The 52125-nt window shown below is 73.0% G+C and carries 64 protein-coding genes, 2 tRNA genes, 3 pseudogenes and 1 riboswitch; of the genes and pseudogenes, 32 read left to right on the forward strand and 37 right to left on the reverse strand.

Annotated features, from left to right (window positions below):
• Positions 1 to 424: 424 nt before the first annotated feature.
• Positions 425 to 712, forward strand: coding sequence for an iron-sulfur cluster assembly accessory protein (locus QNH85_RS15300; RefSeq protein WP_213280844.1), 288 nt, complete (start codon positions 425 to 427; stop codon positions 710 to 712).
• Between the two features lie 198 nt (positions 713 to 910).
• Here the strand turns inward: QNH85_RS15300 and QNH85_RS15305 are convergent, their stop codons facing one another.
• The 3 genes from QNH85_RS15305 to QNH85_RS15315 form a co-directional block, all read right to left on the reverse strand.
• Positions 911 to 1180, reverse strand: a complete 270-nt coding sequence (locus tag QNH85_RS15305) for a GlsB/YeaQ/YmgE family stress response membrane protein (protein WP_213280843.1) — start codon at positions 1178 to 1180, stop codon at positions 911 to 913.
• A 106-nt stretch (positions 1181 to 1286) separates the two neighbouring features.
• Positions 1287 to 1553: a hypothetical protein gene (locus tag QNH85_RS15310; RefSeq protein ID WP_282947797.1), complete on the reverse strand. Its 267-nt coding sequence runs from the start codon at positions 1551 to 1553 to the stop codon at positions 1287 to 1289.
• Positions 1554 to 1662: 109 nt separating this feature from the next.
• Positions 1663 to 2016 carry a VOC family protein gene (locus QNH85_RS15315; RefSeq protein ID WP_282947799.1) on the reverse strand — a complete coding sequence of 118 codons (354 nt, stop codon included), beginning with the start codon at positions 2014 to 2016 and terminating at the stop codon, positions 1663 to 1665.
• Between the two features lie 174 nt (positions 2017 to 2190).
• Between QNH85_RS15315 and QNH85_RS15320 the strand changes: the two genes are divergently transcribed.
• Positions 2191 to 2787, forward strand: coding sequence for a TetR/AcrR family transcriptional regulator (locus QNH85_RS15320; RefSeq protein ID WP_249668973.1), 597 nt, complete (start codon positions 2191 to 2193; stop codon positions 2785 to 2787).
• A 75-nt stretch (positions 2788 to 2862) separates the two neighbouring features.
• On the opposite strand, the gene QNH85_RS15325 is transcribed toward QNH85_RS15320, so the two are convergent.
• Genes QNH85_RS15325 through QNH85_RS15340 form a run of 4 tightly spaced genes read right to left on the reverse strand, consistent with a single transcriptional unit; the run spans position 2863 to position 4931 of the window.
• Positions 2863 to 3321, reverse strand: coding sequence for an SRPBCC family protein (locus QNH85_RS15325; RefSeq protein ID WP_282947802.1), 459 nt, complete (start codon positions 3319 to 3321; stop codon positions 2863 to 2865).
• A complete protein-coding gene (locus QNH85_RS15330) occupies positions 3318 to 3701 on the reverse strand; it encodes an ArsR/SmtB family transcription factor (protein WP_282947804.1) in 384 nt (127 codons plus the stop codon). Before QNH85_RS15330 ends, QNH85_RS15325 begins: the two co-directional genes overlap by 4 nt.
• Positions 3702 to 3747: 46 nt before the next feature.
• A complete protein-coding gene (locus QNH85_RS15335; RefSeq protein ID WP_282947805.1) occupies positions 3748 to 4461 on the reverse strand; it encodes a serine/threonine-protein kinase in 714 nt (237 codons plus the stop codon).
• 23 nt (positions 4462 to 4484) lie between these two features.
• Positions 4485 to 4931, reverse strand: a complete 447-nt coding sequence (locus tag QNH85_RS15340) for a DUF4383 domain-containing protein (RefSeq protein WP_282947806.1) — start codon at positions 4929 to 4931, stop codon at positions 4485 to 4487.
• Between the two features lie 172 nt (positions 4932 to 5103).
• Between QNH85_RS15340 and QNH85_RS15345 the strand changes: the two genes are divergently transcribed.
• From QNH85_RS15345 to QNH85_RS15365, 5 genes are all read left to right on the forward strand, one after another.
• The gene (locus QNH85_RS15345) at positions 5104 to 5745 is read left to right on the forward strand and encodes a DUF2231 domain-containing protein (RefSeq protein ID WP_282947808.1); all 642 of its coding nucleotides are present in this window, start codon (positions 5104 to 5106) and stop codon (positions 5743 to 5745) included.
• Positions 5746 to 5774: 29 nt separating this feature from the next.
• Positions 5775 to 6479, forward strand: a complete 705-nt coding sequence (locus QNH85_RS15350) for a YqjF family protein (RefSeq protein WP_282947810.1) — start codon at positions 5775 to 5777, stop codon at positions 6477 to 6479.
• A gap of 48 nt (positions 6480 to 6527) precedes the next feature.
• Entirely contained in the window at positions 6528 to 7706 is a 1179-nt protein-coding gene (locus QNH85_RS15355; RefSeq protein WP_282947812.1) for an RtcB family protein, read from the forward strand.
• A 2-nt stretch (positions 7707 to 7708) separates the two neighbouring features.
• Positions 7709 to 8302, forward strand: coding sequence for a hypothetical protein (locus tag QNH85_RS15360; protein WP_282947813.1), 594 nt, complete (start codon positions 7709 to 7711; stop codon positions 8300 to 8302).
• A gap of 76 nt (positions 8303 to 8378) precedes the next feature.
• Positions 8379 to 8852 (forward strand): iron chaperone, encoded by a 474-nt coding sequence (locus tag QNH85_RS15365; protein WP_282947814.1) that lies wholly within the window; start codon positions 8379 to 8381, stop codon positions 8850 to 8852.
• A 26-nt stretch (positions 8853 to 8878) separates the two neighbouring features.
• Here QNH85_RS15365 and QNH85_RS15370 read toward each other — a convergent pair whose 3' ends face one another.
• A complete protein-coding gene (locus tag QNH85_RS15370) occupies positions 8879 to 9640 on the reverse strand; it encodes an SDR family oxidoreductase (protein WP_282947815.1) in 762 nt (253 codons plus the stop codon).
• 102 nt (positions 9641 to 9742) lie between these two features.
• Here QNH85_RS15370 and QNH85_RS15375 point away from each other — a divergent pair, with 102 nt between their 5' ends.
• Both QNH85_RS15375 and QNH85_RS15380 read left to right on the forward strand, forming a co-directional pair.
• Positions 9743 to 10594, forward strand: coding sequence for a helix-turn-helix transcriptional regulator (locus QNH85_RS15375; RefSeq protein WP_282947816.1), 852 nt, complete (start codon positions 9743 to 9745; stop codon positions 10592 to 10594).
• Positions 10595 to 10682: 88 nt separating this feature from the next.
• A complete protein-coding gene (locus tag QNH85_RS15380; RefSeq protein ID WP_282947818.1) occupies positions 10683 to 11777 on the forward strand; it encodes an epoxide hydrolase family protein in 1095 nt (364 codons plus the stop codon).
• Positions 11778 to 11813: 36 nt separating this feature from the next.
• Here the strand turns inward: QNH85_RS15380 and QNH85_RS15385 are convergent, their stop codons facing one another.
• Entirely contained in the window at positions 11814 to 12557 is a 744-nt protein-coding gene (locus QNH85_RS15385; protein WP_282947820.1) for a hypothetical protein, read from the reverse strand.
• Positions 12558 to 12771: 214 nt separating this feature from the next.
• Between QNH85_RS15385 and QNH85_RS15390 the strand changes: the two genes are divergently transcribed.
• On the forward strand, positions 12772 to 14421 hold the full coding sequence (locus QNH85_RS15390) for a methyl-accepting chemotaxis protein (protein WP_282947822.1): 1650 nt from the start codon (positions 12772 to 12774) through the stop codon (positions 14419 to 14421).
• A gap of 22 nt (positions 14422 to 14443) precedes the next feature.
• On the opposite strand, the gene QNH85_RS15395 is transcribed toward QNH85_RS15390, so the two are convergent.
• The 12 genes from QNH85_RS15395 to QNH85_RS15450 form a co-directional block, all read right to left on the reverse strand.
• Positions 14444 to 14620: a hypothetical protein gene (locus QNH85_RS15395; RefSeq protein WP_282947824.1), complete on the reverse strand. Its 177-nt coding sequence runs from the start codon at positions 14618 to 14620 to the stop codon at positions 14444 to 14446.
• 88 nt (positions 14621 to 14708) lie between these two features.
• A tRNA-Lys gene (locus QNH85_RS15400) sits at positions 14709 to 14770 on the reverse strand.
• A gap of 167 nt (positions 14771 to 14937) precedes the next feature.
• On the reverse strand, positions 14938 to 15234 hold the full coding sequence (locus tag QNH85_RS15405) for a hypothetical protein (RefSeq protein WP_282947826.1): 297 nt from the start codon (positions 15232 to 15234) through the stop codon (positions 14938 to 14940).
• A 69-nt stretch (positions 15235 to 15303) separates the two neighbouring features.
• Positions 15304 to 15753 carry a hypothetical protein gene (locus QNH85_RS15410; protein ID WP_282947828.1) on the reverse strand — a complete coding sequence of 150 codons (450 nt, stop codon included), beginning with the start codon at positions 15751 to 15753 and terminating at the stop codon, positions 15304 to 15306.
• Positions 15754 to 15822: 69 nt separating this feature from the next.
• Entirely contained in the window at positions 15823 to 16611 is a 789-nt protein-coding gene (locus QNH85_RS15415) for a hypothetical protein (protein WP_282947830.1), read from the reverse strand.
• Positions 16612 to 16630: 19 nt separating this feature from the next.
• Positions 16631 to 16822, reverse strand: a complete 192-nt coding sequence (locus tag QNH85_RS15420; protein WP_282947831.1) for a hypothetical protein — start codon at positions 16820 to 16822, stop codon at positions 16631 to 16633.
• A 26-nt stretch (positions 16823 to 16848) separates the two neighbouring features.
• On the reverse strand, positions 16849 to 17232 hold the full coding sequence (locus QNH85_RS15425; RefSeq protein WP_282947832.1) for a helix-turn-helix domain-containing protein: 384 nt from the start codon (positions 17230 to 17232) through the stop codon (positions 16849 to 16851).
• Positions 17229 to 17501, reverse strand: a complete 273-nt coding sequence (locus QNH85_RS15430; protein WP_282947834.1) for a hypothetical protein — start codon at positions 17499 to 17501, stop codon at positions 17229 to 17231. Before QNH85_RS15430 ends, QNH85_RS15425 begins: the two co-directional genes overlap by 4 nt.
• Complete coding sequence (locus QNH85_RS15435; protein ID WP_282947835.1) at positions 17498 to 17689, reverse strand: hypothetical protein; 192 nt, start codon at positions 17687 to 17689, stop codon at positions 17498 to 17500. Before QNH85_RS15435 ends, QNH85_RS15430 begins: the two co-directional genes overlap by 4 nt.
• The gene (locus tag QNH85_RS15440) at positions 17686 to 18615 is read right to left on the reverse strand and encodes a helix-turn-helix domain-containing protein (RefSeq protein WP_282947837.1); all 930 of its coding nucleotides are present in this window, start codon (positions 18613 to 18615) and stop codon (positions 17686 to 17688) included. The genes QNH85_RS15435 and QNH85_RS15440 overlap by 4 nt, the downstream gene beginning before the upstream one ends.
• 63 nt (positions 18616 to 18678) lie before the next feature.
• Positions 18679 to 18891: a helix-turn-helix transcriptional regulator gene (locus tag QNH85_RS15445; RefSeq protein WP_282947839.1), complete on the reverse strand. Its 213-nt coding sequence runs from the start codon at positions 18889 to 18891 to the stop codon at positions 18679 to 18681.
• Entirely contained in the window at positions 18888 to 19133 is a 246-nt protein-coding gene (locus tag QNH85_RS15450) for a helix-turn-helix domain-containing protein (RefSeq protein ID WP_282947840.1), read from the reverse strand. The genes QNH85_RS15445 and QNH85_RS15450 overlap by 4 nt, the downstream gene beginning before the upstream one ends.
• A gap of 100 nt (positions 19134 to 19233) precedes the next feature.
• On the opposite strand from QNH85_RS15450, the gene QNH85_RS15455 reads away from it, so the two are divergent.
• Together QNH85_RS15455 and QNH85_RS20065 are read left to right on the forward strand one after the other, a co-directional pair.
• Positions 19234 to 19890, forward strand: a complete 657-nt coding sequence (locus QNH85_RS15455; RefSeq protein WP_282947841.1) for a helix-turn-helix domain-containing protein — start codon at positions 19234 to 19236, stop codon at positions 19888 to 19890.
• Positions 19887 to 21002: pseudogene (locus QNH85_RS20065) on the forward strand (site-specific integrase); the annotation flags it as partial. The gene QNH85_RS15455 and the pseudogene QNH85_RS20065, both read left to right, overlap by 4 nt.
• Before the next feature lie 194 nt (positions 21003 to 21196).
• Here QNH85_RS20065 and QNH85_RS15465 read toward each other — a convergent pair.
• Positions 21197 to 21269 (reverse strand) — tRNA-Lys (locus QNH85_RS15465).
• Positions 21270 to 21619: 350 nt separating this feature from the next.
• On the opposite strand from QNH85_RS15465, the gene QNH85_RS15470 reads away from it, so the two are divergent.
• Together QNH85_RS15470 and QNH85_RS15475 are read left to right on the forward strand one after the other, a co-directional pair.
• Positions 21620 to 22531 (forward strand): hypothetical protein, encoded by a 912-nt coding sequence (locus QNH85_RS15470; protein WP_282947844.1) that lies wholly within the window; start codon positions 21620 to 21622, stop codon positions 22529 to 22531.
• Positions 22528 to 24006: a hypothetical protein gene (locus QNH85_RS15475; protein ID WP_282947846.1), complete on the forward strand. Its 1479-nt coding sequence runs from the start codon at positions 22528 to 22530 to the stop codon at positions 24004 to 24006. Before QNH85_RS15470 ends, QNH85_RS15475 begins: the two co-directional genes overlap by 4 nt.
• Before the next feature lie 299 nt (positions 24007 to 24305).
• Here QNH85_RS15475 and QNH85_RS15480 read toward each other — a convergent pair whose 3' ends face one another.
• The 3 genes from QNH85_RS15480 to QNH85_RS15490 all read right to left on the reverse strand — a co-directional run bounded on the left by QNH85_RS15480 (position 24306) and on the right by QNH85_RS15490 (position 27710).
• Positions 24306 to 25274 (reverse strand): hypothetical protein, encoded by a 969-nt coding sequence (locus QNH85_RS15480; RefSeq protein WP_282947848.1) that lies wholly within the window; start codon positions 25272 to 25274, stop codon positions 24306 to 24308.
• Positions 25275 to 25398: 124 nt separating this feature from the next.
• Positions 25399 to 27057: a hypothetical protein gene (locus QNH85_RS15485; protein WP_282947850.1), complete on the reverse strand. Its 1659-nt coding sequence runs from the start codon at positions 27055 to 27057 to the stop codon at positions 25399 to 25401.
• Between the two features lie 266 nt (positions 27058 to 27323).
• Entirely contained in the window at positions 27324 to 27710 is a 387-nt protein-coding gene (locus QNH85_RS15490; protein WP_282947852.1) for a hypothetical protein, read from the reverse strand.
• A gap of 139 nt (positions 27711 to 27849) precedes the next feature.
• Between QNH85_RS15490 and QNH85_RS15495 the strand changes: the two genes are divergently transcribed.
• The 5 genes and pseudogenes from QNH85_RS15495 (at position 27850) to ccsB (ending at position 31012) form a co-directional block, all read left to right on the forward strand.
• Positions 27850 to 27963 carry a MerR family DNA-binding transcriptional regulator gene (locus QNH85_RS15495; RefSeq protein ID WP_282947853.1) on the forward strand — a complete coding sequence of 38 codons (114 nt, stop codon included), beginning with the start codon at positions 27850 to 27852 and terminating at the stop codon, positions 27961 to 27963.
• Positions 27964 to 27996: 33 nt separating this feature from the next.
• A pseudogene (locus tag QNH85_RS15500) lies at positions 27997 to 28587 on the forward strand (MerR family DNA-binding protein); the annotation flags it as partial.
• Complete coding sequence (locus QNH85_RS15505; RefSeq protein WP_282947854.1) at positions 28584 to 28919, forward strand: YnfA family protein; 336 nt, start codon at positions 28584 to 28586, stop codon at positions 28917 to 28919. The pseudogene QNH85_RS15500 and the gene QNH85_RS15505, both read left to right, overlap by 4 nt.
• Before the next feature lie 130 nt (positions 28920 to 29049).
• A riboswitch (cyclic di-AMP (ydaO/yuaA leader) is annotated at positions 29050 to 29204 on the forward strand.
• Between the two features lie 122 nt (positions 29205 to 29326).
• The gene (locus QNH85_RS15510) at positions 29327 to 30001 is read left to right on the forward strand and encodes a C40 family peptidase (RefSeq protein ID WP_282947856.1); all 675 of its coding nucleotides are present in this window, start codon (positions 29327 to 29329) and stop codon (positions 29999 to 30001) included.
• 6 nt (positions 30002 to 30007) lie between these two features.
• On the forward strand, positions 30008 to 31012 hold the full coding sequence (gene ccsB / locus QNH85_RS15515; protein WP_282947858.1) for a c-type cytochrome biogenesis protein CcsB: 1005 nt from the start codon (positions 30008 to 30010) through the stop codon (positions 31010 to 31012).
• A gap of 10 nt (positions 31013 to 31022) precedes the next feature.
• Here the strand turns inward: ccsB and QNH85_RS15520 are convergent, their stop codons facing one another.
• From QNH85_RS15520 to QNH85_RS15540, 5 genes are read right to left on the reverse strand one after another with little or no spacing between them, the layout of a single operon-like run.
• Complete coding sequence (locus QNH85_RS15520) at positions 31023 to 31841, reverse strand: cytochrome c biogenesis CcdA family protein (RefSeq protein WP_282947859.1); 819 nt, start codon at positions 31839 to 31841, stop codon at positions 31023 to 31025.
• The gene (locus QNH85_RS15525; protein WP_428830425.1) at positions 31838 to 33880 is read right to left on the reverse strand and encodes a heavy metal translocating P-type ATPase; all 2043 of its coding nucleotides are present in this window, start codon (positions 33878 to 33880) and stop codon (positions 31838 to 31840) included. Before QNH85_RS15525 ends, QNH85_RS15520 begins: the two co-directional genes overlap by 4 nt.
• Positions 33877 to 34281 carry a Cd(II)/Pb(II)-sensing metalloregulatory transcriptional regulator CmtR gene (gene cmtR / locus QNH85_RS15530; RefSeq protein WP_282947860.1) on the reverse strand — a complete coding sequence of 135 codons (405 nt, stop codon included), beginning with the start codon at positions 34279 to 34281 and terminating at the stop codon, positions 33877 to 33879. The genes QNH85_RS15525 and cmtR overlap by 4 nt, the downstream gene beginning before the upstream one ends.
• 52 nt (positions 34282 to 34333) lie before the next feature.
• Positions 34334 to 34969: a vitamin K epoxide reductase family protein gene (locus tag QNH85_RS15535; protein ID WP_282947861.1), complete on the reverse strand. Its 636-nt coding sequence runs from the start codon at positions 34967 to 34969 to the stop codon at positions 34334 to 34336.
• A complete protein-coding gene (locus QNH85_RS15540; RefSeq protein ID WP_213281888.1) occupies positions 34966 to 35667 on the reverse strand; it encodes a DsbA family protein in 702 nt (233 codons plus the stop codon). The genes QNH85_RS15535 and QNH85_RS15540 overlap by 4 nt, the downstream gene beginning before the upstream one ends.
• Before the next feature lie 119 nt (positions 35668 to 35786).
• Between QNH85_RS15540 and QNH85_RS15545 the strand changes: the two genes are divergently transcribed.
• From QNH85_RS15545 to QNH85_RS15595, 11 genes are all read left to right on the forward strand, one after another.
• Complete coding sequence (locus QNH85_RS15545; protein WP_282947944.1) at positions 35787 to 36161, forward strand: ArsR/SmtB family transcription factor; 375 nt, start codon at positions 35787 to 35789, stop codon at positions 36159 to 36161.
• Positions 36158 to 37078 (forward strand): cation diffusion facilitator family transporter, encoded by a 921-nt coding sequence (locus QNH85_RS15550; protein WP_213281887.1) that lies wholly within the window; start codon positions 36158 to 36160, stop codon positions 37076 to 37078. Before QNH85_RS15545 ends, QNH85_RS15550 begins: the two co-directional genes overlap by 4 nt.
• Positions 37075 to 37572: a methyltransferase family protein gene (locus QNH85_RS15555; RefSeq protein ID WP_213281886.1), complete on the forward strand. Its 498-nt coding sequence runs from the start codon at positions 37075 to 37077 to the stop codon at positions 37570 to 37572. Before QNH85_RS15550 ends, QNH85_RS15555 begins: the two co-directional genes overlap by 4 nt.
• 74 nt (positions 37573 to 37646) lie before the next feature.
• Positions 37647 to 38348 (forward strand): response regulator transcription factor, encoded by a 702-nt coding sequence (locus QNH85_RS15560; RefSeq protein WP_213281885.1) that lies wholly within the window; start codon positions 37647 to 37649, stop codon positions 38346 to 38348.
• Positions 38345 to 39466, forward strand: coding sequence for a HAMP domain-containing sensor histidine kinase (locus QNH85_RS15565; protein WP_213281884.1), 1122 nt, complete (start codon positions 38345 to 38347; stop codon positions 39464 to 39466). The genes QNH85_RS15560 and QNH85_RS15565 overlap by 4 nt, the downstream gene beginning before the upstream one ends.
• 89 nt (positions 39467 to 39555) lie before the next feature.
• Complete coding sequence (locus QNH85_RS15570) at positions 39556 to 40911, forward strand: M23 family metallopeptidase (RefSeq protein WP_213281883.1); 1356 nt, start codon at positions 39556 to 39558, stop codon at positions 40909 to 40911.
• Positions 40912 to 40921: 10 nt separating this feature from the next.
• Positions 40922 to 41893: a cytochrome c oxidase assembly protein gene (locus tag QNH85_RS15575; protein ID WP_213281882.1), complete on the forward strand. Its 972-nt coding sequence runs from the start codon at positions 40922 to 40924 to the stop codon at positions 41891 to 41893.
• A 70-nt stretch (positions 41894 to 41963) separates the two neighbouring features.
• Entirely contained in the window at positions 41964 to 42647 is a 684-nt protein-coding gene (locus QNH85_RS15580) for a copper resistance CopC family protein (protein WP_282947867.1), read from the forward strand.
• A gap of 244 nt (positions 42648 to 42891) precedes the next feature.
• Entirely contained in the window at positions 42892 to 43275 is a 384-nt protein-coding gene (locus QNH85_RS15585) for a flagellar basal body-associated FliL family protein (protein WP_282947868.1), read from the forward strand.
• Positions 43276 to 43362: 87 nt separating this feature from the next.
• Positions 43363 to 43737: an ArsR/SmtB family transcription factor gene (locus QNH85_RS15590; RefSeq protein WP_213281879.1), complete on the forward strand. Its 375-nt coding sequence runs from the start codon at positions 43363 to 43365 to the stop codon at positions 43735 to 43737.
• A complete protein-coding gene (locus tag QNH85_RS15595; protein ID WP_282947872.1) occupies positions 43731 to 44336 on the forward strand; it encodes a cadmium resistance transporter in 606 nt (201 codons plus the stop codon). Before QNH85_RS15590 ends, QNH85_RS15595 begins: the two co-directional genes overlap by 7 nt.
• 31 nt (positions 44337 to 44367) lie before the next feature.
• On the opposite strand, the gene QNH85_RS15600 is transcribed toward QNH85_RS15595, so the two are convergent.
• Both QNH85_RS15600 and QNH85_RS15605 read right to left on the reverse strand, forming a co-directional pair.
• Positions 44368 to 44844: a GNAT family N-acetyltransferase gene (locus QNH85_RS15600; RefSeq protein ID WP_282947946.1), complete on the reverse strand. Its 477-nt coding sequence runs from the start codon at positions 44842 to 44844 to the stop codon at positions 44368 to 44370.
• Positions 44845 to 44876: 32 nt separating this feature from the next.
• Positions 44877 to 45251, reverse strand: a complete 375-nt coding sequence (locus QNH85_RS15605; RefSeq protein WP_282947874.1) for an ArsR/SmtB family transcription factor — start codon at positions 45249 to 45251, stop codon at positions 44877 to 44879.
• A 102-nt stretch (positions 45252 to 45353) separates the two neighbouring features.
• Here QNH85_RS15605 and arsM point away from each other — a divergent pair, with 102 nt between their 5' ends.
• Complete coding sequence (gene arsM / locus QNH85_RS15610; protein ID WP_282947875.1) at positions 45354 to 46118, forward strand: arsenite methyltransferase; 765 nt, start codon at positions 45354 to 45356, stop codon at positions 46116 to 46118.
• A complete protein-coding gene (locus QNH85_RS15615) occupies positions 46118 to 46315 on the forward strand; it encodes a hypothetical protein (RefSeq protein ID WP_282947876.1) in 198 nt (65 codons plus the stop codon). Before arsM ends, QNH85_RS15615 begins: the two co-directional genes overlap by 1 nt.
• A 70-nt stretch (positions 46316 to 46385) precedes the next feature.
• On the opposite strand, the gene QNH85_RS15625 is transcribed toward QNH85_RS15615, so the two are convergent.
• The 5 genes and pseudogenes from QNH85_RS15625 to trxB all read right to left on the reverse strand — a co-directional run.
• Complete coding sequence (locus QNH85_RS15625) at positions 46386 to 48194, reverse strand: FAD-dependent oxidoreductase (protein WP_346016331.1); 1809 nt, start codon at positions 48192 to 48194, stop codon at positions 46386 to 46388.
• A gap of 85 nt (positions 48195 to 48279) precedes the next feature.
• The gene (locus QNH85_RS15630) at positions 48280 to 48702 is read right to left on the reverse strand and encodes an arsenate reductase ArsC (RefSeq protein WP_282947878.1); all 423 of its coding nucleotides are present in this window, start codon (positions 48700 to 48702) and stop codon (positions 48280 to 48282) included.
• 18 nt (positions 48703 to 48720) lie between these two features.
• Positions 48721 to 49740, reverse strand: coding sequence for a metalloregulator ArsR/SmtB family transcription factor (locus QNH85_RS15635; RefSeq protein WP_282947880.1), 1020 nt, complete (start codon positions 49738 to 49740; stop codon positions 48721 to 48723).
• Complete coding sequence (gene arsB, locus QNH85_RS15640) at positions 49737 to 50846, reverse strand: ACR3 family arsenite efflux transporter (RefSeq protein WP_282947948.1); 1110 nt, start codon at positions 50844 to 50846, stop codon at positions 49737 to 49739. The genes QNH85_RS15635 and arsB overlap by 4 nt, the downstream gene beginning before the upstream one ends.
• A gap of 153 nt (positions 50847 to 50999) precedes the next feature.
• Positions 51000 to 51914, reverse strand: a pseudogene (trxB, locus tag QNH85_RS15645) (thioredoxin-disulfide reductase); the annotation flags it as partial.
• Positions 51915 to 52125: the final 211 nt, after the last annotated feature.

Here is a 52125-nt window from a genome sequence, read left to right on the forward strand (position 1 = left end):
GTCGCCCTCGCCCTCCACGAGGTCGTCGAGGACCAGGTCCGCCCCGTCCCCGTCGTCGCGGGCCGCGGCCTTCGGGTCGGCGGCCGAGTCGATGCGCGCGCACACCACGTACGCGCGGCCGCCGCGGGCCACCTCCCCGCCGACCCGCCGCCCGGTCCGCAGCGCGCCGATCACCCCCCGCACCGACCGCCGCTGACCCCCTCCCGTGCGGAGGGTGCGGTGGGCGAGTGGGAGCGGGCGAGGGCGGAGCGTGCCCTGCCGGGCGCCGGGTGTCCAGCGGGCTCCGCGCACCGGACGGGGCGGGTCTTGCCCAGCGGACCCGCGGTTGCGTCTCGTGGCGGACCTGCCGACGGTGGAGGGGTCCGATGGTCGCCACGCACCCCGCGGTGCGCCGCGACCGCCACCGGCGACGAGAGGAGCACCTGTGCTCACCGTGACCGAGAACGCCAGCACCGCCGTCCGTGACCTGACCACCCGCGCCGGACTGCCCGAGTCCGGCGGCCTGCGCATCGCGGAGTCCGAGCAGCAGCTCGGGGCCTTCGACCTCGCGCTCGTCCCGGAGGCCGTGCCCGGCGACGAGGTGATCGCGACCGAGGGCGCGACGGTCTTCGTGCCGCCGACGACCGCCGAGGCGCTCGCGGACCTGACGCTGGACGCCGACCCCGCGACCGGGACCGGCGGCCCCGCCTTCACGCTCGCGCCCCGGGACTGAGCCGGCGCTGAGCCGGCACCGAGCCGGACCGACCGCAGACGCAGCGAGGGCTCGCGCATCCACCGGAGTGGATGTGCGAGCCCTCGTCGTGCCGGGCGCACGTGACGGTGTCCCACCGTCAGGTGCGGGTGCCCGGCACCGGTCCGGCGGTGGTGTCCCACCACGCGCCGGACCAGGTCGATGCCCCCTGGTGGGGCGTCAGGCGCGAGCGCCCTTGCGGCCGGTCAGCGCGCCGTAGATGAGCAGCACGATGATCGAGCCGGCGATGGCGAGCAGCCACGACTGCAGCGACCAGAACTCCTCGAGCGGGCGGTTGAACAGCACGCTGCCCAGCCAGCCGCCGAGCAGCGCACCCACCACGCCGAGCAGCAGGGTCACGAACCAGCCGCCCGCCTGACGCCCGGGCAGGATCGCCTTCGCGATCGCACCGGCGATCAGTCCCAGCAGCAGAAAAGCGAAGAATCCCATCGGGCACCTCCATGTCGCGGTTCGAACGGTCATGACCGTCCCACGGGATGACGGTTCCCGCATCCGGAACGGTCGCGGGACCGCTGATGAGCGGCCTGCGCCGAGGTCAGGACATCTGGCTCATGACGAGCGCGCCGAGCGCGAAACCGACGATCGTGGCCACGACGGCGACGATCAGGGCGATCTTGCCGAGGCGCTCCTTGCGCACGACGGCGAAGATGCCGGTGACAATTCCGGCGAGTCCGAACACGATCGGCAGGAACAGCACGGCGATCGCCGAGAGCACGAACGTGATGATGGACAGGACCGGGGTCCCGGTGGTCGCCGTGGGGACGGCGGGGGCGTTCTGGTTCTGGCCGTACGGGCTGGTCATGGCGTCTTCCCCTGTCGGTGTGCGGGTCTGCGGTGACTGCAGTCGCAAACTAGGACAAAGGGGTCAATGGCGCGCGGTGGAACGGGTGATTCACCCGTCCGTGGCGGTGTCAGGCGGCCGGGATGAGGTCGAAGGCGTTGCCCTCGGGGTCGGTCAGGCTCACCCAGCGCGCCGCACCGCCCACCGCGCCGAGCCGCCGGGCGCCCAGGCGCACGAGTCGCTCCGACTCCCGCTCGAGGTCGGTCGTCACGAGGTCGAGGTGGAGGGCGTTGCGGACGACGCCGCCGGAGCGCACGCGGTCGAAGACCAGCCGGGGCGCGCCGCTGGCGGGGTCGTCGAGCAGCCCGGCGTGCTCGGGGCTCGCGCCGGGCGCGACGTCCCGGCCCAGGGCCGCGCCCCAGAACCGGGCGACGGCGTGGGCGTCGTAAGCGTCGAACGTGAGTCCGTGGAAGGTGCTGGCCATGGGTGCCTCCGCGAGGGCTGGGACGGTCGGGTGCGCCGGGCGGCCGGGTCGGCGGCCGGGCCGGGCGGGGGCCCGGCGCGCAGCGGCCGGGCGGCGTACCCTGGAACGGAGGAGCCTCCGTTTCGCTCCCGACTCTAACCGGAGGAACCTCCGGATCGCAAGGGGAAGTCGACTGTGACCGCTGCATCCTCGTCGCCCGCCGCCGCCCGGCCGCTGCGCGCCGACGCCGCGCGCAACCGTGCGCGGCTGCTCGCCGTCGCCGTGGAGGCGCTCGCCGAGGACGGCGACATGCCCCTGGAGGCCATCGCCCAGCGCGCGGGCGTCGGGATCGGGACGCTCTACCGGCACTTCCCGGAGCGCAGCGCGCTGGTCGAGGCCGCGTACCGGCAGGAGGTCACTGCGCTGTGCGACGCGGCGCCGGCGCTGCTCGACCAGGACGGCCCCGCGGTCGACGCCCTGCGGGAGTGGATGGGCCGGTTCGTCCGGTACGCCGCCGCGAAGCGGGGGATGGGCGCGGCGCTGCGCACGGCCGTCGGCTCCGACTCGTCCCTGTTCGCCGAGACGCGCAGCCGGATCATCGCCGCGATCGACCTCCTGCTGGACGCCGGGCGCGCCGACGGGTCGGTGCGCCCGGACGTCGACGGCGAGCAGGTGATGCTCGCGATGGGCGGCGTGTGGAACGTGCCGGACTCCGACCGCTGGGAGCAGCGCGTGCGCGGACTGCTCGACCTCCTCGTCGACGGCCTGCGGTACGGCGCCCCGGCGCGCTGACCCGACCCACGCCGGCGCGCGCGACGACGGCCGGGGTGGTGAGCCCCGGCCGTCGTGCCGATCAGCCGCGCGGGATCACGCGCGCGACAGGTACGCCTCGATCCGGTCGAACGCGCCCACCCACGCCATCTCGGCGAAGAAGTCGCGCACCTCGGGCGTCGGGAAGCCGCTCTGCACCACGCTCATCAGCGTGCCGCCGTCCACGGCCTCGAACGTCACCACGACGTGCGTCGTCATGGTCTGGCCGTCCGGGCTGCTGCCGACCGACTCGGTGACCAGCCGGTGCGGCCGGTCGATCTCGAGGAACGTCTGCGTCTCACGGAACAGCTGGTCGCGGCTGGGTCCCCAGACGGCGGTCTGCTGCCCGCCGACCCGCAGGTCGACCTCGATCTCGACGACGCCGGGCTCGGTGTCGAGGATGGCGAACCAGATCTTCTGCTTCTCGGCGTCGGTGTAGGCGTCGAAGACCTCGTCCGGCGTGGCGGGCAGCACCCGCGTGGCGCGGAGCTCGAGGTCGGTGGCGTCGGTGGTCATGGCGTAGGTCCTTCCGTCGGTGGCGGTCCGTCGTCGGGCGCGTCGTCGTCCGGCACGCCCCGTTGCAGGGTGAAGAAGGCCTCGAGGCCGTCGAGCCGGCGCTCCCACAGGCGCTGGTAGAACGCGATCCAGGACATGGCGTCGTCCAGCCGCTCGGTCCCCAGGCGGCACTGGCGTGCGCGCCCGACCTTCTCGGTGGCGACCAGACCGGCGTCCTCGAGCACCTGCACGTGCTTCTTCATGCCGGTGAGCGTGATGCCGTGCGGCTCGGCGAGCTGGCCGATGGTCGCGGGCCCCTCGCCGAGGCGCACGAGGACGTCGCGTCGGGTCGCGTCGGACAGGGCCGCGAAGACCTCGTCCAGGTGGTGTTGCTGAACCATGTGGTTCAGCGTAACAGTGAACCGATCGGTGCACAATACTCGGGTCTCAGGCGGTGACCTCGACGGGCGCGCGGCGGTCCGGCTCGTCGCCGCCGCGGGCCTCCCGGTACGACGGGACGCGCAGCCGGGCGGCCCAGCGGGGGACGCGGAGGGTGCCCGGGACGTGCAGCACGGGGTCGAACCGCAGGGCGGGGTCGTCCGTGTCGTCCGCGCGTGCCGGGCACACGAGCCGCCCGCAGCGCTGCCACCCGCCGCCGGGGCGAGCGGACAGCAGGATGAGGTCCAGCCCGTCGCGGGCGGACGGGTCCGCGCCCGGGGCGGGCACCGCGGCGAGCAGCACCGGCCGGCCGCCGGAGTCGAGGAACGGCATGAGCGTCCCGAACGCGCCGCCGAGCGGTCGGCGGCGCGGGGCCAGCAGGAAGCGGGTCGCCCGGCCGAGGCCGGTGCTGGACAGCAGGAGGTCCTGCGGGCGGCCGTCCACGGTCCACCGCACCGCCACGCCGATGACGTCCGGCAGCGGTGCCGGCAGCCCGACGGAGCGGGAGACGCGCGCCGCGACGGGTGCCACCAGCGGCGCGCCGAGCTCGCGCGCGCCGGGAGCTGCGCCGGCGTCGGGCCCGTCGGGTGCGTCGAGCACGAGCGTCCCGTGGCGCACCACCCCGCGCGGGTGCAGCGGGCGCGGGGCGGTGCGCAGGGTCCGGACGACGGCGACGAGCGCGCGCAGTCCCGCCCCCGCGGTCTGCGCGACGCTCGTCCTCATGCCGGTCCGGTGCTGGGCGCCGGTCAGGCGCGGGCCGTGCCCCGGTCGCGGCGCGGCCACAGCGCGATCGCGAGACCGGCCAGGGCCGAGACGATGTGCAGCACGTTGTCCGCGCCGTTGATGTTGAGGACGTTCCACTCGGGCCGGTTCGCGACGACCAGGCCGTAGACGAACGTGGCGCCGTAGCCGATGAACAGCAGCCAGCCGTAGGTCCGGGCCTTGGCGGCGGTGCTCCACAGGGCGATGCCGAGCAGGCCGATCACGATGTGCACGATGTTGTGCAGCGGGTTGATGGCGAAGCCCAGCAGGGTCTGCGAGTGGTCGTGCTCGGTGAACCCGTCGAACCCGGTGACGAGGAAGCCGGCGAGGCCGACGACGAGGTAGACGATCCCGATGACCAGGGCGAGCCACTGGTGCGGCTGCCGGACCGCGGTGCGGTCGGCAGGGCGGGCCGGAACGGAAGACGACATGAGAACCCCCGGTGCGCTGGTGCGTCAGGCGCCTCTCCTCGACGCGGTCCTGCCGCTCCAGGATGCGTCGCCGCTGCTCCGGGCGCATCTGGGGGGCTCTCGCCGTGCGCCACGCGGTGCGCGGCGGGATGCTCGACAGCGACGCCCACGCCACCGACCCCGGGGGGACCCGATGCACCTCGACGAGAGCGCCCCGCTGCGCGCCACCCGCCGCCTGGAGCAGGCGACCGGGCTGGACCCGACGATCGACCGGGTGCGGCCGGTCGTCCTGGCCGCGCTGCGCGCGCGGCCGGGCCTCGCGGGGCTGCTGCACGGCAAGCCGCTTGGGCACGCCGCGCACCCGCTCATGACCGACGCCCCGATCGGCTTCTGGGCGAGCGCCACCGTCCTCGACCTCGCGGCCCCCGGGGACCGGGGCAAGCAGCGGGCGGCCGACACGCTGCTGGGGCTCGGGATCCTGTCCGCCGTCCCGACCGCGATCACCGGGGTGGCCGACTGGGCGGTCTCGGACCGGCGGACGCAGCGCGTCGGCTCCGTGCACGGCGTGCTCAACGAGGTCGCGCTCGGGCTGTACGGCGCGTCGTGGCTGCTGCGGCGCGGCGGCCACCGGGGCCTCGGCGTCGCCGTCGCGCTGGGCGCCGGTGCCGTGCTGGGGGTCAGCGGGTACCTGGGTGGGCACATGGCCATCCGGCTGGGCTCGCCGCCGAAGACCGCGTCCGGCCCCGCGGAGCCGCCGGCCGTGTCGCCGCAGGACGACGCCGGGGCCGACCTCCCGGCGTCGGAGCGGCCCGCGACGGACGACCCCGTGATCTGACGCCGGCGGGCGCTGGGGCGGGAGCCGCCGTGAGCGGGCGGACGGCCGACCAGCCGGTGCGGGTCCCCGCGAGCCTGCAGCGGTGGGACGCCGTCGCGTTCCTGCACTGGCCGTGCGAGCCCGCCGCGGTGCAGCGGCTGCTGCCGCCCGGGCTGCGGGCGGACGTGATCGACGGTGCGGCGTGGCTCGGGATCACGCCCCTGGTCATGCGCGACGTGCGCGCGCCCGGGACGCCCGCCCCGCCGGCGCTGGCCGCGTTCGCGGAGGTGAACGCGCGCACCTACGTCCACCACCCCGCCAGCGGGACGGACGGCCTGTGGTTCCTGACCATGCTCTGCGCCCGGACGTTGGTGGTGACGGGACTGCGCGCGCTCGGGCTGCCGTACGTCCGCGCCGACGGGACGGTGCTCAGGGAGGACGACCGCACCGACTACGCGGTCACGGACCGCCGGGGCGCGGAGCTCCGGGCGACCGTCCGGCACCCGTCGCCGGAGCGGGTGCCCGACGCGTTCACCGACGCCGTGACCGGCCGGTGGAACGCGTACCTGCGGCGCGCGGGGCGGCTGTGGCGCGTCCCCGTCGAGCACCCGCCGTGGCCGCTGCACGCGGGCACGGTCGAGGGGTTGCGCACGAACCTGCCCGCGCGGTGCGGGCTCGACGTCGGGACCGCCGAGCCCCTGGTGCACTGGTCGCCCGGCGTCCACGCGCGGATCGGCCTGCCGCGGCCGGTGTGAGACCCGGCTGGACGGGCGGCGCGGGTGACCGGCTGCCACGATCGGGGCATGGCCCCCGAACGGATCACCGACCGGCTGCTCAGCTGGGCCTCGCTGCTGGAGCCGATGACGCGCGAGCAGGCGGTCCGCACCTCGGAGCTGCCGTTCATCCACCCGCACGTCGCGCTCATGCCGGACGCGCACCTCGGCAAGGGCGCCACGGTCGGCAGCGTCATCCCGACGGTCGAGGCGATCATCCCGGCGGCGGTCGGGGTCGACATCGGCTGCGGCATGATCGCCGTGCGCACGCAGTGGACCGAGGAGCGGCTGCGGGCCGCCGGGCGGCTCGCGGACCTGCGGGTCGACATCGAGCGCCGGGTGCCGCTGTCGGCCGGCGTGGCCAACCGCCGGCTGACCCCGTCGGCGGAGCAGCGCGTCGCCACGCTGGAGCAGGCGGCCCGCGCCGCGGGGTTCGACCCGGCCGCGTACGCGCCCCGGTGGCGGCTGCAGCTCGGCTCGCTGGGCTCCGGCAACCACTTCATCGAGGTCAGCGCCGACGAGTCCGGCCGGGTGTGGCTGTTCCTGCACTCCGGGTCCCGCGGGGTCGGCAACAAGATCGCCCAGCACCACATCACGGTCGCCGCGGAGCGCTGCCGGAAGGCCCGGGTCGACCTGCCGGACCGGGACCTCGCGTACCTGGAGGAGGGCACCGCGGCGTTCGACGCGTACATCCGCGAGCTGCGCTGGGCCCAGGACTTCGCCCTGCTGAACCGCGAGGAGATGATGGACCGGGTGGTCGCCGCGGCGAGCGCGTTCGTCGGCGAGGACGTCGTCGAGGCGGAGCGCGTCAACTGCCACCACAACTTCACCGAGCAGGAGGAGCACGCCGGCCGGCGGGTGTGGGTCTCCCGCAAGGGCGCGATCCGCGCGCGGACCGGCGACGCCGGGCTGATCCCCGGGTCGATGGGCACGGCCTCGTACGTCGTCGTCGGGAAGGGCGAGCCGCAGTCGCTGTGCTCCAGCCCGCACGGCGCCGGGCGCGCGTACTCCCGGTCCGCCGCGCGCCGCCAGTTCACGCGGGCGCAGCTGCGGGAGGCGATGCGGGGCATCGAGTTCCGCGACACCGACGCGTTCCTGGACGAGATCCCGGCGGCGTACAAGGACATCGACCAGGTGATGGCCGACGCCGCGGACCTGGTCGAGGTGCGGCACGTGCTGCACCAGCTGGTCAACGTCAAGGGCGACTAGGCGTGGACCGGGGTGGGGCGGGGCTGCTGCTGCGCGGGCCCGGCGGCGTGGTGCGCGTGGCCGGCGCCGTGTGCGTCGTCGTCGCGGTGCTCGCGCGGGGGCCGGTGGACGCGGCGCTGTTCGGGCTGGTGCTCGCGGGGCTCGTGGTGCCGGTGACCGCCGGGGTCGACGGGCGGCTGGACGCCGCGTACGGGGTGGGCCTGCTCGCCGCGGCGTGGGCCGGCGCGCTCGGGCTCTACGAGGCGGTGGCGTGGCTGGACCTCGTCATGCACCTCGTGGTGACCGGACTGGTCGCGGCGGTCGCCCACCTGGTGCTGGCCCGGCGGTCCGGGGCGGTGCTCGACCCCGGCCGGGCGACCGGGACGGGGGAGCGCGTCGGGTCGGTGGCGGTGACGACGGCCCTCGGGCTGGGGCTCAGCGTGCTGTGGGAGGTGGGGGAGTACCTCGGCCACACGTACGCGGACCCCACGATCCACGTCGCGTACCGCGACACGGTCGGCGACCTGGTGCTCGGCGGGCTCGGCTCGTCGGTCGCAGGCGTGGGGCTGGTCCTCGCGGGGCGCTCGCGGGCGCGGGCGTCCGGCGACGCCCGCTGATCGGTCAGTTTTCGAGAAGCCCGGCCGCGACCCGCTTCCCTAGCGTGGTGCGCACCGACGACCCCGAGGAGCCACCATGACCGACACCACGACGCCGAAGCGCCGCAGCACCGCCGCGAAGGAGGCCGTCCCCTTCACCGAGGAGGAGCGCGCCGCGATGCAGGAGCGCGCCCGCGAGGTGAAGGCCGAGAAGCGCCGCGCCTCCGGCGGTACCAAGGCCGACCCGGAGGTGGAGGTGCTCGCCAAGATCGCCGACATGGGCCCCGCCGACCGTGCTCTGGCCGAGACGGTCCACCGCATCGTCCGGGAGAACGCCCCGCACCTCACGCCCCGCCTCTGGTACGGGATGCCCGCCTACGCGAAGGACGGCAAGGTGCTGTGCTTCTTCAAGGCCGCGGAGAAGTTCAGCGGCCGGTACGCGACCCTCGGGTTCGAGGACCCGGCGCAGCTCGACGACGGCGCCATGTGGCCGACCGTGTTCGCGCTGACGACGCCGACGCCCGCGGACGAGGAGCGGATCGCGGAGCTCGTGCGCCGCGCGGCGGGGTGAGGGCGCTGCGGGGTGAGCCCGCGCCGCTACTTCCCGTGCGGGTCGCTCGCGTTGATCGCCGCCACGACCTGGTCGTAGTCGCCGCGCGCCTCGCCGTACCGCAGGAACTTGACCCGCTCGACCTGGACCTCGGTGGCGTCGGGCTGCGACACGATGAGCTGCAGCACCTCGGCGACGAACGCGTCGAGCGGCATCGCGATGGCGCTGTCCCGCTGCCCGGGCATGAGGTCCGTCGCGACCGACGGCGGCTCCAGCTCCAGCACCTGGACGCTCGTGCCGGCGAGCTGCAGGCGCAGCGACTCGCTGAGCATGTGGATCGCCGCCTTGCTGGCGTTGTAGCTCGGGGTGGCCCGCAGCGGGGTGAACGCCAGGCCCGAGGACACGGTCACGATCGTGGACGACGGCCGGGTGCGCAGGTGCTCGACGAACGCCGCGATGAGCCGGATCGGACCGAGGACGTTCGTGGTGATCGTCTGCTCGGCGGACTCGAGGAAGCCCGGGCCGGTCCAGTCCTCGACGCGCATGATCCCGGCCATCGGGATGAGGACGTTCAGCTCGGGGTGCTCGGCGACGACCCGCTTCGCGACCGCCGCGATGCTCTCGGGGTCGGTCGTGTCCACCGCGTAGGCGTGCAGCCCGGGGTGCTCGGCGGTGATCGCGTCGAGCAGCTCGGTGCGGCGGCCGCCGATGATGACCTCGTTGCCCCGCTCGTGCAGGGCGAGGGCCAGGGCCAGCCCGATGCCGCTCGTGGCGCCGGGGATGAAGACGGTGTTTCCGGTGATCTGCATGACGTCGAGTCTTCGCGCGCCGCCGGGGGCCCACCAGAGAGCGCTCATCGGGGGACCGGCAGTCCCTGGTCCGCGTGCCGCGGGCGCGCCGATACTGCGGGGGTGGATCGCGACGCGCTGGCCGACTTCCTGCTCCGGCACCGGGAGGCGCTCCGGCCCGCCGACGTCGGGCTGGGCCCCGGGGTGCGCCGGCGCGCGACCGGCCTGCGCCGCGAGGAGGTCGCGCAGCTCGCGGTGATGTCGACCGACTACTACACGCGCCTGGAGCAGCGCCGCGGGCCGCAGCCCAGCACCCAGATCCTCGGGTCCCTGGCCCGGGCGCTGCGCCTCACGCCCGACGAGCGTGACTACCTCTACCGCGTCGCGGGGCACAGCGCGCCGGACCGCGCGGCGGCCGAGGACTACGTCGCGCCCGGCCTGCTGCGCGTGCTCGACCGGCTCACCGACACCCCCGCGCTCATCCTCGACGCGCTCGGCGTGACGCTCGTGCAGAACGACCTCGCGCGGGCGCTGCTCGGCGACGTGGACGGGCTCACCGGGTGGGACCGCAGCGCGATCTACCGCTGGTTCGCGTACCCGGAGACCGAGCGGCTGCACTACCCCGAGGAGGACCGCGACCGGCAGGGTCGCGCGCAGGTCGCCTCGCTGCGCGCCACGTACGGGACGACCGGGCCGCGCTCGCGGGCGGGCGAGCTCGTCCGGCTGCTGCTCGACCGGAGCCCCGAGTTCGCGCGGCTGTGGGAGGCGCACGAGGTGGCCCGCCGCTTCGAGGACCACAAGGTGCTGGTCCACCCCGAGATCGGGCCGGTCGAGGTCGACTGCCAGGCGCTGTTCACCGAGGACGGGTCGCAGACGCTGCTCGTGCTGACCGCCGCCCCGCGCAGCGAGGCCGAGGGCAAGCTCCGGCTGCTCGGGGTGCTCGGGACGCAGGAGTTCAGCCGCGGGCAGGGGTGAGTCCTCAGTCCCCGGCAGGGCCGTGTCGGTCCGCGGTGGCACAGTGACGGCGTCTGGAGGGCGAGCCACCACCACCAGGAGGATGCACGTGCGCGAGAACGCCTTCGTCCGGGTCGACCCGGATGCCGTCCGTGACCTGTCCGACCGCCTCGCGCGGTTCCGGCCCGTCCGGACCGCGGCGCTGGACAGACCGCTCGGGGTCGACCCCGAGCTGCTGGCCGACCTGCTGGAGCACTGGCGCACCCGGTTCGACTGGCGGGCGCAGGAGGACCGCATCGCGGGGTACCCGTGGGTCGAGACGGAGCACGCGGCCGTCCCCGTGCGGGCGATCGTCCGGCACGCGCGGCCAGGCGCACCGGTCGTGCTCCTGCTGCACGGGTGGCCGGACTCCGTGCTGCGGTTCGAGCGCGTGCTCGACCAGCTGCACGACGTCACGGTCGTTGTGCCCGCGCTGCCCGGGTTCCCGTTCGCGGCGCCCGTCCCGGGCGGTGGGCTGTCCGCGCCGGACATGGCCGAGGCGGTGGCCGACGCCATGCGGGAGCTCGGGTTCCCGCGGTACGTCGTCTCCGCGGGCGATGTGGGCTGCGACGTCGCCGAGGCGCTCGCCGCCCGGCACCCGGACGCGGTGACCGCGCTGCACCTGACCGACGTCTCCCAGTACCACTTCCTGGTCGACCTCCCCGAGGACCTGGACGACGAGGAGCGCGCCTACGTCGCGTACGGGCATCGGTGGCAGGCCGAGCAGGGCGGCTACATGCACGAGCAGGCCACGCGTCCCGGGACGCTCGCCGTCGGGCTCGGCGACTCGCCGGCAGGGCTGGCGGCGTGGATCGTCGAGAAGCTGGTGACCTGGACCGACTGCGACGGCGACCTGTCCCGCGTGTTCACCCCCGACGAGGCGCTGACCTGGGTGAGCGCGTACTGGTTCACCGGGAGCATCGGCACGTCGTTCACCCCGTACGCCGCCGGGGGCGCCAAGGACTGGCCACGCATCGAGACCCCCACCGTCGTCACGATGTTCGGCAAGGACCTGGTGAACGCCCCGCGACGCTTCGCCGAGCGCTTCTTCGCCGTCGCCGACTGGCGGGAGCACGAGCACGGCGGGCACTTCGCGGCCTGGGAGCGGCCGGCCGACTACCTGTGGGGCGTGCGCCGGGCGATCGAGGTCAGCACCGGGGCCTGACCGGGGGCCGGCCCGCGGGGCGGCGGGGCCCGCGCATCATCGCCGCGCGCGCTCGTCGATCAGCGCCGCGATCGCCTCGTGGTCGCCCCGGACGTGGTCGTACGCGCCGGTGCGGTGCGTCACGCGGAACAGCTCCTGGGTGTACCGCACGACGCCGAGCCGGGAGCGGTCGTCCCCGGCGGCCACCCGGGCGCGGACGTCGGGGTGCGCGTCCAGCGCCCGGTCGACCACGGCGACGAGCCGGTCCGGGTCGGGCATGCCGGAGAGCCCGGCGACGAGGGCGGCCGCGCTCGGGCCGAAGGCCCAGTACTGCGCCCAGGGCGCGTCCGCCACGACGACCTCGGCCGGCGCGACGGGTGCCGGCCACACCTGCAGCAGGTACCGCTCGGCAGGCAGCTCGTCGCCCCCGAGACGCCGCAGCTGGTCGGCTCCGGCCTGGCCGTCCACCACCACGTACCGGACCCGCACGTCCAGGCCGGCTGCCACGGGCACCGCCACCGACGTCTCGTGCGCCCAGCCGCCCAGGGACATGCCGGCGCCCGTGCGAACCGACCACTCCGCGGCGGCGTCCCACCGGGGGTCGAGCGGCGGGCGGTCGTCGTGCACCTGCACCTCGGCGGGCACGACGCCGTTCTGGCGGGCGGTGGCGAGGATCGTCATGTCCGAGACCTGGTCGTCGGCCAGGCCGAGCACGACCGGGCCGTAGGTGCGGCCGCCCCGGCCGGGGTACATCTCGAGCTGGGAGTAGTCGGCGGTCAGCGCGGTCGTCACGGCGTGCATGCCCGGCACCGTAGCGGCCGGGCGCCGCCGAATTCACCCACCCGGGCGGACGTACGGCCCACGTCCGGCGGTGCCGGTTCTGCTGGCACGGGGCCTGAGGCGTGCGGAACCGCCGGTCAGCGCGCGGTTCCCCTCACCGGGGCCGCGCGCCGGGCGATCTCGCGGGTGCCTTCCCGGGCGGCGACTGCTGCCCGGCACCCGACCCGGAGTCCCGATGAGCACCGCACTGCCGCCGAACCGCCCCCACCGCGCCGCGCCCTCGGCGCCGTCCGCGCGTCGCGCTCATCCGCGCGACTGGTCGATCCGGGCGAAGATCCTCGCCGTCGTCGGGCTGCTCGGCGCCGTGGCGGTCGGGACGGGAGTGCTCGCCGTGCACGCGCTGCGCTCGGTGGCCGAGACGACCTCGCACCTGGCGGCGATCCAGGAGGGGCCGGTCTACCTGCGCAGCCAGATCCACATCAAGCAGCAGGGTGCCCGGATGACGCTGGCGAACCTCGCGGCGGTCCACAGCGACGCCGCCAAGGACGAGTGGTTGACCAAGCAGCAGGACAACGACGCGGGGATGACGGAGAAGATCGCCGCGTTCGACGCGACCGAGGCGGCGGACCTGGACGCGTGGCTGGCCTTCAAGGCCGACTACGCCGCGTGGCTCGACGTCCGTGACGCGCAGCTGACGCCCGCCGCGCTCGCGGCCCCGGACGGCGGCGAGTACGAGACGCTGCTGACCGAGGTGTCCGTGCCGATGGCGACGGCCTTCGCCGGTGACCTGGACCAGCTCGACGCCGACCTGACCGCCCTGTCGAACGACCTGGCCGCCGAGGCGCAGCACGAGTCGGACTCCTCGGTCCGGCTGCTCGTGATCAGCCTCGGTGCGGCGCTGGCGGTCGTCCTGACGCTCGCGTTCACGGTGGCCGGCTCGATGCGCCGCAGCGTCGAGCGGGTGCGGGTGGCGCTCGCGGCGATGGCGCGCGGGGACCTCACGGTCGAGGCCCCGGTCCGCAGCCGCGACGAGATCGGCGCGATGGCGACCGACCTCGCCACCGCGCAGGCCTCGCTGCGCGCGACGCTCGCGCACGTCGTGGAGAAGGCGCAGACGCTCGCCGCGGCCGCGGAGGAGATGGCCACCGCCAACGGGCAGGTCGAGGCCGGCTCGCGCGAGACGAGCCACCAGGCGGGCGTGGTCGCCGCCGCTGCCGAGCAGGTGTCCCGCAACGTCCAGACCGTCGCCGCGGGCGCGGAGGAGATGGGCGCGTCCATCCAGGAGATCGCGCAGAACGCCTCGCTCGCGGCGAAGGTCGCGGCCCAGGCCACGGGCGTCGCCGAGGAGACGAACCAGCACGTCGCCCGCCTGGGTGCGTCGAGCCAGGAGATCGGCAACGTCGTCAAGGTCATCACGTCCATCGCGGAGCAGACCAACCTGCTCGCGCTGAACGCGACGATCGAGGCGGCCCGTGCGGGCGAGGCGGGCAAGGGCTTCGCGGTCGTCGCCGGCGAGGTCAAGGAGCTCGCGCAGGAGACCGCCAAGGCCACGGAGGACATCGCCCGCCGGGTCGAGGCCATCCAGAACGACACGGGCGACGCGGTCTCTGCCATCGGGCAGATCGGCGCGATCATCGCCTCGATCAACGACTACCAGCTGACCATCGCGTCCGCCGTCGAGGAGCAGACCGCCACCACCACCGAGATGTCCCGCAGCGTCCAGGAGGCCGCGACCGGCTCCTCGGAGATCGCGCAGAACATCACCGGGGTGGCGTCGGCGGCGGAGACGAGCGCGGCTGTCGTCACCCAGATGGGCAGCTCCGTCGGGGAGCTCGCCCAGCTGGCGAGCGACCTGCGCGCCGACGTGTCGGTGTTCACCTACTGAGCCGGTCGTCGGTGGCGACCGCTCAGCTGGGCCCGCGCATCATCGCCGTCGAGATCCCCATGCCGGACGACGGCTCGTACACCGGGCGGTCGGCGCCGCACCGGGCGCAGACCTCGGTGATCGCCTCGGGGCCGCCCTGGTCGGGGTTCCGCTCCGCGAACCAGTCGTGCCGGCCGATCATGCACCTGAGTGACGTCATGGCGGATCCCCCTCGACCTCGCTGTGGCCCTCAGGGTCCCGTGAGGCGCCCCGCCCGTCAAGGCTCGAACAGCGACTGCCGGGTCAGGTGGGCCCCGTGGGGATCGAACCCACAACCCGCGGATTAAAAGTCCGGTCGACGGCCTGACGGGCGATGTCAGAGGGTGACGCCGGTGCAGGTCAGGTGCCGTGATGCCTGTCACTGCGTGCCTGCTCGGACTGGTCACAGGCGGGTGGTGGTGACGCGTCCGTGACCACTCGGTGACAGGCGAGAGCCCGGGTCGAGGTGACTCGACCCGGGCTCTGCTGCGTCACGTCCTAGGGGGTCACGCCGAGGGCCGCGGCGAGCGCTTCCACGCCGGCGGACTGCTTCTTGCGGTAGTGGAGCTGGTACTTCGTGCCGTCGACGTGGCGGATGATCAAGTTGCCGTTCACTGCCCCGCCAAGCTTCGGCTCGTGCAGCTCGACGGTGCCGATGTGCTCACTGGGGATCCGGACTTCGCCGGTCTTGTGGTTCTCGCCGAGCAGCGCGACACGGCCGGCGCGCGTGGTCCCGCGGAGCACCAGCGCCTGACCGTCCCACTCGGCTTCTGCCATGTACGCCTCTGCCTTCATGGCGAGGACGCTAGCGCCGAGCGTGCTGCGCGGAGGTGGGACGCGGGAGGGTTCACCCGTTCGACAGACTCACGCGTCATCGGTCGTCGTCACCACCTCAAGCCAGCCCGGGTAGGGCGTGACGGAGAGCACGCGGACGACCTCGCCTCGAACGACCTGGTCGACCTGGACGGCGCGGATGTCCTCGCCGGTGAGTAGGACGTACGGGGAGGCTGCGAGGGCGTTGGTGAACCACGTCTGCGCGAACGTGTAGGGGGCCCTCCACCGGTACGTCCGGCGGAAGGCGATCTGCACACCGCCCCCCACCTCGGCGATGGGGTCGATGACGCGACCTTGCGCTACGGGAGCCGTGCCGCCTGCGTTCGGGCCGAGCGCGCCGGCGGCGGTGCCCGCGAACGCGAGGCCGTCGACGATGAAGCCAGCACCGATGCCACGGCGCGCGACGCTGGCGCAGAACGGCCTCGGGGGGACGGGGTCGGGGAGCCACGAGGCGACGTAACGGGGCATGTTGATGACCATCGGAAGTCCTTCCTGGGTAGGGATCTGGGGCCGGTGGGGCCGGTGAGGTCACCGGCCCCACCGGACCGCTCAGGGAGCAGTGACCTGTGCGTGCACGTCGGTGGCGATGCGGCTGTACCCGGGGTCCACCGCACTGGACGTCGAGGGGAGGACGACGAGGGCACTGAGCCCCGTACGGCCCAGGGTGGCGAGGGGCGCGGGCATGAGCCGGTGGTCAGGATGCGAGCCCGCAGGCTGACCGCATCCCTCGGCCGCCGCGGCCGCCTCGACGGCCCACGCCTCGTAGTTGGCGGCCTGCGCGCTCAGGCGCGCCTCCACCGGCCCCGCGGCGGAGCGGCCGGACTGCCAGAGGGGCCCCCACTGCTGGTTGGTGTGCGCGGACAGGGCGTCGAGCAGGCGCTGCGTCTCGGCGGTGTGTGCGGCGCGCTCAAGGGTGGTCTGCCGGGCGCGGGCGATGAGGTCTGCCGCCTGCGCTCGCAGGATGCCCCGCCGGGCCTGGTCGGCCTCGGCGTCGAGGCTCGCGAGGGCGGCGTTGAGGGCATCGAGGCGGTCGAGGGACGCCGGGTCCCCGTCGATCGCCGCGGCGTCGAGGGTGCCGGCCGCGAGGCGCACGACGGCGTCGTCGCGGGCGGACGCCCGGTCGCTACCCACGGCGTCGCGCTGCGCCGCGAGCTCGATGCGGCGTGCGTGCAGGACGATCGCGTCGTCCATCGCGGCGTGCACGGCCGGGCTCCACGGTGCGAGGTCGTCGACGAGGTAGGGCCGCAGCTCGCTGGTGGCCTGCTCGTGCGCGGGCGTGGTGGTCGCGTCGGCGCGGGTGGCGCGGCGCTCGCGGAGGGCGGTGAGGATGCCGGACATGGTGGTGCTCCTGTCGGGGTCAGCGGACGCCGGGGCGGCGGCCGGTGCTGCGGGGGGTCGGGTGCTGCTGATCGAGGGACGCGAGGAACGCCGCGACTTCGGCGCGGTCGTCGTCGGTGATGGAGGCCCGGTCGACCTTCGCGAGCTCGGCTTCGAGGGTGGCGAAGGCGGCGTCGATGGCCCGCGGGTCGGTCGGCAGGAAGCGGTTCACGCGTGCGACGCGCGCCCGGTGCCCGTTCACGGCTGGTCTCCGATGCCGAGGCGTGCTTCGAGCTCGCGGAGTCGGGCCTCGACGTCGATCGAGTCGCGCCACCGCATCGCCTCGGAGAGCACCCCGAGGGCGGCGCGGACTCGCACCGGTTCGGACTCGGCTCCGGTCATGAGCGCCCGCAGGACGTCGACGGCGTCGGTGGTGGCTGCGGCGAGGGCTTCGGAGGCGTGGTGGTAGATCCGCTTGCGGGCCTCTGCGACCCGGTCGGCGAAGTCGTCTGCGGCGGCGAGGCGTCGGACGGTGCGCTCGCTGACGTCGAGGTCCCGTGCGATGTCCGCGTAGGTGCGGCCCTTCGCGACTTCGAGGACGACGGCGTCGGAACGGGCGAGGGTGCGGACAGTCGCGGTCATCGGACGGCCTCCGTCGAGTCGAGGTCAGCGGCGAGGTACGCGGCGTCCTCTGCGATGCGGCGCAGGTCCCGGGCTGTGGTGGCGGCGGATGCGCCGCGGACCTCGTAGGACGCCTTCGCGCCGAGGATGGCCCCGACGAGGTCGAGGAAGCGCTCGCTCGTGCCGGCCCTGCTCAGGCGCGCTCCGCGGACTGCGTATCCGCTGGGGGTGGTGTTGGCGCTGGTCAGGGCGGGTGCTGTCACGACCTGGTCACCGGGGTTGGCGTTCACCGTGCACCGCTCTCGGACGTTGCGGCTCCCGCGCGGCGGGTTGCGAGCATGGCGCGGGTCCTGGTGCGGAGTGCGTCGCGGTCGGCCTTGGCCTGGGCGTGGGTGTTCTCCAGGTAGGCGAGGTTCCGGGCGGTGGGCTTGCGCTTCTTGCCGCCGTGGTCGGAGTAGGGGGCCTTGGACTGGCTCATCGGTCTGCCTTTCGGTCGATCCGGTCGCGGAGGTGGGGCTTGCAGGTGAGGCAGGGGCGGGCGTTGTCGCGGTCGATCCATCCGTGGTCGCAGGTGTGTGGTTGGGCTTGGGGTGTGGGGGAGAGGCCGCGGTCGGTGGGGTCGCCCGCGGGGGGCGGGGCGGGGTGCCGTGCGGCCCCCCGGGTGCGACACAGGGGGCAGAGCGCTCGGCCGGCCGTCGGGTGAAGTGCGGCCCCGCCGGGGACGCCGTGGGGGCACTCGCCCGTATGGGTGCGGATGGCGGTGATCTCGGCCTCGACGCGGACGCCTCGCGCTCGTCGCGCGGCGGTGAGGTGGGCACTGACCCACGGTGCGCCGACGGAGCGGAGGCGGGCCTCGGGTGTGGTGGTGGTCGTGGTGTCGGCGCGGAGGCGCTGGACGACGTCGTCGAGGAGCTCGTCGGGGACGACTCCGAGTGTTCGGACCGAGCGCGTGAGCGCGTCGTCCTCCTGGTGGGGATCCCCCGATCCCGCCGTGGGGTCAGGAGTTCGGTAGGTAGTTAGGTTGGGTCGCTGTGTGAGGCCCCTGGCGTTGCTCTCTGACACCTCAGAGGTCTCGTCCTGAGCACTCAGAGGTGTCTCTGTGACACCCCTGGGGTCTCTCTCTGATACCTCCGGGGTCGTGAGGAGGTATGTCGCCGCGGTCCTCGGCGTGGACTTCGCGGCAAGCACGAACCAGCCGGCGGTGATCAGGGCCTCCCGCGCGCGCAGGATCGAGGCACGTGAGAGGCCGGTGCGCTCGATGAGTCGCGCGGTCGTCACCCACGCGGTGCGCTGATCGCGGGCGTGGTCGGCGTAGGCGAGCGCGACGAGGCGCTCGACAGGCGTCAGGTCGCTCGACCACACGGCCTCGGCCCAGCGCTCGCGGTGCCAGAGCGCTTCGTTCATCGGTGCTCACCTCCCGACCGGTGTTGGTGTGTGATCTCGGCGGAGGTCAGGGGTGAGGCGGGTCTACGAGGTCGGCACGGACAGCAGCGCCAGGAGGGGCGCAACGGGCACGACGTACCGCGTGCCGAGGCGCAGGACCGGGACGGGAAACTCGCCGGCGCGCGCGAGCCGGTAGGCGGTCGTACGGCCGAGCGACAGCACGCTCGCCGCCGTCTCCAGGTCCGTGCGGACGCCGAGGGCGCGGACGTCGTCCGCGGTCCAGACCCGGGAGGTCACCGCTCGTCCTGAGTGGGCATCACCGCGGCGAGCGCCGCCGCGAGATCCGACAGGCCGAGTACGCGAACGAGCCGCGAGAGAGCGTCCAGAGAGAGGCCGTCGATGCCCCGCTCGGCGCGCGAGAGGTGCGCTGAGCTCATCCCGCTCAGCCGAGCCGCCTCGCGAAGCGAGAGGCCTCGGGCCTCTCGGATGGCACGAAACCGCGGCACCCGCCGCGTGCTGTGGCTTTCACGTCCGTCCATGAAGCAATCCTAGGCTTCACATGCGTCCAGCGCAACCCTCGTCGTGCATGCTCCGGGTTCCGCGCTAGACGTGGATTGCGCGTGGCGCTACGGTGAAGGCATGCCATCGGATTCCCTCTCCGACGACCGTGACATCACGCCTGGTCAGGACGTGCCTGGTCACGAGGTCGTCACCGCGACTCAGGTCGTCGCCTACAACCTCGCCCGGGCCCGGGAGTCGTCTGGGCTTACGCAAGCCGAACTCGGCGAGCGGTTGACCGCACTCACGGGCACGCCTTGGTCACGCGCAACTGTGTCTGCCGCCGAGCGGGGCTGGACCGCGGGCAGCGAGAACGTCCGTCACTTCGACGCGGACGAGCTGCTGGCGCTCTCCATCGTGTTCGGGCTCCCGATCGCCTGGTTCTTCCTGCCCCCGCCCACGACGCCGGCAGGAGAGGACCGCATCCAGGTAGTGAAGGACTGGATCAGTCCGAGCAAGCGACCCACGGCAACCCGGACGACCATCGACGACAGCGAGCTTGCGACCCGGGCGCTTGACGTTCGAGGTCTCGCCTTGGGGTCGTCGGCGATGGTGGAGGAGAGGTTCTCTCGCCAGCACCTCAAGACGCTGCTCGGCGATCAGGCGGACCTCATCCCTCGCGACTCCGTTGCCGCTGTGGCGAACGAGCTCGCCGAGATCGAGAACGAACGCGCCGGAAAGATCCGTGAACTCACCATGCGGCTGCATGGTCTGACAGAGCTGGGGGACCCCTCATGAGAGGTCGGGTGTTCAAGAACTGTGGGTGCCCCGTCGAGCACGACGCCCGCGGCCGACGCAAGGCGTGTCGCAAGCCCCACGGGTCGTGGGTGTTCGTCGTCGACGTCGGCGGCCAGGGCGGCAAGCGGAAGCAGCTGAAGAAGTCCGGCTTCCGCACCGCCGACGAGGCCGAGGCCGCGCTCGCCCGCGTCGTCGCCGACCTGGACGCGGGGAAGTACCGCGACGACGGCCGGCGCACCGTCGGGACGTTCCTGACCGAGTGGCTCGACAACAAGGTCCGCGACGGCCTGCGGCCTACGACGGAGCGGTCGTACCGCCAGCACGTCGAGCAGTACCTCGTGCCGTCCCTGGGGCACCTGCGGCTGCGGGACGTCCGTCCGGCGCACATCTCCCGGTTCCTGCGCGAGCTCGGCGAGCCGAAGCCGGAGCGGAAGCGGCGCGTAGGCCCCTCGACCGTCCGACGCGTGCATGCCACGCTGCGGTCGGCCCTGGGCGATGCCCGCCGTGAAGGCCTCATCGAGACGAACCCGGCCGCCGACGCGTCACTGCCGAAGGCGGAGCGCCCGAAGGTCCGCCCGTGGGAAGCCGCCGAGCTCGGCGCGTTCCTCGACCACGCCTCGACCGACCGGCTCGGGCCGATGTTCGAGCTCATCGCGCTCGCCGGCCTGCGCCGCGGTGAGGCGTGCGGGCTGCGGTGGGAGGACGTCGACCTCGACGCCCGCGTCCTGGTGGTCCGGCAGCAGGTGGTGCAGGTCTACGGCCGCACGTTCGCCTGTGCTGCGTGCAAGGCCGAGCACCGGAACCTCGCGTTCGGAGCGCCCAAGACGGCGTCTGGCGACGCCCGACGGGTGGACCTCGACGAGCACACCGTCGGCACGCTGCTGGCGCACCGTCTAGCGCAGGACCTGGAGCGGGCGCAGTGGGGCGAGGCGTACGTCGATCACGGGCTCGTGTTCGCCCGGGAGGACGGCAACCCGATCGCCCCCGAGGCGGTCACGAAGGCGTTCGGCGACCTGGTGCGCGCGGCGGGTCTGCGGCCGGTGCGCGTGCACGACCTGCGGCACGGGCACGCGTCCGTGATGCTCGCAGCCGGCGTCCCGCTCGCCGTGGTGTCCAAGCGCCTCGGGCACTCGTCCGTGAGCATCACCGCGGACACCTACTCGCACCTGCTGGAGGGCGTCGGCCGTGACGCAGCGGAGGCCGCTGCGGCGCTCATCCCGAGACGGCGTGACCAGTCGGTGACCAACGACGCCCCCGCGACGCCCGAACCGACCGCCGAGGCGGGTGTTGGTGCAGGTCAGGAGGGTGGGCCCCGTGGGGATCGAACCCACAACCCGCGGATTAAAAGTCCGCTGCTCTGCCAGTTGAGCTAGAGGCCCGGGAGGTGAGGGGATTCATGGGTGGAATCCTCGGGACAACTCCCGTGTCGTCCGAGGTGGCGTGACGCCGCTCCGAGGTCGACGAAGTCGAAGGTACCGCCTCCTCGGGGCGCCGTCCGACTCGTCGGTGTCGTGCCGGTCGTCGACGGCGGGGGTCGGTGGAACGCTCGGTACAACCACGGTGTAGTTCGGCGGCAAAGTCCGCTTGTCGGGCTCGGCGCCGAGTCGGCGTCGGGCCGATGTGGTGCAGCTGCTTCGTTGGAGGACGCGCGTTCCGCCTCGGGGGATGCGCTGTTCCCCTTCTGGTGTGCTGGCGATCGTCGGTCCTACCGTCGGTAGGCGGAGGCGACATGTCGGACGTCCCGGAGCACCGCGATGAGGTCGAGAACGCGCTCGAGCTGGTGCGAGCGCGCTGGGACGTCGACGACGCTTTTTCCCCGCAGACCCGTCTGCGCAGCGTGGAGACGATCATGCGGTTCACCTCTCGCGCGCGTGCGCAGGGCGCGCTCCGCGTCGGTGACCTCACTCCGGCGCTGTGTGCTGGATTCGTCTTCGCCTACGGGCAGGACGGACGACCACCCGAGCTCGCGACTCAGCACGCCCGGCGCACGATCCTGCGCACCTACTTCCGTGCGCTGCGGGAGCTGGAGCTCGCCTCGGGAGACCCCACGCTCGATCTCCGCCTGCCCTCGCGGACGACGGTCGCCGCCCGGCCGCTAACGGAGGACGAGGTCATCGGTTGCCGGTTCGCGGTGCGGCTGGGCCGCGCCGGGTCGACGTCGCTGCAGCGTGCGGTGTGCTGGGCCCTCGCGGAGGCCACCGCGATCACGAGCGAGATCACCGCCGTCCGCATCGCGGACCTGGACGACGAGTGGCAGCCGAGGTGGGTGCACCTGCGGGGGTCGAAGCGAGCATCACCTCGCCTCGGTCGTCTCACCGACTGGGGTAGCAGCATCGTGGGCCGGCAGGTCGAGTTCCTCCGTGAGACCGGCGCTCCCACGACGACGCTCCTGACGTATCGCGGCAGTGCTGCTCCGGGGCAGCATGTGGCGCAGGCCTCCGCCGCGAACGCCATCGCGGACACGTTGCGTGCCGCCGGGCTCGGTGATCAGACCGATGTGCGGCCCACCTCTGTACGGAACTGGGCCGGGCGACGCCTGTACAACGACGGCATGCCGATCGAGCAGGTAGCCCTGCGCCTCGGCGCGCGCAGCCTCGATGCGGTCGCCTCGGACATCGCACTCAGCTGGCGGGACCCGTGACTGCCCGGATCGCCGGCCGGATCGGGACCATCGATCGGCTCGGCGCGGTGATGGCCTCGCCGTCGATCATCCGCATGGCCGACGAATTCGAGGTCGAGCACCGGGTCGGCAGGCACCCCGCGCACCCGCCGTACGTGATGCTCCAGTTCGCTGCGCTGGCGCGGCTCGCTCGTTCCGCGATCCGGGTCGAGCTCGACCTGTCGAACCCGGTGACGTGGTCGTACGCCAGGTCGTTGACCCTCGAGGCGATCCGGCTGCATGAGCTCGACGTACCGCCACCGGGCTCGAACCCACCCACGTGGGAGCAGTGGCGGTGGTTCCGTGACCGCACGTTGACGACCGACGAGGGACTGGGAGCCCTCGGTAGGTCGTTCCCGGTGCTGGCCGTCGAGCTGGCGCGACGCATCGGACAGCTGGACCCCCATGGAGCCGGTTCGCTCACCCACCCGGACGCCAGTCGCGTCGTCTACGGGGACGGCACAATCGTGCGACCCATCTACCAGCCGCCAGCGGCCGTCCGGGTGGACGACGACGAAGGGCACGTCGTACCCATGTATCCGGACCGGAAGACCGGTGAGCTACTGAGGCGCCCCCAGGGTCGGTTCGACCCGGACCTGGCCGAGCATCACGGACACACCGGTTCGGTACTCGGGCACGGCTACGTCGCGTTCCACACCCGCGGCTCGTCGGCGTACCAGCGCGTGGTTCTCGGTGTGGATCACATCGACGCGCCGGGGCATGAAGCCGCGTGCGCTGTGCGGCTCCTCGCGGACATCGCGAGGCACGCGCGCGGCGGCATCCAGCTCGTGGTGTACGACGGCGCGTTCCGCGGGACGCACATCGACCACGTCATGCGGCGCTACGGGTATCTGGTGATCAGCAAGATGCCCACCGGTGAGGGCGACGGTCGGGCAGCGCAGGTTGTACGGACGGCCAACGGGCGGACTGCGAGGAGCTTCCCGCTCGGACTCGTCTCCCACGACACCGCGGTCGGACCGTGCCGGCACGCGCTGGCGACGGTCGGCGGCCGAGTGGTCCAGCTCGATCTGGACGACCGAGGTGACCCGGTCGTCGTGACGACCCCGCGTCGAGGCCCGATCAAGAGGTCCAGGCGTGCGAACGGTGACTACCACTTCAATCTCGGCTACGACGTCCAGTGTCCGGCCGGGGACTTCACCGTCTGGCTCTCCCCGCACGGCAGCGACGAGGGCGCGTCCAGGCCCGAGAACCTGCGGGCGATCCCCGATGGCGATCCTGACTCGCTCCGGCTCCGTGGAGTCCGCGCTGACGCCGAGTCGTTCCACGCCAACCTCAAACGCACGCTGCTCGTCGACCGGGCGATGAGTCTCGGCTGGCGCCGAGGCCTGGTCGATACGTATGCGTTCGCGATGCTCAACAACGCCTTGACCGAGGCGGTCGCCCAGCGCAGCGAGATGGCCGGGGCCAGATCGGTACGACGCCGGCTCACAGAGTGAGTCCGGCATGAACGCAGCGGCGGTACCGCGCGGCGCGGCGCCACGCTGCCGGGTCCCGGACCGCGTCCTGGTCGGGGTGGCTCCACGTGCCGTCCTGTCACGTTGCGGTGTCACCTCCTCTCGGGGCGTGACAGGTGGACGGCGCCGTCCCGCGGCGCACCAGGCCGTGTGCCCACGCACTCGCTCGCCACGCTGCGGTATCACCTCCTCTCGGGGCGTGGCGGCGAGCCCGGGTTCACGGATAGCCGGCGGTCACTGTGCAGTTGTCAAAGAGCGGGAGATCGGATCGGTGCCGCGACTCAGAAGTCGTCGTCCTCGGCGGTCCTCACCTCCGTCTCGTCGGCACGGACGACACGGTTCGCCAGACGAGGCACGTAGCGCTCAGGCAGGCCCGCGATCTCGGCTGCCACCTCCACGCCGGCTGTGTCCACGGTGTACGCGATCCGCCACCGGCGGACCGAGGACGCGGTGACGTCCGCGTGCCTGAGACCCAGAACCTCGAGCTGCCGGTCGATCACGCCGTGCGCCGACGACAGGGCAGCGACGCTGCACGCCTCGTTGCTCCGCGCGTTGTAGGCGATGGGACCGGCCTGCCCGGCCTGAGCCCGTTCTGTCGCCCGGGCACCCACCACGACCATGTGGAACGTCTCCAGCGGCAGGACCCGCGACTCGACGCGGCGGCCGTAGCCGGCGGCGTGAACCAGCGTGGGAGCGGTGACGTCGTCGAGGTCGTGCGCCATCACGGCGCTGACCTCGCGGAGCTCCGCCCCTGCGTCGCACAGGGCGTAGACAGCGGCCGCCTGGGATGTCCTGGGCGTCTGCATCGCGATCGCGGCGTGAGTGCGAAGCAGCGCGATCTCGTCGTGCTCCAGCGGCCGGTCGGTCTGCTGCGTCCGCCGGGTCAGCGTGATGACGGCCTCGCTCACCCCGTCGGTCGACACGCGCGCGACGTGGCCCGCACCGAGAACGGCGGTGAGCAGCACGTTGCGGAGAAGGTGGATCCGGTCGCGGGTTGCCAGCGAGTGCCGAGCAGTCAGGTTCGGCGTTCCGCTCAGGTGGCGCAGGAGTGCCTGGTGCGCGGAGAGCAGCGCAGCCACGTCGCGAACGCCGCGCGCGCTCGCCGCGGAGGCGAGGTCTTCAAGAGCGGATGCGAAGACGGCTGTGAACGGCTCCGGGAGGACGCCGAACGTGGCGTTGAACTCGTCGAAGTCGGCGACCATCTCGGGGATGGTGTAGCTGTCGAGCGTGTGCGTCAGGGGCGTGGACATCAGGCTTCCCGGGGTTCGGTCGGGTGTGACCTGATGACTGGTCCGTCGCGGAGTCGCTCGCGCAGTCGCCGCACACGCACGAAGGCCCGCCCTGTTGCCAGGGCGGGCCTTCGTGCGTGCGCGGTCAGCGTCCCATGTACGTCGACCAGGTGTCGGAGTTCTTGACGACCGCCCCGAGGAGCAGGTCGAGCAGCTGCCGCCGGCCGTCGATGGTCGCGGCCCGCTTGTTGGTCAGCGTGTCCTTGAACCAGCGGTTGAACGACTCGCTGTCGTTGCGCCCGGCGCTCACCAGGGAGAACCGTTCACGGTCGTGACGGGGCACCGCCCGCATGCGCCATCCGAAGGGGTCCTGCGGTGCGCGCCCGAGCTCGGCGGAGTCGCGGCGGTAGCGGGTGGCGTCCGGATCCCACGTCGCTGTCCACTCGAAGTCACCATCTGGGCACGGCACCAGGAACGAGGTGTCGGTGCCCCAGCGGCCGTCGCGCCGACGGCGCCGCGTGCTCGTGATGGCCGGCAGGTACTCGTCCTTGACGAGGAGCTCGCTGATCGGGTCGACGTCGGTGCTGAAGAGCGCGCCGTCGTCCAGGACCAGCGAGTGCTCGCAGCGACGGCCGCCCGAGTCCCGGTGACGGGCCTTGACGAACACGTAGGTGCTGTACACGAGGTCGTAGTCCGCGTCCGGCTTCGACGGCGGGTAGATGCTCGTGCCGACCGCGGTCGGCCGTTCTCCCCGGTACATCTGCCGGAGGACGTCCTTGCGGAGCACCTTGGCGATGCGCCCCGTCGCCTCGAGCCCGTGCTCGCGGGCGACGCCACTCACGTACAAGTCGACCTCGTCGCGCGTGTACTCCTGCACCTCGGTCTTCACGGACGCCGCCGGCACCTTGCTGAACGTCTGGATGCCGTGCCGCGCCATGGCGTACTCCACCGCCCATCCCGTCAGCGCGCCGTCGTAGACGAGCGTGTGCACACCGTCACCGGTCTCGGCGGCGACGTCGTCCAGCAGATCGAGGGCCGTCCACTGCTCAGCCCCGAGCTCCGTGCCGACCGCCAGCACCACGAGGCCGTGAGAGGTCCGCGTGTGGAGGGTGACGTGGTTGATGCCCGACGAGTTCTTCTGGTCGGATCCGACCTTGCGGAACTCGTGCTGAACGCGGGCGCTCCGCGCGTCGCGTGCCCGGCTGCCGGAGAGCAGTGTCCGGCCCGTGAACTCACAGGTGATGAGCTCGGCGTCGCTGTACCGCCGGACGATGGTGCCGTCACCGAAGATCACGTGGCGCGGGTCCGGTCCGGCCCAGTCGGGCTGGCCGCCCTCCGTGAGGTTGCCGAGCTTCCGTGCCTGTCGGACGGAGGAGCGCGTGAAGGCAAGGCGCAGGTCCCGCATCGTGAGGGGATCGCTCGCGATGTCCTTCCTGAGCTCGTTGACGTGGTCGCGAGTGGGTGCCCGGTCGGGCAGCTCGATCTCGGTACGGGCGTAGAACGCGTCCTGGCAGCGGGCCCACAGCTCGCCGTCCTGGAGCGCGGTGAGTGCGCTCGCGAGCGAGCCGGTGACCCGAGCGGCGGCGGAGACGACGAGCAGAGCCAGTGCCGGGTACTGCGCGTGCCGGCCGCGGCGGTCCTTGCGCTGTCTGTGGCGCTCGAGCGGGACCGCCAGATGCGTCAGTCCGGGGAACCGGAACAGGTCGACGATGCGGTCGTCGTCCTTGCGTCGCGCGGTGCCTGAATGGCGGATGCGCTTGGCGGCGGGTGCGGCAGGGGCGTGGGGGGCAAGGGCGACGGTCACGAGTCCTCATAGCGGTACGAAGGGCGAGCGGTTTTCCCGCAGGTCCCACCGTCGCTTCGCCAGGGATACCGGCGCCTCCCCCCGCTGACCTGTCTTTCGTCTCCGTCGTCTGACGGTCACGTGGGTCGTTTGCCCCAGACGTCTACGTCAAACGACGTAGAGAATCAGACATCCGGGACAGATGGCTGACGGTTGACCCGTCCTGACGCCTGTCATCCTCAGCATGCGGACACCCGTCTCGTCGTCCATGTGACCTCCTCGGATCGCTATCGCGGAGTCGGGACGAAAGACGCGCGCAGGACCGCTGCCGTGGTGGGTTCGACGCGTTCGATCGAGATGACGTTGCGCTGGAGTCGCCACTCGACGTCCGGCCAGTCCGGACCGGGGTCGAACCGGTACCGCGGACGTCCGGCCACCCGGATGACGTCGCTCTCCGGTATGCCGGTGAGGGGGTCGTAGCAGATGACGTCGACGAGGTGAGCCCATTCGTCGTCGAACAGGAAGCCGACGGATCCCACACCCCGTGCGCGCACGACGGCCTGCAGGTCGAGGTCCAGGTAGTAGACGGTGGTGGAGGCAGAGGCGATCCGCCACATCCCGTGTTCGGTGGTCACCTGGAGCGACTGCACGTTCTCCAGCTCGGTTCCGTCCATGTCGTCCAGGGTGGACCCGCCCTCCGACACACGTCCCGCGCGCTGGGCACGCCGACCGACCCGTGCGGGCAGCACCGCTGGTGTCGTCAGCCCTTCGGCTCTTGACCTTCCACCGGACTCGAAGGTCTACGGTCACGCCATGCACGGGATGAAGATCTCCGAGCTCGCCGCCAGGAGCGGTGTGCCCGCGACGACACTGCGCTTCTACGAGGCGGAGGGTCTGCTACCCGCCGAGCGCGCAGGCAACGGCTAGCGGGTCTACGGACCGGCCGCGCTCGATCGGCTCACGTTCATCGGTCAGGCCAAGCACCTCGACATCCCGTTGTCCGAGGTTCGACCCCTGGTGGCCGCATGGGAGTCGCAGCCGTGTCGCACGGTCCGGTCGACGTACCGCCCGATGCTTGCCAGACGAGCCGAGCAGGTCGGCGAGCGGATCGTCGCGCTCGAGGCGCTGCGCACGTCCCTGGTGGCTGCTCTCGTACGGCTCGACGACCTCCCCGACCGGCACGAGCCCTGCGACGCCGGGTGCTCCTTCCTCACGCAGCCGCACGAGCTCCCGGTCGTCCCCGTCGAGGCCTCCGCGCCTGTCGCGTGCTCGCTCGAATCCGGAGACCTCACCGAGCGGACAGCCGCGTGGCGCGAGCTGCTCCGTGACGCTCCCCGCGCGGACGTGCCCGGTGGCGTCCGTGCCACGCTGCCCACCGCGCGGCTCGCCGCAGCCGCACAGCTCGCCGCTGACGAGCAACGGTGCTGCCCGTTCTACGAGATCACGCTGACTCTGCACGGGCCGACGTTCGACCTGACCATCACGGCACCACCCACCGCTGCGGGGATGCTCGACGCCCTGCTGCCTGTCCCGGAGGACACCGTCCGATGACCCTCGCACGTTCCATCCTGCTGTTCGCCGCTGCGGCCGTCTTCGAGATCGGCGGTGCCTGGCTGGTCTGGCAAGGCATCCGCGAGCACAAGGGCTGGATCTGGATCGGCGCCGGCGTCATCGCCCTGGGGCTCTACGGGTTCTTCGCCACCCTGCAACCCGACGCCAACTTCGGACGCATCCTCGCCGCCTACGGCGGGATCTTCGTCGCTGGCTCGCTGCTCTGGGGCATGCTCGTCGACGGCTTCCGACCTGACCGGTGGGACGTCACCGGGGCGCTGATCTGCCTGGCCGGCGTCGCGGTGATCATGTACGCGCCCCGGCCGGTCTGATCCGTCCTCGATGCCGATGAAGGTCTGCTGAAGAACTCGGGCGACCCACCGGCCAGGTCGCTCGGGCTCCGTAGTCTCGGATGATCCGGGCGTCGTCCGGATGAGCCGGGCGGACGCCGAGTCCTGCCACCGTCCGACTCGGTCGAGACCCCACAGGCAGGAGCGGGGGAACCACCGTTTCACGGGCGCCTGGGCGTCCTCGGGGTGAAGCCGGTCGTGGCGACCGGCCGGGCGAGCTCCGCCCGAACCCGACAGCTCACCCCGCAGGCGTCTGGAGCACCATGACCGCACACCCGCGCGCCTCCTCGCGCCACCGCGCCCCTGGCAGCGCCCGCACCCCCCTGCAGGACGCCGCCGCGGCTGCACGCGGCGCCGCGTCGGCCACGACTCGCCGCACCGGCGCCGCTGTGGCCACGTCGGGTCTCGCCGTCTCGCTGATCGCAGCGCCGGCGTCAGCGCAGCCGAACCCCGCCGACGGCGGCACCAGCGTGATCGACACCGCAGGGCTGACCGCCGCTGCCCGAGACCTGCTCACGGCGGCGCCGACCGCCGTCGCGCCTGCAGGAGCCACCTGGTCGTTCGAGGTCCCGGCGGTCACCGCCGTCCTGCCGCCCCCGCCTCCGCCGGTGGTCGAGCAGCCCGAGGAGGACCCGCCGCAGGACGCTCCGTCGCGCGGTGACGTGCGGCAGGAAGCGCCGGAACCGGAGACGACGCCCTCTGCGATCGGGGCCCCGGCGCCGGCCTCCGCCAGCGGCAACGCGATCGTCGAGGTCGCCTCGAGCCTGGTCGGGGTTCCTTACGTCTACGGCGGGACGACCCCGAGCGGGTTCGACTGCTCGGGATTCACCTCGTACGTGTTCGCCCAGGTCGGGATCTCGATCCCGCGCACCTCCACCGCTCAGCGCGACGCCGGCACGGTCGTGCCACGGGATCAGGCCCAGCCGGGCGACCTGATCTGGTCGCCCGGGCACATCGCCATCTACGCGGGCGGCAACCTGCAGGTCGACGCACCGGTCCCGGGGAAGACGATCCAGATCCGTGAGATCTGGCAGTCCGACCCGCTGTTCATCCGGATCGGCTGACCGGCCGTGCCGCTCGGTGACCTGAGCACCCTGCTGGTGTGGGGCTCGACGACGGCGTTCACCATCGCGCTCGTCGCGTACTCGACCGCGCTGGCGCGCGTCGCGGACTCCGCAGCCCGATCACACCGCCGCCTCGCTGCGGTGGGCGCCGGGGCAGCGATCCCCGACGTCCCGCTGCCGGTGAGGAACCAGGCACCGGGACGCGCAGACGGGATCGCGCGCGCGACGGCGACGCTGGGGACGGGGCTGCTGCTGGCTGGTGTCGTCCTGCGCGGGGTCGCGGCGGGGCGCTGGCCGACGGCGAACATGTACGAGTTCACCCTCGTCGGGATCCTGGTGGCGGCAGCGGTGTTCCTCGCGGTGCGTCGCACCAGGACCGTCCCGTTCGTCGGTGTGCTCGTCATGGGAATCGCCGTGCTGGCGCTCGTGGTGGCTCTGAACTCGTTCTACCTGCGGGCCGACGCCGTGCAACCTGCGCTGCAGAGCTACTGGCTCGTCATCCACGTGAGCATCGCGATCATCGCCACGGGGATCTTCACCGTGGCGTTCGCCACCTCCGTGCTGCAGGTGCTCCAGGACGCGCGCGAGTCCGGGCGTTCCCGTCTGGAGGCGCCGTGGCGCGTCGGTGACGAGCTGCGACGTTCGCTACGTCGGTGGCGCGTCACCGGGCCTGCGTGGTCGTGGCTCGGCACGGTTCCGACCGCCGTGCGGCTCGAGGCGCTGTCGTTCCGGCTCAACGCGATCGCTTTCGTGCTGTGGACGCTCACGCTCATCGGCGGTGCGATCTGGGCCGAGCAGGCGTGGGGACGGTACTGGGGCTGGGACCCGAAGGAGGTGGCGACGTTCGTGGCGTGGGTCGTCTACGCGGCGTACCTGCACGCCCGCACCACGCGGGGGTGGCAGGGGCGCCGCGCTGCCTACCTCGTGTACGTGGGGTACGCGGTCGTGATCGCGAACTTCACGGTCGTGAACCTCTTCGTCAACGGGAAGCACTCGTACTCGGGCCTCTGACGCCGGGCGGTCAGACCACGGGCTGGAAGATCAGGATCAGTCCCTGCAGGCTCTGGGCCCAGCGACCCCACAGGCCGGTGACCAGGGCGACGCCGATCAGGACGAGCATCGTGCCGCCGATCCGGGAGATCGTCCGGCGCCGGCGGCGCACGACCTCGAGCAGGCGCGTGCTGCGGTCGAGCCCCAGCGCGAGGAGCACGAACGGCATGCCGAGCCCGATGGCGTAGGCGGTGGACAGCAGCGCACCCCGGGTGGCCGACCCGCCGTCGAGCGACAGCGCCATGACGGCGGCCAACGTCGGGCCGATGCACGGTGTCCAGCCGAGTCCGAACGTCACGCCCAGCAGCGGGGCTCCCCACAGGGTCGCGGGCGGGCGGCGGTGCACCCGGACCTCGCGCTGCAGGAACGGGACGCCGCCGAGGAACGCGACGCCCATGACGACGACGACCACGCCGAGCACCCGGGTGATCGGGTCCTGCCAGCGGAGCAGCGCCGCCCCGAGCGACCCCGCCAGAGCACCGAACGTCACGAACACGAGCGCGAAGCCCAGCACGAACAGCGCGACACCGAGCGTGAGCCGCCTCCTCCCTTGCCGGGCCGCGGGCCGGGGCGCAGCCGGCGCACCGACCGGCTGCACGCTCTGCGCCGTGAGCCCGCTGAGGTAGCCCAGGTAGCCGGGGACCAGCGGCAGCACGCACGGCGAGGCGAACGACACGGCGCCTGCCAGCAACGAGACCAGCAGGGCGAGGAGCAGCGGACCCGAGAACGCAGTGGTCGCGAAGAGCGACCCGACGTCGGCAGCCGCCGACGTCGCGGCCGGTACCCTCACGCCGCCGCCGTTGTGTGGGCGTCGACGGCGGGCGCCGGAACGCGTCCGGCGCCGGGGCCCGGGTCCGTAGCGCGCGCGGCGCGGATGCCGTTCAGGATCACGACCACCTCGGCGATCTCGTGCACCAGGACGACACCGGCGAGCCCGAGGGTCCCGGTCAGGGCCAACGGGAACAGCGCGACGATGATGAGCAGAGCCAGGGCGATGTTGCCGGTCATGATCCGGCGTCCCCGGCGGGCGTGCGCGATCGCGCGCGGCAGCAGACGCAGGTCGTTGCCCGTGAACGCGACGTCCGCGGACTCCACCGCCGCGGCGGTGCCCGTGGCACCCATCGCGATGCCGACGTCGGCCGCTGCCAGTGCGGGGGCGTCGTTCACGCCGTCGCCGACCATGGCCGTGCCGGTCCCGAGCGCCACGACCGCGGCAGCCTTGTCCTCGGGACGCTGCTCCGCGCGCACGTCGTCGATGCCGGCCGCCGCCGCCAGGGCGTGCGCGGTGCGGCGGTTGTCACCGGTCAGCATGGTGGTGCGCAGCCCCACGGAGTGCAGTGCCGCGATCGCGGCGGCCGCCTCGGGACGCAGCTCGTCCCGGATCCCGATCACCGCGACGGTCCGCCCGTCGGCGCGGACGACGACGGTGGTCATCCCGGCGGACTCCATCCCGTCCAGCGCCTCGGTCAGCGGAGTGGCGTCGAGCCACCGGGAAGAACCGACCTCGACACGCACGCCGTCGACCATCCCACCGACGCCGTGACCCGGTTCCTCGACGACCTCGTCCGCCGTGCCGGCCGATGGCGCGGCCGCGAGCATCGCCCGCGCGAGGGGGTGGGAGCTGCGTGCCTCCACGGCGGCCGCCCAGGTCAGCGCCTGCTCGGGCGTCGTGCCCTCGACGGTGCGTGTGTCGACGACCTCCGGCCGGTTCACCGTCAGCGTGCCGGTCTTGTCCAGCGCGACCGTGCGCAGCGCGCCCAGCTGCTCGAACGCCGCGCCGGACTTGATCACGACACCGAACCTGCTCGCCGAGCCGATCGCCGAGATCACGGTGACCGGCACGGCGATCGCCAAGGCGCACGGAGAGGCGGCGACCAGGACCACGAGCGCCCGGTCCACCCAGACCGACGGGTCTCCGAGCAGCGACCCGAGGACCGCGATCGCGGCGGCGATCACGAGCACGGCGGGCACGAGCGGCCGGGCGATGCGGTCGGCGAGACGTGCGCGCTCACCCTTGCGGGCGTGCGCTTCCTCGACCAGCCGCACGATCGTGGTCAGGGAGTTGTCCCGACCGTCGGCCGTCGCCTCCAGCTCCAGGGCGCCCGTGCCGTTGACAGCCCCGGCCGGGACGGCGTCGCCCGGACCGACCTCTACCGGGATCGACTCGCCGGTCACCGCCGAGGTGTCCACGGAGCTGCGACCGTGCACGACCACGGCGTCGGTGGCCACCCGCTCGCCCGGCCGCACGACGAGGACGTCCAGCTCACGGACGTCCCGCGCCGGGATGACGACCTCACCGGTGAGCCGGGAGAGGCGCGCGGTCTCCGGGATGAGGGTCAGCAGGGCACGCAGGCCGTGCTTGGCGCGATCCATCGCCCGGTCCTCGAGCGCCTCGGCGATGGAGAACAGGAACGCCAGCGCCGCCGCCTCCGCGACGTGGCCCAGCAGCACCGCGCCCGCGGCGGCGATCGTCATCAGCAGCCCGACACCGAGGCGGCGTCGGGCGAGCCTGCGCAGGGCTCCCGGGACGAAGGTCCACGCGCCGGCCACCAGCCCCAGCGCGAACGCGACCGTGCCGGCGACCGCGTCCGTTCCGGACCACTCGAACCCGTACCCGAGCACGAGCAGCACCCCCGAAGCAGCCGGTAGGCGCAGCGCGGGGTCGCGCCACCATGCGACGAACGCCTCGTCGTCCTCCTGCGGCGCAGGGGCGGGGTCGCAGCAGTCGTCGGCGTCCGGCGGTGCAGGAGAGGTGCCCGCCAGGGGTGCGCCGATCGTCAACGGCAGGCCCGGCGCGTCGTCGTCCGGGCCGCAGCACTCGCGGCTCACGCCCGCACCGCCATCACGTCGATGCGAGGGCGCTGCGCCGTCTGCGCGGGCTCGCACGCGGCGCAGCAACCCGGCACGTCGCACGAGTCGCTGGTGCAGGGCGCGCCCTCGTCGACCGCGAGCACCACGTCGACGAGCGAGGTGAGCGCCTGTGCCAGGTGCGGGTCGGCGACCGCGTACCGGGTGCGGCGGCCCTCGGGCTCGCCGAGCACGAGGCCGCAACCCCGCAGGCACGCGAGGTGGTTCGAGACGTTGGAACGGGTCATGCCCAGGTGTCCGGCCAGCTCCGCCGGGTAGGCCGGGCCGGTGGTCAGTGCAGCGAGGATGCGCGCGCGGCTCGGGTCGGACATCGCACGACCGAGCCGCGTGAGGACCTCGATTCGCACCGTACTGGTCAGCATGTGCTGAACAGTACAGCGGTCGCTGTACCAACGGGAAGGTGCTGGACGTGTCTCACGGGAGCAGGGTGGACCAGTAGGACCAGAACCGCAGGAGCGCGAGGAGGGTGATGGCCAGGTACCAGCAGGTCAGGAGGGTCGAGCGGTAGTCGAGCGCCACCGAGAGCACCGCGCGCGCCGGCACCGGTAGCGAGAGCTGCCACCGCTGGAGGTTGCGCAGGGTCACGGACAGGAACACCGGGATCATCACCGCCCACACCACGAGGCAGTAGGGGCAGAGCGCGCCGATGCGGTAGAGGCTCTGGAACGCGAGCCAGTGCACGAAGACCACGCCGAACGTGACGCCGACCTGCAGCCCCACCCAGAACCACTCACCGAACCGGGCGCCGCTGAGCATGCTCGCTGCCGCTGTGAGGACCACGGTGAACCCCACGACCCCGATCAGCGGGTTGGGGAACCCGAAGACGGAGGCCTGCTCGGACGCCATCACCGAGGTGCACGACAGGACCGGGTTCAGCGTGCAGCTCGGTACGTGGGCGGGGTCCTCGAGGACCGCGAACCGCTCCAGGAGCAGGGCGATGGCGGCCGCCAGGCCCGCAGCGGCGAGCGCAGCGAGCACCAGGGCGCGGCGGCGCTCAGCCGTACGGCTCTCGAACAGGACCGTGCTCGCGGTCGCGGCGACAGCGGTCACGCGCCGCCCGCCTGGTTCAGGGCGTCGTCGAGGGCGTCGGTCAGGTCGGACACGCTGCTGAGCTCCAGGCGCTGCCCGTCGAGGAAGAACGTCGGCGTTCCCTGCACGCCGAGCGCCTGCCCGTCGTCCAGGTCCTGCTGGACGCGCTCGAGGGTCGCCGGGTCGGCGACGGCCTCGTCGTAGGCGGCGAGGTCCAGGTCCAGGTCCTCGGCGAACGTACGGAACAGATCCGCCTGAGAGGCCTGCTGCTCGCCCCACTGCGTCTGGGTCTCGAACATGCGGTGGTACATGTCCTCGATCTGACCCTGCTGCGCCGCGGCCTCCACGGCCAGCGCGGCGTTCATCGCGTTGGCGTGGCTCTCGATGGGGAAGTAGCGGATCACGTAGTTGATCTGCCCGGCGTACTGCTCGCGGATCTGCTCAACGACCGGGTAGAAGGCGCCGCACGCCTCGCACTCGAAGTCCATGAACTCCACGAGGGTCGGTGCGTCCGGGCCGGCGTCGTCGAGCACGTGCGAACTGGTCCGTGTCGCCGGGAGGGCGCCGTCGTCCTGCTGCGGCACCAGTCCGCGGGGGCCGGTGGCCAGGGCGTAGACCAGCAGTCCCGTGATCGACAGCACCACGAGTGCGCCCGCGATCAGGGCGCTGCGCACCCGGGGGTCGAGCGGGCGCGGGCGGTTGGCGGCGTCGGTCTTCATGGCATCGCACGCTAAGCGAGCGCGGACGGCCCATCCGCCGACGGAGATGGAGATTCGATGAAGAAGGCAGCGGGGGCTGTCGCAGCCCGACCCGCCCGATCTATCATCGGTGCGTGACGATGACATCCACACGCGACGATGATGATAACCAGTCGCCCCCGGTCGACGACGCGGCGCTGACAGCGCCCACTGCCGCTCTGTTCCGTGCGCTCGGCGAGCCGGCACGGCTCACGATGCTGCGGCACCTGTTCACCGGTGAGCACTCGGTGCGCGAGCTCACCGACCACCTCGGGCTGGCGCAGAGCACCGTCAGCGTGCACCTCGCCTGCTTGCGGGACTGCGGTCTGGTCACCACCCGGCAGCGGGGGCGGTCCTCCCTCTACGCCATCGCCGACCCCGGCCGGCTCGCGACCCTGGTCGGGGCGGCGGAAGGTCTCCTGCAGGGCGGGTCGCGCCCGGATGCGTGCGGGCACGTCGCGGGAGGTGCCCGATGAGCCACGACCACGGTCACGCGCCCGCGGGCGGCGGCGACCACCGGCGCCGGCTGGCGATCGCGTTCGGCCTGACCTCCACGGTGCTGGTGGCGCAGGCGGTGGGTGCGCTGATGACAGGCAGCCTCGCGCTGCTCGTCGACACGGCGCACATGCTGACCGACGCCGCCGGTCTGGCGATGGCACTGGTCGCGGCGCACCTGTCGCTCAAGCCGGCGACGTCCCGGCGGACGTGGGGCTACCGGCGGGCGGAGGTGCTCGGGGCCCTGGCCCAGTCCGCGGTCCTGCTCGCGGTCGGCGGCTACGTGCTGATCGAGGGCGTGCAGCGGCTGTTCGACCCCCCGGAGGTGCCCTCCACCGAGCTGGTCGTGTTCGGCATCATCGGCCTGGTCGCGAACGTCACCGCGATCGCGGTGCTGGCCGGTGGCAGGTCCGCGAACTTCAACCTGCGTGCTGCGTTCCTGGAGGTGCTGAACGACGCTCTGGGCTCGGTCGGCGTGATCGTCGCGGCGATCGTCATCGCGACCACCGGCTGGCAGCAGGCGGATGCGGTCGCCGGCCTGCTGATCGGGGCGCTGATCGTTCCGCGCGCGATCAAGCTCCTGCTGGAGACCAGCGCCGTGCTCCTCGAGTCCACCCCGCGAGGGCTCGACCTGGACGCCGTGCGCGAGCACCTCCTCGGTGTGGAGCACGTGCGGGCCGTGCACGACCTGCACGCGTCGCTCGTGGCGACCGGGCTGCCCGTGATCACCGCGCACGTCACGGTCGACGACGAGTGCTTCTCCGACGGTCACACCGCGCGGATCCTCGACCAGCTCCAGGACTGCCTGACGAGCCACTTCCCGATCTCCGTGGAGCACTCGACGTTCCAGATAGAACCGGCATCGCACCGCACGCACGAGCACCTGGGGCACGCGTGAACCGGCGGACCGCCACGGCGGTCCCGCCGGCCGTGCTCGCCGTGGCCGCGTTCGGCGTCCAGCTGGCGCTCGCCCGCGGTGCGCGACCGTCGGCGGGCTCGCTCGTCGCCGGCGCACCCGTCGCGGTCACCGCGGGCTGGCTGCTGGGCGACGCGCTCGTGCAGTTCCGGCGTGCCCGCACGACCGTCGACCCGGTGGCACCCACGAGGGCGACCGCGTTGGTGCTCACCGGCGCCAACCAGGTCAGCCGGAACCCGATGTACCTCGGGATGGCGGGGGCCCTGCTCGCTCATGCGGTGGCCCGGCGGTCGCCAGGCGCGGTGGCGCCGGTCGCGGCGTTCGTCGCGGTGCTCTCGGTCGGGCAGATCGCGGCGGAGGAGCAGGCGTTGACGGAGCGCTTCGGTGGCGCGTACGCCCGGTACCGCTCACAGGTGCCTCGCTGGGTCGACGCACGGTCCGTCCGCGTGGTCGGGGCAGCGCTCATCGGGCGATGAAGATCCGATGAAGGGCGCGGCAGGGTGCGGCTGCGGCATCGGGAACCAGGCGGCCGCTCGTGGGACCGTGGGGCATGGCCACCGAGACCGACCCCGTGCGCGTCCTGGTCGTCGAGGACGAGCGCGTGCTCGCCGCGGTCATCGCGGACTACCTGCGGGCGGACGGCTACGACGTCGAGGTGGTGGGCGACGGAGCCCGCGCGCTGGAGGCGGCCCGTTCCACCGCTCCGCACGTCGTGGTGCTCGACCTGGGCCTGCCCACCGTCGACGGCATCGAGGTGTGCCGGCGCCTGCGGGAGTTCTCCGACGCGTACGTCGTCATGCTCACCGCCCGCGCCGACGAGGCGGAGGTCCTGCAGGGGCTGCGCTCGGGCGCGGACGACTACATGACCAAGCCGTTCCGGCCGCGTGAGCTGCTGGCCCGGGTCCGCACGCTGCTGCGTCGCGCGCGGACGCCCGGCCCCCTGGCCCCACCCACCAGGGACGTCGGCGCTCTGACCGTCGACCTGCGGAGCCGGCAGGCCGTGCTCGAGGGCGAGCCGGTCGACCTGACGCCGACCGAGTTCGACCTGCTGGCCTGCCTGATCGAGAACGCCGGCACCGCGATGCCCCGGCGGGCGTTGATCGAGGCGCTGCGCGGGGAGAACTGGTTCGGCGACGAGAGCCTGATCGACGTGCACGTGCTGCACCTGCGCCGCAAGCTCGGGGACGACGCCGCGACGGGGCGGTTCGTGCGCACGGTGCGCGGCATCGGCTACCAGCTGGGGCAGGGATGAGCCGTCCGCCCTGGCAGCGGTGGGGCGTCGCGCTGCGTCTGGCCGTCGCCCTGTCGGCGGTCACCCTCGTCACCGTCCTGACCGCTGGTGCGGTCGCGTGGCTGATCGGGCCGGGCATCTTCCACGACAACCTGCTGCAGCACCACGGCAACCACCCGAACGACGCCACGGAGCACGCCGAGGCTGCGTTCGGCACCGCCGGGAGCTTCTCCCTGGCCGCCGCGCTGCTGCTGGCGCTGCTGGTCTCGACCGTGTTGAGCGTGTGGATCGCCGGGCGGGTGACCCGGTCCCTGCGGCCGATCGTCGTGGTGGCCGGCAACGTCGCCCGAGGCCGCTACGACCAGCGGGTGCCGGTCCCGGGCCTCGGCGCGGAGTTCGACGAGCTCGCGACCACGATGAACGCGATGTCCGAGCGCCTCGAGCACGTCGACTCGACGCGCAGGCGCCTGCTGGCCGACCTCGCGCACGAGATGCGGACGCCGCTGGCGACGCTGACCGCGTACGTCGACTCGATCGACGACGGGGTGCGCGCCCCCGACGCGGACACGCTGCAGGTGCTGCGCGACCAGGTGAACCGGCTGAGCCGGCTCGCCGAGGACGTCACTGCCGTCTCGCTCGCCGAGGAACGCAGGCTCCCGCTGCGCCTCGCCGACGCTGCTCCCGAGGATCTCGCGCGGGCTGCTGCCGCGGCGGCGAACCCCGCCTACTCCGCCAAGGGTGTCCTGCTGCAGGTCGACGCGGCACCGCGCACCCCGCCGGTGTCGGTCGACCGTGACCGCATCGGTCAGGTGCTGGCGAACCTGCTCGACAACGCACTGCGGCACAGCGTCAGCGGCGCGACCGTCGTGCTCCGTGTGCGGGCCGAGCGCGACGCGGTCACGCTCGCCGTCCACGACGCCGGCGACGGCATCGCTGCCGAACACCTGTCCCACGTGTTCGACCGGTTCTACCGCGCGGACTCCGCCCGCGACCGCGACCACGGCGGATCGGGCATCGGCCTCACCGTGAGCAAGGCCTTCGTCGAGGCGCACGACGGCACCCTGGAAGCGGTCAGCGGCGGCCGGGACCAGGGTGCGACGTTCACCGTGCGGCTCCCCGTCGGGCGCAGTGCCAGATGAAGGAACGCTGAAGACCCGCACGGGCACCCAGGAACATCCTCGGCACCGTCTTAGCGTGGCTGCGCCCCGCACCACGACAGGACACCCGCATGCGCTCGCCCTCCTCCCGCACCCGCCGCACGCCGCGACGTCTCGCCGTGACGCTCGTCCTCGGAGCTGTCGTGCTGGCTGCCACACCGGCCACCGGAGCCGCCGACGACCTCGACGACCGCCGGCAGTCGACCCAGCAGCGCGCGGACGCCGCCCAGCAGCGCTCGGAGGACCTGCAGGCATCGGTCGAGGGGCTGTCGGCCGAGCTCGGCCAGGCCGTCGCCGACCTCGCGGCCACCGAGGCGCGCCTGCCTGCCGCGCAGGCCGAGCTGCGCGCGGCGCAGGACGAGCTCGCCGGCGCCGAGCGCCGGGCGGCGCTCGTCGAGGCCCGGTTGATCGACGCCACCGAGCAGCAGGAGAGCATCACGGCGGACGTTGCCGAATCCTTCGCCCGGAGCCAGGACGTGCGCGCCAGCGTCGGGCAGCTCGCCCGCAGGGCGTATCAGAGCGGTGGTGACGTCTCCCCGCTCGCCGTCGTCCTCGACGCCGAAAACCTCGAGGACTTCAACCGCCGCTACCAGGCCGCCGCGACCGCGCAGCGCGCGCAAGAGGAGATGCTCCAGGAGCTCGCGAACCTCACCGGGGACGCCCGCAACGCCGAGGCCCGGCTGGGCGCCGTCACCGACCGCATCGCCGACCTCAAGGCGGAGGCCGAGGCCGAGGTGGTGCGCGCCGACGCCGCCCGGGCTGCCGCCGCGACCCGGGAGCAGGAGATCGAGCGGCTGATCACCGAGCAACGCACCACGCAGCAGCGGCTGGCCGGGATGAAGTCCCAGGCGGAGGCCGAGCAGGCTCAGGCCGAGCGTGAGCGCAGCGCCTTGGAGAGCGAGCTGGCGGGGATCATCGCCGAGCAGCGGCGGCAGGCCGAGGCCGCCGCCGCGGCCCGGCCTGCCGCTCCTGGCCCGGGCGCGCCGCCCGCCCCGCCCGCGCCGTCCACCGGGTCCGGCGCGATCTTCGCCAACCCGACCTCGATCAGCCCGATGTACGTGACGTCCAGCTACGGCATGCGGCTGCACCCGATCCTCGGCTACACGCGCCTGCACGCCGGGATCGACCTGCGGACCTACTGCAACACCCCGCTCTACGCGCCACGTGACGCGACGGTCCAGTGGGCCCAGTGGCGCACCGGCTTCGGCAACCAGGTCATGTTGAACTACGGCACCGTCAACGGGCAGCCGATGATGAGCAGCTCCAACCACATGACCCGGTCCACCGTCTCGGCCGGCCAGCAGGTACGCCAGGGCGACCTCATCGGCTACTCCGGCAACACCGGCCTGTCCGGTGCGTGCCACCTGCACTTCGAGGTCTACGTCAACGGCTCGACCGTGAACCCCGCCCCGCTGCTCGGGCGGTGACCCGCCGCTGATGCTCCCCGCGGACTTCCCGGGCCCGGTGCAGCTGCCCACCGCTGCGCCGTCGCTCGCCGCGTACCTCTCGCCGTGGTTCCAACCCGTGCCGCTGCTCCCCTCGATCGCCGCCGTGCTCGCGGTCCTCTACGTCGCGGGCGTGGTCCGGATGCAGCGGCGGGGCCGCCGCTGGCCGGTCGGCAGAAGCGCGGCCTTCCTCGGTGGCTGTGCGGTGCTCCTGGTTCTCACCGGAACCGGCATCGAGGGGTACGGCTACGAGATGTTCTCGGTGTTCATGTTCCAGCAGCTCACCCTGATGATGGTCATCGCACCGCTGCTGGTTCTCGGGCGCCCCGGGACGCTCCTGCTGCACGCGGTCCCGCACCACGGGCTCGGACGAGCCGTCCTGGTGGTCGCGCGATCGACGCTGCGCTCACGCGTCGCGGCTGCCGCGCTGCACCCGGCCGTCACGGTGCCGCTGTTCCTGCTCGCCTTCTACGGGCTGTACCTGACCGGTGCCGCGACCGCGCTGCTGACGACGTGGGCCGGGCACACCGGGCTCGAGGTGACACTCCTGGTGGCCGGGGTGCTGTTCGCCGCCCCGGTGCTCTCGCGGGATCCCCTGCCACGCCGGCAGGGCCACGCCGCGCGCGCCCTGGACGTCGCGGTGGAGATGCCGCTCCACGCCTTCTTCGGCGTCGTGGTGATGATGGCCACGACCCCGCTCGTGGCCGCCTTCGGGCACCCGCCGGAGCGATGGGGCGTCGACCTGATCGGCGACCAGGAGGTCGCCGGTGCGCTCGCGTGGTCCTACGGCGAGCTGCCGACGCTGATCGTCCTGCTCATCGTCCTGTCCCGCTGGCACCGCGACGAGGCGCGCAGCGCACTCCAGCGTGACCGGCGCGCGGACCGCGACGGCGACGTCGAGCTCGACGCGTACAACGCCTACCTCTCAGGCCTCGCCGACCGCGACAGGCGCGACCTGACCTGATCGACCCATCCAGCACGCCCACCACGCCGAACCCGCTGCGCGCAGCCACGCATCACCCGGAAGGCTCACGATGACCCAGACCCCCACGAACACCGGACGGCCTCCTCTGCCCGCCCGCGCCGCACTGGTCTCGCTGATCGCCCTGGGCGCCCTCGCTCTGGCCGCGGCGCCGGCCTCGGCGCACTCGGGGATGACCGGGTCCGATCCCGCCGACGGCTCGACCGTCGACGTCGCCCCGGACAGCGTCACGTTGTCCTTCAACGAGCCTCCGCAGTCCCTGGGCACCGAGATCGTCGTGATCGGCCCCGACGGGTCGACGGTCAGCGAGGGTGCGACCACCGTCACCGACGTCACCGTGTCCCAGCCCCTCGGGGCGGATCGCCTCGCCGGCGCGTACAGCGTCCAGTGGCGCGTCACGTCCGCCGACGGGCACCCGCTGTCCGGCGAGCTGGCGTTCACGGCCACCGACGGCACCGGATCGGCTCAGACGACCGAGCCCGACCTGGCACCGACCCACCCGGGGCCCCCGGCCGGTGCGGACCTGGCCCCGCCCGCCCCCGCTCAGACAAGCACGCCGTCAGCAGCCGCGCTCGACGCGTCCGACGCCCCCATGTCCTGGCAGTGGGGGCCGACCTCCGTGGTCGTCCTGGTGGCGATCGTCGTCGCGGCGGCCGGGCTCACCGTGCTCGCGCTGCGGCTGCGCAGGCGAGCCGCCGGCGACGGCGCCCCGTCGGACACGGACGAACCTGCCTGAGCGCTCCCGGTCCTTAGCCGGATCTTCATCGCCGCGCACCTCCCGCCGGACCGACGTCGGCCGATCCGGTCCCTGCACGCGCGGAGCATCGCGCGTCGGGAGCAGCGAGGAGACGGACGTGGCGGAACAGCGGATCATCGGCGGGTCGCAGAAGATCGGGGGACAGCGGCCGGGGGCAGGGGCATCGCCCGACGCGGGTGCGGCACCGGCCCCGGCGCCCGCGCCGCGGAAGACACGGCGGGCGGTGCTCGTCGCGATCGCCGCGGTGCTCGTGCTCGGCGCGGCCGCCTGGTTCCTCCTGCGCCCGGCCGAGAGTGCCGAAGCCGCACCGGAACCGGAGGTCGAGCTCGGCGCGGTCCAGACCGTCGAGCCCGTCAGCATCAACCTGGCAGACGGTCGCTACCTGCGGCTCGGTCTCGGTCTGCAGCTGACCCTGGAGGTCGAGGAGGACGTGGACCCGTCGAAGGCTCTCGACCGGGCGATCGCTCTGTTCTCCCAGCGACCGGTCTCGGAGATCAGCACACCCGAGGGGCGCGAAGCACTAAAGTCCGAGCTCGCCGCGCAACTGGAGGAGGCGTACGAGGGCGAGGTCGTCGCCGTGTACTTCACGAACTACGTGTACCAGTGACCCACTCGGGACCCGAGACCGGTGTCGGGCCGCCGGAGACTCACCCTCGCTTGTTTTTGATCGATGCGCATCGGTTATCATCGACGCATGTCGATCAAGAGTAGCGAGCGCGCCGCCGCTTCCACGCAAGGCATCGCCCCGGGTGTCGCCCTCTTCCGTTCCCTGGCGGACCCGGCCCGGCTCGCGATCGTGCGCCGCCTGGCGACCGGCGAGGCCCGGGTCGCCGAGCTGACCCACGACCTGGGGCTCGCGCAGTCCACGGTGTCCTCCCACGTGACCTGCCTGCGCGAGTGCGGTCTGGTCGCCGGCCGCATGGACGGGCGGCGCGTGCACTACTCCCTGGCGCACCCCGAGCTGCTGGACATGCTCGCCGCCGCCGAGGTCCTGCTCGCCGCGACGGGCAACGCCGTCGCCCTGTGCTCGACCTACGGCGACGACGCGCAGGAGCAGGACGCATGCTGAGCACGATCGCCGCGGCGGCCGGCCTGTTCATCGCCACCAACCTCGACGACATCGTCGTCCTCACCATCCTGTTCGCCGCCGCTGCACGTGGCACCCGGATGCGCAGCTGGCAGATCGTCGCGGGGCAGTACCTGGGCTTCATCGCCCTGGTCGCGGCCAGCTTCCTGGCCGCGCTCGGCTTGACCGTCATCCCGGACGAGTGGGTGGGCCTGCTGGGGCTCATCCCGCTGGCCCTCGGCGTGGTGGCGCTGGTGCGCACGCTGCGCGGTCGCGACGACGACGAGGCCGAGTCCGCTCTACGGGCCGTCGGACTGCTCGGAGTCGCCGGCATCACGATCGCCAACGGCGGTGACAACATCGCGATCTACACGCCGGTGTTCCGCACGATGACGACCAGCGACGCGATCACCACGATCATCGTGTTCCTCGTCCTGGTCGCGGTCTGGTGCCTGATCGCCCGCCTCGTCGGAACCCGGGAAGCGGTGACGGAGGCGCTGGAGCGCGTCGAGCACTGGCTCGTCCCGGTGGTGTTCATCGGCCTCGGTGTGTTCATCCTCGTCGAGTCCGGAACCATCGGGCACCTCCTCGGGACCGCCTGAGACCGTGGGACCGGAGGTCGAGGCCGCCGACCTACAGCCGCTTCTCGAGCAGCACGACGTCGAGCCACGACCCGGCGAGCGGGCCGTGGCTCATGAACCCGAGCCGTTCGCGGGTCCCGACCACCCGGAACCCGGCGGCCGCGTGCAGGGCGAGGCTCGCGGTGTTCTGCGGGAAGACCCCCGACTGCACGGTCCACACGCCCCCGTCCCGGGCCGACACCAGGAGCGCCTCGAGGAGCGTCCTGCCGACGCCGCGTCCGCGCGCGGCGGGGTCCACGTACACCGAGTGCTCGACCACGCCCGAGTACACGCACCGCCCGGACACCGGGGACACGGCGACCCACCCGAGCACCGCGTCGTCCTCGCCGAGCGCGACGAGGCGGTGCTCGGGGAGGTGGCCGGCGTCGAACTCCGTCCAGGTCGGCACGTCCGACTGGAACGTCGCCACGCCCGACGCGATGCCGTGCCCGTAGATGCGCAGGACGTCGTCGGCGTACGCCTCGGTCATCGGTGCGAGCCGCACGTCCGTGCCTGTCGCCGTCACGCGGTCGCCGTTCCGGACAGGTGCCCTGCGAGGTGCCGGGTGAGCTCGTCCACGGCGCCCGGGACGATCGTGAAGTACGCCCACACCCCGCGCTTCTCGCGGGTCACGAAGCCGGCCTCGGTGAGCACCTTGAGGTGGTGCGACACGGTCGGCTGGGACAACCCGACCGGCTCGGTGAGGTCGCAGACGCAGGCCTCGCCGCCGTCGTGCGCCGCGATGATCGACAGCAGCCGCAGGCGCGCCGGGTCGGCCAGCGCCTTCAGCGTCCGGGCGGTCCGGTCGGCGTCCTCGGCGGACATCGTGGTGCCGGTGACCGGGCTGCAGCAGACGGTCGACGCGGGGGCGCTCACGGGGAGCAGATCCAGAGCCATGACGACATCCTCGCTCAGGCATCGATCGTTGTCGATGTTGACAGCCGTCGATGTCTGCGTCAGTCTCGTCACATCGACGGCGATCGATCCCTTGGAGGAGTGATGGTGCAGGACATTCGTGAGCAGGTGCGGTCCCGGTACGCGCTGGCGGCGGTGCAGGGCGGCGGTGACGCCGGCTGCTGCGGCGGTGGCGACTGCGGGCCGCAGGACCTGGTGATCGACGAGCGGTTCGGGGCGACGCTGTACGGCGCCGAGGACGCGGCATCGGTGCCGGCGGAGGCCCTGGCCGCCTCGCTCGGCTGCGGGAACCCGCTGATGGTGGCCGAGCTGCGCGAGGGCGAGCGCGTCCTGGACCTCGGGTCCGGTGGCGGGATCGACGTGCTGCTGTCCGCGCGCCGGGTCGGTGCCACGGGCTTCGCCTACGGCGTCGACATGACCGACGAGATGCTCGACCTGGCCCGCGCGAACGCGGCGAAGGCGGGCGCGACCAACGTCGAGTTCCGCCAGGGCACGATCGAGGACCTCCCGCTCGACGACGCCGCGGTGGACGTCGTGATCTCCAACTGCGTGGTCAACCTGTCGACCGACAAGCCCGCGGTGCTGTCCGAGGCGTTCCGGGTGCTGGTGCCCGGTGGGCGCGTGGGCATCTCCGACGTGGTCGCCGAGGACCACCTGACGCCCGAGGAGCGCGCCGAGCGCGGCTCGTACGTCGGCTGCATCGCGGGGGCGCTGTCCCGGACGGAGTACCTCGAGGGCCTCGCGGAGGCGGGCTTCGTGGACGCCGAGGTCCAGTTCACGCACGCCGTCGCCGACGGGATGCACGGTGCGATCGTGCGTGCCCGCAAGCCCGCACCCGAGCAGGCGTGATGGACCCCGAGGTGTACCTGACGATCTACCGGCAGGACGAGCGGGAGCTGGTGCGGCAGCTCGAGCTGCGCCGCGCCGCGCAGGACTGCCCGGGCTGCGTCGTCCGGGCGGTCCACCGCCTGCGCGACGCGGTCGAACGGCTCCGGGCACGCGTGCGAGCCGGTGCGACCCCTGCGGCGGTCTGCTGCCCGGCGTGACGTCGCGCGGTGCAGGTAGGGCCCTGGATCGACGGCGGCGGACCCCGAGGGGTGCGCCGCCGTCGTCGCGTCAGTCGGTCAGCAGCTTGTCGACCAGGCTGCGGACCCGCTGGTCGATGTGGTCCCGCAGTCCGCGGATGCCGTCGAGGGTCCACCCTGCCGGGTCCGGGAGCGACCAGGTCTCGACGTGCGGGTGGTCGGGAAGGTCCAGTCCCGGCTTGAGCGCGACGATGACGTCGGCCTGCGCGGCGATCTCGGCGGTGATCAGGCGGGGAGTCTGATCGCGGCGGTCGATGCCGAGCTCGTCGAGCGACTCGAGCACCGTCGAGGACACCGCCTCGTCCGGTTCGGTTCCTGCGGACAGCACGGTCACGCGGTCCCCGGCGTACGCCGCGGCCAACCCCGCGGCCAGCTGGGACCGACCGGCGTTGTGCACGCAGACGAACAGCACCGCCGGCTTCCGGGGGGCGGCGTCGCGCCCGAGCGAGGCGCGCTCGGCGTCGACCCGGTGCTCAGCGACCCACGCCTGCGACGCGACCTGTACCGCGTCCCAGGGTGACCCGAGCGGCGGGGTGTAGGCCAGGTCCAGGTCGGCCATGCCGGCGACGTCCATCTCGTGGAACAGCGCCGTGGCGAACGTGTCCACCCGCTTGGCGGTCTGGGTCGCGCGGGTCCCGACGAGCTGGGCGCCGAGCAGGCGGCCCGTAGTCGCGTCGCCCGTGACTCGGATGTGGATCGGTGCCGCGCCCGGGTAGTACCGCTTGTGGTCGTCCGGCGCGCTGGCCGTGGTCGCCGGGGTGAACCCGGCGGCGGTCGCCTCGTGTTCCCGCAGGCCCGTGCGGGCCGCGACCAGGTCGAACACCTTGACGACCTGCGTGCCGACGCTGCCGGCGAAGCGCGCCCGGCCGCCGACGGCGTTCTCCCCGGCGACCCGCCCCTGCTTGTGGGCGGTGGTGCCCAGCGGCAAGTAGCTGGTGCCGAGCACCCGGTGATGGGTGACCACGCAGTCGCCGGCGGCCCAGACCTGCGGCAGTCCGGTCGACATGTCCGAGTCGACGAGCACCGCACCCCGCGGGCCGGTCGCGGCTCCGGCGCCGACCAGCAGGCCCGTGTCCGGCCGCACGCCGACCACCACGAGCACCAGGTCGACGTCCCAGGACGTGTCCCCGTCCGGGCCGGTGGCCGCCACGTGCAGCCGCGCGCCACCATCCGTCGATCGCTGCACGCGCGTGACGGTGGTCGCGGTGCGGACCTCCACGCCGTTGCGGACCAGCTCGGCCCGGATGAGCGCGCCGAGCTCGGGGTCCACCGTCGGCAGCACCTCGGGCAGCGCCTCCACCTGCGTGACGCGGATGCCGCGGGCGGTGAGGCCCTCCGCCATCTCCACGCCGACGTACCCCGCGCCGACGATCAGCGCCGACCGCACCGCGGCTGCGTCGAGCGAGTCCGTCAGGGCGAAGGTGTCGCCCATGGTGTGCAGCAGGTGCACCCCGTCCGCGGCGCCCAGGACGTCCAGGCCGTCGATCGGCGGGCGGACCGGGACCGCGCCGGTCCCCACGACGAGGGCATCGTAGTCCAGCCAGCGCTCGCCACCGTCGGCGCCGAGCACCTGGAGCCGTCGCCCCTCGGCATCGATCCGGGTGGCGACGGTGTCCAGCAGCAGGTCGATCCCCGCACCCTCGAGCTGCTCGCGGGTGCGGTGCGCCAGGTCGCGCCAGTCCGGCACGTCACCTGAGATGTAGTACGGGATCCCGCAGATCGAGTAGTTCGGGTAGGCGTCGGCGACCACGACGGTCACCTCGGCCTGCGGGTCGAGCTCGCGTGCGCGCAGCGCCGCGCTGATCCCGGCGTCCGAACCGCCGACGACGACCACGTGCATGGATGGCCCCTTCCGGGCGTGGGTGGTGCGGCCAGTCAACGGGTGCCGGATGAACCGCGGGTGGCCGCACGGCGGCCGGGCCGAGTCAGGCGGTGACGGGCTCGACGCCGAGCTCGCCGAGCAGGACCTCGATGCGGCGGCGGATCTCGTCGCGGATCGGGCGCACGGACTCGATGCCCTGGCCGGCCGGGTCCTCCAGGGCCCAGTCCTCGTAGCGCTTGCCGGGGAAGATCGGGCAGACGTCGCCGCAGCCCATGGTGATGACCACGTCGGAGGCCTGGACGGCGTCGGTGGTGAGCACCTTGGGTCGCTCGGTGCGGATGTCGATGCCCTCCTCGAGCATCGCCTCCACGGCGACCGGGTTGATCTGCTCGGCGGGCATCGACCCGGCGGAGCGGACCTCGACGGCGCCGCCGGACAGGTGCCGCAGGTAGCCGGCGGCCATCTGGGAGCGGCCGGCGTTGTGCACGCAGACGAACAGGGCGGAGGGCTTCGTGGTCTCGCTCATCGGGTTCTCCTCAGGGGATCAGGCGGGAACGTGGAGGTCGGGCAGCAGGTCGGCGAGCAGGGCACGCACGCGGCGGTCGATCTCGTCGCGGATAGCACGCACACCGGTCTCGGAGGCCAGGGCGGGGTCGCCGACGACCCAGTCCTCATAGCGCTTGCCGGGCAGGATCGGGCAGGTGTCGCCGCAGCCCATGGTGATGACCACGTCCGCTGCCCGGACGGCGTCGTCGGTGAGGGGCTTGGGGAACGCCTCGGCGTCGGCGGACAGCTCGGCCAGCAGCGGCTGCACCCCGGGGTGGACCTCACCGGCGGGCGCGGAACCGGCCGAGCGGACGACCACGGCGTCGCCGGCGTAGTGGTGCAGCAGCGCGGCGGCGAGCTGGGAGCGGCCGGCGTTGGCGACGCAGACGAACAGCACCTGCGGGCGGTGGGCGGCGGCGGACGTGATCGCCCGCTCGGCATCGGCCAGGCGCTGCCGGGCGAACCGCTCGGTGTTCACCACGAGGTGCGAGCGGACCGCCGAGGACCGGGCCAGGCCGGTGTAGGACTCGCGGACCACCGTCAGGACCGCCGCGGGGTCGCGGTCGGGGAACGCGGCGACCAGCCGGTCCGCGATCCGTGCCAGGGCGGTCTCGGCGTCGGTCAGGCCCGTGAGGGGTGAGAGGTGCGCCGCCTCGGCCGCCACCGGCGCGAACGAGTCCAGCAGGGTCGTGACCGCGCCGCGCAGGGCGGGCTGCACCCGGTAGTAGACCCAAGTGCCGCGCCGCTCGGAGGTGAGCAGGCCGACGTCTTTGAGCAGCTTGAGGTGGTGGGAGACCGTCGGCTGGGAGACCTCGGCGACCGTGGCCAGGTCGCACACGCACGCCTCGCCGGACGGCGACGTCGCGATGAGCGAGAGCATCCGCAGCCGCAGCGGGTCGCCCAGGGCCTTGAGGGTGCCGGCCACCTGGGTCGCGGCGTCCAGGCCCATCGCGTGGTCGGCAGGGGACGGCTGGCACGCCTCGTCGACGGGCGGGGCGGTGGGAGTCGTGGCGGTCATGAGCGAACCTCCTGCGGTGCGGCGGCGGGAACGGGACGAGCGGTGTCGGTGAACCAACGTCGGCCGGCCCACAACGAGACGTAGACCAGCCCGACCAGGACCGGGACCTCGATCAGCGGGCCGACGACACCGGCGAGCGCCTGCCCGGAGGTGGCGCCGAACGTGCCGATGGCGACGGCGATCGCGAGCTCGAAGTTGTTGCCCGCCGCGGTGAACGCCAGCGTGGTCGAGCGTGCGTACCCGAGCCCCAGGCCCCGGCCGGTCAGCATGCCGACGCCCCACATCACGGCGAAGTACACGAGCAGGGGCAGGGCGATCCGCGCCACGTCGAGCGGGCGGGACGTCACGGCGTCCCCCTGCAGGGCGAAGAGCAGCACGATGGTGAACAGCAACCCGTACAGCGCCCAGGGGCCGATGCGCGGGATGAACCGCTCCTCGTACCAGTCGCGGCCGCGGGTGCGCTCGCCGATCCACCGCGACGCGAACCCGGCGGCGAGCGGGACGCCGAGGAACACCAGGACGTTGACCGCGATCTGCCCGATCGACACATCGAGCCCGGCGGAGTCGAGGCCCAGCCAGCCGGGCAGCACGGTCAGGTAGAACCAGCCGAGCAGCGAGAACGCCACGACCTGGAACACCGAGTTGATCGCGACCAGGACGGCGGCGGCCTCGCGGTCACCGCACGCCAGGTCGTTCCAGATCACGACCATCGCGATGCACCGGGCCAGGCCGACGATGATCAGCCCGGTCCGGTACTCCGGCAGGTCGGGCAGGAACACCCAGGCGAGCGCGAACATCAGCGCGGGCCCGACGACCCAGTTCAGCGCGAGCGAGCTGACCAGCAGCCGCTTGTCGCCGGTCACCGCGGCGACCCGGTCGTAGCGCACCTTGGCCAGCACCGGGTACATCATCACCAGCAGACCCAGCGCGATCGGCAGGGAGATCCCGCCGACCTCGAGGTCGGCCAGCGCCTCGCCCAGCGCCGGGATGAACCGGCCCAGCGCGAGGCCCGCCACCATGGCGAGGCCGATCCACGCCGGCAGCCACCGGTCGAGCGTCGACAGCCGACCGCGCGTCGCGGTCAGGTCGGGGGTCTGCGCGCTCACCGTGCCACCGCCACCGCCACCGCCGCTGCGGCCGCGGTGTCGGCACCCTGGGCGCTCAGCGCGTCGGCGGCGTCGACCGTGCGGCCTCCCGGCCGGGGGGCTCGCGGCGGGGGGGGCGGGGGCGCCGGCGGGGGGCGCGGCGAGGTAATGCGGGGCGTCGAGCGGGGGGGCGCAGCCGGAGCCGGCCGCCGTGATCGCCTGGCGGTAGGTGTGGTCGACGGCGTCGCCGGCCGCGAACACGCCCGGCAGGTTGGTCCGGGTGGACCGGCCCTCGACGACGATGTAGCCGTTCTCGTCCAGGTCGACCTGCCCGACCAGCAGCTCGGTGCGCGGGACGTGGCCGATCGCGACGAAGATGCCGGTCGCGTCGTGCTCGCGGGTCTCACCGGTGATCGTGTCGCGCAGCGTCACGCCCGTGACCTTGTCCTGGCCGTGGATGCCGACGACCTCGGAGTTCCACGCGAACTGGATCTTCGGGTCGTTCTTGGCGCGGTCGGCCATGATCTTGGACGCCCGCAGCTCGTCACGGCGGTGCACCATCGTCACGGACTTGCCGAACCGGGTCAGGAACGTGGCCTCCTCGACGGCGGAGTCGCCGCCGCCGACCACGATGATGTCCTGGTCCTTGAAGAAGAACCCGTCGCAGGTCGCGCACCAGGACACGCCCCGGCCCGAGAGCCGCTTCTCGTCCTCCAGGCCGAGCTCGCGGTACGCGGAGCCGTTGGACAGGATCACCGCGCGGGCGCGGATGGTCTCGCCGCCGCCGGTCACGACGGTCTTGACCGGGCCGGCCAGGTCGAGGGAGACGGCGTCGTCCCACAGGACCTCGGCGCCGAACCGCTCGGCCTGCTTCTGCAGGTTGTCCATCAGGTCCGGGCCCAGGATCCCGTCGGGGAAGCCGGGGAAGTTCTCCACGTCGGTGGTGTTCATCAGCGCACCGCCCGCGGTGACGGAGCCTGCCACCACGCAGGGGGACAGGCCCGCGCGCGCCGCGTAGATCGCGGCGGTGTACCCGGCGGGTCCGGAACCGACGATGACGATGTCCCTGAGGGCGGCTTGCTTTGACATGTCTCTATGTTGACATACGTCGATGCAAGCGTGCTACGGGCGCGTCGTGGGACCACCGCCGCTGGCGAATCAGCGGTCCTCGTCACTGCGCAGGAACTCGAGCGGGGGCGGCTCGTCCGCGCGTCTGTTCGTCCGAACACTGTCTGGACGGTCGCGTCCTGCAGACCGCCTCGACGGCTTCGCGCGACGTGAGCGCCTGCCGGTTCGCGTG

The sequence above is a fragment of the Cellulomonas endometrii genome, from assembly GCF_949769265.1.
GTDB lineage: Bacteria > Actinomycetota > Actinomycetes > Actinomycetales > Cellulomonadaceae > Cellulomonas > Cellulomonas endometrii.

Bases quoted from the DNA above. Each gene is read 5' to 3' on its own strand.
- cmtR (WP_282947860.1), bottom strand. From the start codon at position 34,281: ATGCTGACCAGTACGGTGCGAATCGAGGTCCTCACGCGGCTCGGTCGT.
- QNH85_RS15455 (WP_282947841.1), top strand. From the start codon at position 19,234: ATGCCATCGGATTCCCTCTCCGACGACCGTGACATCACGCCTGGTCAG.
- QNH85_RS15450 (WP_282947840.1), bottom strand. From the start codon at position 19,133: ATGGACGGACGTGAAAGCCACAGCACGCGGCGGGTGCCGCGGTTTCGT.
- QNH85_RS15550 (WP_213281887.1), top strand. From the start codon at position 36,158: ATGAGCCACGACCACGGTCACGCGCCCGCGGGCGGCGGCGACCACCGG.
- QNH85_RS15630 (WP_282947878.1), bottom strand. From the start codon at position 48,702: ATGAGCGAGACCACGAAGCCCTCCGCCCTGTTCGTCTGCGTGCACAAC.
- QNH85_RS15635 (WP_282947880.1), bottom strand. From the start codon at position 49,740: ATGACCGCCACGACTCCCACCGCCCCGCCCGTCGACGAGGCGTGCCAG.
- QNH85_RS15315 (WP_282947799.1), bottom strand. From the start codon at position 2,016: ATGGCCAGCACCTTCCACGGACTCACGTTCGACGCTTACGACGCCCAC.
- QNH85_RS15580 (WP_282947867.1), top strand. From the start codon at position 41,964: ATGACCCAGACCCCCACGAACACCGGACGGCCTCCTCTGCCCGCCCGC.
- QNH85_RS15340 (WP_282947806.1), bottom strand. From the start codon at position 4,931: ATGTCGTCTTCCGTTCCGGCCCGCCCTGCCGACCGCACCGCGGTCCGG.
- QNH85_RS15615 (WP_282947876.1), top strand. From the start codon at position 46,118: ATGGACCCCGAGGTGTACCTGACGATCTACCGGCAGGACGAGCGGGAG.
- arsM (WP_282947875.1), top strand. From the start codon at position 45,354: ATGGTGCAGGACATTCGTGAGCAGGTGCGGTCCCGGTACGCGCTGGCG.
- QNH85_RS15545 (WP_282947944.1), top strand. From the start codon at position 35,787: ATGACATCCACACGCGACGATGATGATAACCAGTCGCCCCCGGTCGAC.
- QNH85_RS15395 (WP_282947824.1), bottom strand. From the start codon at position 14,620: ATGACGTCACTCAGGTGCATGATCGGCCGGCACGACTGGTTCGCGGAG.
- QNH85_RS15405 (WP_282947826.1), bottom strand. From the start codon at position 15,234: ATGAAGGCAGAGGCGTACATGGCAGAAGCCGAGTGGGACGGTCAGGCG.
- QNH85_RS15415 (WP_282947830.1), bottom strand. From the start codon at position 16,611: ATGTCCGGCATCCTCACCGCCCTCCGCGAGCGCCGCGCCACCCGCGCC.
- QNH85_RS15335 (WP_282947805.1), bottom strand. From the start codon at position 4,461: ATGAGGACGAGCGTCGCGCAGACCGCGGGGGCGGGACTGCGCGCGCTC.
- QNH85_RS15575 (WP_213281882.1), top strand. From the start codon at position 40,922: ATGCTCCCCGCGGACTTCCCGGGCCCGGTGCAGCTGCCCACCGCTGCG.
- QNH85_RS15600 (WP_282947946.1), bottom strand. From the start codon at position 44,844: ATGACCGAGGCGTACGCCGACGACGTCCTGCGCATCTACGGGCACGGC.
- QNH85_RS15540 (WP_213281888.1), bottom strand. From the start codon at position 35,667: ATGAAGACCGACGCCGCCAACCGCCCGCGCCCGCTCGACCCCCGGGTG.
- QNH85_RS15625 (WP_346016331.1), bottom strand. From the start codon at position 48,194: ATGCACGTGGTCGTCGTCGGCGGTTCGGACGCCGGGATCAGCGCGGCG.
- QNH85_RS15410 (WP_282947828.1), bottom strand. From the start codon at position 15,753: ATGGTCATCAACATGCCCCGTTACGTCGCCTCGTGGCTCCCCGACCCC.
- QNH85_RS15355 (WP_282947812.1), top strand. From the start codon at position 6,528: ATGGCCCCCGAACGGATCACCGACCGGCTGCTCAGCTGGGCCTCGCTG.
- QNH85_RS15345 (WP_282947808.1), top strand. From the start codon at position 5,104: ATGCACCTCGACGAGAGCGCCCCGCTGCGCGCCACCCGCCGCCTGGAG.
- QNH85_RS15330 (WP_282947804.1), bottom strand. From the start codon at position 3,701: ATGGTTCAGCAACACCACCTGGACGAGGTCTTCGCGGCCCTGTCCGAC.
- QNH85_RS15590 (WP_213281879.1), top strand. From the start codon at position 43,363: ATGTCGATCAAGAGTAGCGAGCGCGCCGCCGCTTCCACGCAAGGCATC.
- QNH85_RS15390 (WP_282947822.1), top strand. From the start codon at position 12,772: ATGAGCACCGCACTGCCGCCGAACCGCCCCCACCGCGCCGCGCCCTCG.
- QNH85_RS15385 (WP_282947820.1), bottom strand. From the start codon at position 12,557: ATGCACGCCGTGACGACCGCGCTGACCGCCGACTACTCCCAGCTCGAG.
- QNH85_RS15310 (WP_282947797.1), bottom strand. From the start codon at position 1,553: ATGACCAGCCCGTACGGCCAGAACCAGAACGCCCCCGCCGTCCCCACG.
- QNH85_RS15595 (WP_282947872.1), top strand. From the start codon at position 43,731: ATGCTGAGCACGATCGCCGCGGCGGCCGGCCTGTTCATCGCCACCAAC.
- QNH85_RS15570 (WP_213281883.1), top strand. From the start codon at position 39,556: ATGCGCTCGCCCTCCTCCCGCACCCGCCGCACGCCGCGACGTCTCGCC.
- QNH85_RS15435 (WP_282947835.1), bottom strand. From the start codon at position 17,689: ATGAGCCAGTCCAAGGCCCCCTACTCCGACCACGGCGGCAAGAAGCGC.
- QNH85_RS15305 (WP_213280843.1), bottom strand. From the start codon at position 1,180: ATGGGATTCTTCGCTTTTCTGCTGCTGGGACTGATCGCCGGTGCGATC.
- QNH85_RS15425 (WP_282947832.1), bottom strand. From the start codon at position 17,232: ATGACCGCGACTGTCCGCACCCTCGCCCGTTCCGACGCCGTCGTCCTC.
- QNH85_RS15565 (WP_213281884.1), top strand. From the start codon at position 38,345: ATGAGCCGTCCGCCCTGGCAGCGGTGGGGCGTCGCGCTGCGTCTGGCC.
- QNH85_RS15325 (WP_282947802.1), bottom strand. From the start codon at position 3,321: ATGACCACCGACGCCACCGACCTCGAGCTCCGCGCCACGCGGGTGCTG.
- QNH85_RS15560 (WP_213281885.1), top strand. From the start codon at position 37,647: ATGGCCACCGAGACCGACCCCGTGCGCGTCCTGGTCGTCGAGGACGAG.
- QNH85_RS15480 (WP_282947848.1), bottom strand. From the start codon at position 25,274: ATGTCCACGCCCCTGACGCACACGCTCGACAGCTACACCATCCCCGAG.
- QNH85_RS15495 (WP_282947853.1), top strand. From the start codon at position 27,850: ATGCACGGGATGAAGATCTCCGAGCTCGCCGCCAGGAGCGGTGTGCCC.
- QNH85_RS15505 (WP_282947854.1), top strand. From the start codon at position 28,584: ATGACCCTCGCACGTTCCATCCTGCTGTTCGCCGCTGCGGCCGTCTTC.
- QNH85_RS15440 (WP_282947837.1), bottom strand. From the start codon at position 18,615: ATGAACGAAGCGCTCTGGCACCGCGAGCGCTGGGCCGAGGCCGTGTGG.
- QNH85_RS15365 (WP_282947814.1), top strand. From the start codon at position 8,379: ATGACCGACACCACGACGCCGAAGCGCCGCAGCACCGCCGCGAAGGAG.
- QNH85_RS15470 (WP_282947844.1), top strand. From the start codon at position 21,620: ATGTCGGACGTCCCGGAGCACCGCGATGAGGTCGAGAACGCGCTCGAG.
- QNH85_RS15370 (WP_282947815.1), bottom strand. From the start codon at position 9,640: ATGCAGATCACCGGAAACACCGTCTTCATCCCCGGCGCCACGAGCGGC.
- QNH85_RS15605 (WP_282947874.1), bottom strand. From the start codon at position 45,251: ATGGCTCTGGATCTGCTCCCCGTGAGCGCCCCCGCGTCGACCGTCTGC.
- QNH85_RS15490 (WP_282947852.1), bottom strand. From the start codon at position 27,710: ATGGACGGAACCGAGCTGGAGAACGTGCAGTCGCTCCAGGTGACCACC.